This window comes from Corynebacterium gottingense, assembly GCF_003693265.1.
Taxonomy (GTDB): domain Bacteria; phylum Actinomycetota; class Actinomycetes; order Mycobacteriales; family Mycobacteriaceae; genus Corynebacterium; species Corynebacterium gottingense.
In genome coordinates this window covers 1-55,910 of sequence record NZ_RDRE01000012.1, presented here as the reverse complement: position 1 = coordinate 55,910, position 55,910 = coordinate 1, and the positions used below count along the sequence as shown (strand labels likewise).

At 66.5% G+C, this 55,910-nt stretch carries 54 protein-coding genes and 1 tRNA gene (1 of these 55 running past the window's edge); 33 read left to right on the top strand and 22 right to left on the bottom strand.

What is annotated here, in order from left to right; all coding sequences use genetic code 11:
- The 5 genes from EAW56_RS08440 to EAW56_RS08420 form a co-directional block, all read right to left on the bottom strand.
- Positions 1-111 carry the beginning of a Mur ligase family protein gene (locus EAW56_RS08440; protein WP_122086104.1) on the bottom strand. The gene continues 1,167 nt to the left of window position 1, outside the view, so the window shows 111 of its 1,278 coding nt (coding positions 1-111); the start codon lies at positions 109-111; its stop codon lies off the left edge, out of view.
- A 10-nt stretch (positions 112-121) separates the two neighbouring features.
- Positions 122-1,141: a DNA polymerase III subunit epsilon gene (locus EAW56_RS08435; RefSeq protein WP_095554323.1), complete on the bottom strand. Its 1,020-nt coding sequence runs from the start codon at positions 1,139-1,141 to the stop codon at positions 122-124.
- Positions 1,142-1,188: 47 nt separating this feature from the next.
- Positions 1,189-2,529 (bottom strand): NADH-quinone oxidoreductase subunit E, encoded by a 1,341-nt coding sequence (locus EAW56_RS08430; protein WP_095546864.1) that lies wholly within the window; start codon positions 2,527-2,529, stop codon positions 1,189-1,191.
- A gap of 400 nt (positions 2,530-2,929) precedes the next feature.
- Positions 2,930-4,765 (bottom strand): 2-isopropylmalate synthase, encoded by a 1,836-nt coding sequence (leuA, locus tag EAW56_RS08425; RefSeq protein ID WP_122086102.1) that lies wholly within the window; start codon positions 4,763-4,765, stop codon positions 2,930-2,932.
- A 215-nt stretch (positions 4,766-4,980) separates the two neighbouring features.
- The gene (locus EAW56_RS08420; protein ID WP_122086101.1) at positions 4,981-5,832 is read right to left on the bottom strand and encodes a DMT family transporter; all 852 of its coding nucleotides are present in this window, start codon (positions 5,830-5,832) and stop codon (positions 4,981-4,983) included.
- A 121-nt stretch (positions 5,833-5,953) separates the two neighbouring features.
- On the opposite strand from EAW56_RS08420, the gene EAW56_RS08415 reads away from it, so the two are divergent.
- The 3 genes from EAW56_RS08415 to EAW56_RS08405 all read left to right on the top strand — a co-directional run bounded on the left by EAW56_RS08415 (position 5,954) and on the right by EAW56_RS08405 (position 9,085).
- Entirely contained in the window at positions 5,954-7,219 is a 1,266-nt protein-coding gene (locus EAW56_RS08415; protein WP_095275226.1) for an aspartate kinase, read from the top strand.
- Between the two features lie 52 nt (positions 7,220-7,271).
- A complete protein-coding gene (locus EAW56_RS08410; protein WP_122086099.1) occupies positions 7,272-8,303 on the top strand; it encodes an aspartate-semialdehyde dehydrogenase in 1,032 nt (343 codons plus the stop codon).
- Positions 8,304-8,440: 137 nt separating this feature from the next.
- Positions 8,441-9,085, top strand: coding sequence for a hypothetical protein (locus EAW56_RS08405; protein ID WP_133064865.1), 645 nt, complete (start codon positions 8,441-8,443; stop codon positions 9,083-9,085).
- A 7-nt stretch (positions 9,086-9,092) separates the two neighbouring features.
- On the opposite strand, the gene EAW56_RS08400 is transcribed toward EAW56_RS08405, so the two are convergent.
- The 3 genes from EAW56_RS08400 to EAW56_RS08390 all read right to left on the bottom strand — a co-directional run bounded on the left by EAW56_RS08400 (position 9,093) and on the right by EAW56_RS08390 (position 12,720).
- Positions 9,093-10,538, bottom strand: a complete 1,446-nt coding sequence (locus EAW56_RS08400) for a YkvI family membrane protein (protein ID WP_122086098.1) — start codon at positions 10,536-10,538, stop codon at positions 9,093-9,095.
- Positions 10,539-10,654: 116 nt separating this feature from the next.
- Complete coding sequence (locus EAW56_RS08395; protein ID WP_186439402.1) at positions 10,655-12,091, bottom strand: YkvI family membrane protein; 1,437 nt, start codon at positions 12,089-12,091, stop codon at positions 10,655-10,657.
- Between the two features lie 83 nt (positions 12,092-12,174).
- Positions 12,175-12,720 (bottom strand): RNA polymerase sigma factor, encoded by a 546-nt coding sequence (locus tag EAW56_RS08390; RefSeq protein WP_122086096.1) that lies wholly within the window; start codon positions 12,718-12,720, stop codon positions 12,175-12,177.
- Positions 12,721-12,801: 81 nt separating this feature from the next.
- On the opposite strand from EAW56_RS08390, the gene EAW56_RS08385 reads away from it, so the two are divergent.
- The 5 genes from EAW56_RS08385 (at position 12,802) to EAW56_RS08365 (ending at position 18,053) form a co-directional block, all read left to right on the top strand.
- Positions 12,802-14,367 carry a catalase gene (locus EAW56_RS08385; RefSeq protein ID WP_122086095.1) on the top strand — a complete coding sequence of 522 codons (1,566 nt, stop codon included), beginning with the start codon at positions 12,802-12,804 and terminating at the stop codon, positions 14,365-14,367.
- A gap of 143 nt (positions 14,368-14,510) precedes the next feature.
- Complete coding sequence (locus EAW56_RS08380) at positions 14,511-15,452, top strand: ABC transporter ATP-binding protein (protein ID WP_122086093.1); 942 nt, start codon at positions 14,511-14,513, stop codon at positions 15,450-15,452.
- On the top strand, positions 15,449-16,258 hold the full coding sequence (locus EAW56_RS08375; RefSeq protein ID WP_095275219.1) for an ABC transporter permease: 810 nt from the start codon (positions 15,449-15,451) through the stop codon (positions 16,256-16,258). The genes EAW56_RS08380 and EAW56_RS08375 overlap by 4 nt, the downstream gene beginning before the upstream one ends.
- A gap of 26 nt (positions 16,259-16,284) precedes the next feature.
- On the top strand, positions 16,285-17,448 hold the full coding sequence (locus tag EAW56_RS08370) for a sensor histidine kinase (RefSeq protein WP_122086092.1): 1,164 nt from the start codon (positions 16,285-16,287) through the stop codon (positions 17,446-17,448).
- The gene (locus EAW56_RS08365) at positions 17,445-18,053 is read left to right on the top strand and encodes a response regulator transcription factor (protein WP_095554532.1); all 609 of its coding nucleotides are present in this window, start codon (positions 17,445-17,447) and stop codon (positions 18,051-18,053) included. The genes EAW56_RS08370 and EAW56_RS08365 overlap by 4 nt, the downstream gene beginning before the upstream one ends.
- A gap of 3 nt (positions 18,054-18,056) precedes the next feature.
- On the opposite strand, the gene EAW56_RS08360 is transcribed toward EAW56_RS08365, so the two are convergent.
- Genes EAW56_RS08360 through EAW56_RS08335 form a run of 6 tightly spaced genes read right to left on the bottom strand, consistent with a single transcriptional unit; the run spans position 18,057 to position 24,013 of the window.
- A complete protein-coding gene (locus EAW56_RS08360; RefSeq protein WP_095546852.1) occupies positions 18,057-18,395 on the bottom strand; it encodes a Na+/H+ antiporter subunit G in 339 nt (112 codons plus the stop codon).
- On the bottom strand, positions 18,395-18,661 hold the full coding sequence (locus tag EAW56_RS08355) for a cation:proton antiporter (RefSeq protein ID WP_095554533.1): 267 nt from the start codon (positions 18,659-18,661) through the stop codon (positions 18,395-18,397). Before EAW56_RS08355 ends, EAW56_RS08360 begins: the two co-directional genes overlap by 1 nt.
- 3 nt (positions 18,662-18,664) lie before the next feature.
- A complete protein-coding gene (locus EAW56_RS08350) occupies positions 18,665-19,129 on the bottom strand; it encodes a monovalent cation/H+ antiporter subunit E (RefSeq protein WP_122086090.1) in 465 nt (154 codons plus the stop codon).
- Between the two features lies 1 nt (position 19,130).
- The gene (locus tag EAW56_RS08345) at positions 19,131-20,669 is read right to left on the bottom strand and encodes a monovalent cation/H+ antiporter subunit D family protein (RefSeq protein WP_122086089.1); all 1,539 of its coding nucleotides are present in this window, start codon (positions 20,667-20,669) and stop codon (positions 19,131-19,133) included.
- The gene (locus EAW56_RS08340; RefSeq protein ID WP_095275212.1) at positions 20,669-21,097 is read right to left on the bottom strand and encodes a cation:proton antiporter subunit C; all 429 of its coding nucleotides are present in this window, start codon (positions 21,095-21,097) and stop codon (positions 20,669-20,671) included. Before EAW56_RS08340 ends, EAW56_RS08345 begins: the two co-directional genes overlap by 1 nt.
- A gap of 3 nt (positions 21,098-21,100) precedes the next feature.
- Entirely contained in the window at positions 21,101-24,013 is a 2,913-nt protein-coding gene (locus tag EAW56_RS08335; RefSeq protein ID WP_122086087.1) for a DUF4040 family protein, read from the bottom strand.
- 253 nt (positions 24,014-24,266) lie between these two features.
- Here EAW56_RS08335 and EAW56_RS08330 point away from each other — a divergent pair, with 253 nt between their 5' ends.
- A complete protein-coding gene (locus tag EAW56_RS08330) occupies positions 24,267-25,658 on the top strand; it encodes a hypothetical protein (RefSeq protein ID WP_095535925.1) in 1,392 nt (463 codons plus the stop codon).
- Between the two features lie 421 nt (positions 25,659-26,079).
- Here EAW56_RS08330 and EAW56_RS08325 read toward each other — a convergent pair.
- Both EAW56_RS08325 and EAW56_RS08320 read right to left on the bottom strand, forming a co-directional pair.
- A tRNA-Pro gene (locus EAW56_RS08325) sits at positions 26,080-26,153 on the bottom strand.
- A 79-nt stretch (positions 26,154-26,232) separates the two neighbouring features.
- Positions 26,233-27,084 carry a metallophosphoesterase gene (locus EAW56_RS08320; protein ID WP_244213392.1) on the bottom strand — a complete coding sequence of 284 codons (852 nt, stop codon included), beginning with the start codon at positions 27,082-27,084 and terminating at the stop codon, positions 26,233-26,235.
- Between the two features lie 112 nt (positions 27,085-27,196).
- Between EAW56_RS08320 and EAW56_RS08315 the strand changes: the two genes are divergently transcribed.
- Positions 27,197-27,649, top strand: coding sequence for a GatB/YqeY domain-containing protein (locus EAW56_RS08315; protein ID WP_095538153.1), 453 nt, complete (start codon positions 27,197-27,199; stop codon positions 27,647-27,649).
- Between the two features lie 13 nt (positions 27,650-27,662).
- On the opposite strand, the gene EAW56_RS08310 is transcribed toward EAW56_RS08315, so the two are convergent.
- A complete protein-coding gene (locus EAW56_RS08310; protein ID WP_122086086.1) occupies positions 27,663-30,140 on the bottom strand; it encodes a transglycosylase domain-containing protein in 2,478 nt (825 codons plus the stop codon).
- A gap of 363 nt (positions 30,141-30,503) precedes the next feature.
- Between EAW56_RS08310 and EAW56_RS08305 the strand changes: the two genes are divergently transcribed.
- The 10 genes from EAW56_RS08305 to EAW56_RS08260 all read left to right on the top strand — a co-directional run bounded on the left by EAW56_RS08305 (position 30,504) and on the right by EAW56_RS08260 (position 40,445).
- Positions 30,504-30,782, top strand: coding sequence for a WhiB family transcriptional regulator (locus EAW56_RS08305; RefSeq protein ID WP_095275337.1), 279 nt, complete (start codon positions 30,504-30,506; stop codon positions 30,780-30,782).
- 342 nt (positions 30,783-31,124) lie between these two features.
- The gene (gene kdpF / locus EAW56_RS08300) at positions 31,125-31,223 is read left to right on the top strand and encodes a K(+)-transporting ATPase subunit F (protein ID WP_095275207.1); all 99 of its coding nucleotides are present in this window, start codon (positions 31,125-31,127) and stop codon (positions 31,221-31,223) included.
- Positions 31,220-32,935 carry a potassium-transporting ATPase subunit KdpA gene (kdpA, locus tag EAW56_RS08295; RefSeq protein ID WP_122086084.1) on the top strand — a complete coding sequence of 572 codons (1,716 nt, stop codon included), beginning with the start codon at positions 31,220-31,222 and terminating at the stop codon, positions 32,933-32,935. Before kdpF ends, kdpA begins: the two co-directional genes overlap by 4 nt.
- A complete protein-coding gene (kdpB, locus tag EAW56_RS08290; RefSeq protein ID WP_122086082.1) occupies positions 32,932-34,986 on the top strand; it encodes a potassium-transporting ATPase subunit KdpB in 2,055 nt (684 codons plus the stop codon). The genes kdpA and kdpB overlap by 4 nt, the downstream gene beginning before the upstream one ends.
- Positions 34,987-34,999: 13 nt before the next feature.
- The gene (locus tag EAW56_RS08285) at positions 35,000-35,551 is read left to right on the top strand and encodes a potassium-transporting ATPase subunit C (protein ID WP_095535929.1); all 552 of its coding nucleotides are present in this window, start codon (positions 35,000-35,002) and stop codon (positions 35,549-35,551) included.
- A 12-nt stretch (positions 35,552-35,563) separates the two neighbouring features.
- Positions 35,564-38,188, top strand: coding sequence for an ATP-binding protein (locus EAW56_RS08280; protein WP_095535930.1), 2,625 nt, complete (start codon positions 35,564-35,566; stop codon positions 38,186-38,188).
- Positions 38,178-38,897, top strand: coding sequence for a response regulator (locus EAW56_RS08275; protein WP_095535931.1), 720 nt, complete (start codon positions 38,178-38,180; stop codon positions 38,895-38,897). The genes EAW56_RS08280 and EAW56_RS08275 overlap by 11 nt, the downstream gene beginning before the upstream one ends.
- A 42-nt stretch (positions 38,898-38,939) precedes the next feature.
- Positions 38,940-39,095: a Sp36 family protein gene (sp36, locus tag EAW56_RS08270; RefSeq protein WP_095066741.1), complete on the top strand. Its 156-nt coding sequence runs from the start codon at positions 38,940-38,942 to the stop codon at positions 39,093-39,095.
- Between the two features lie 3 nt (positions 39,096-39,098).
- Positions 39,099-39,581 carry a RidA family protein gene (locus EAW56_RS08265; RefSeq protein WP_122086081.1) on the top strand — a complete coding sequence of 161 codons (483 nt, stop codon included), beginning with the start codon at positions 39,099-39,101 and terminating at the stop codon, positions 39,579-39,581.
- Between the two features lie 51 nt (positions 39,582-39,632).
- Positions 39,633-40,445, top strand: a complete 813-nt coding sequence (locus EAW56_RS08260; protein ID WP_095535933.1) for an MBL fold metallo-hydrolase — start codon at positions 39,633-39,635, stop codon at positions 40,443-40,445.
- 67 nt (positions 40,446-40,512) lie between these two features.
- Here the strand turns inward: EAW56_RS08260 and glxR are convergent, their stop codons facing one another.
- Positions 40,513-41,196: a CRP-like cAMP-activated global transcriptional regulator GlxR gene (glxR, locus tag EAW56_RS08255; protein WP_095535934.1), complete on the bottom strand. Its 684-nt coding sequence runs from the start codon at positions 41,194-41,196 to the stop codon at positions 40,513-40,515.
- Between the two features lie 319 nt (positions 41,197-41,515).
- Between glxR and nth the strand changes: the two genes are divergently transcribed.
- Genes nth through EAW56_RS08235 form a run of 4 tightly spaced genes read left to right on the top strand, consistent with a single transcriptional unit; the run spans position 41,516 to position 44,921 of the window.
- On the top strand, positions 41,516-42,349 hold the full coding sequence (nth, locus tag EAW56_RS08250; RefSeq protein WP_122086079.1) for an endonuclease III: 834 nt from the start codon (positions 41,516-41,518) through the stop codon (positions 42,347-42,349).
- Positions 42,346-42,936, top strand: coding sequence for a TlpA family protein disulfide reductase (locus EAW56_RS08245; protein ID WP_122086078.1), 591 nt, complete (start codon positions 42,346-42,348; stop codon positions 42,934-42,936). Before nth ends, EAW56_RS08245 begins: the two co-directional genes overlap by 4 nt.
- On the top strand, positions 42,933-43,673 hold the full coding sequence (locus EAW56_RS08240; protein WP_095535936.1) for an NUDIX hydrolase: 741 nt from the start codon (positions 42,933-42,935) through the stop codon (positions 43,671-43,673). The genes EAW56_RS08245 and EAW56_RS08240 overlap by 4 nt, the downstream gene beginning before the upstream one ends.
- 57 nt (positions 43,674-43,730) lie before the next feature.
- A complete protein-coding gene (locus EAW56_RS08235; protein WP_095535937.1) occupies positions 43,731-44,921 on the top strand; it encodes a MarP family serine protease in 1,191 nt (396 codons plus the stop codon).
- Positions 44,922-44,934: 13 nt separating this feature from the next.
- Here EAW56_RS08235 and EAW56_RS08230 read toward each other — a convergent pair whose 3' ends face one another.
- Together EAW56_RS08230 and EAW56_RS08225 are read right to left on the bottom strand one after the other, a co-directional pair.
- Complete coding sequence (locus tag EAW56_RS08230) at positions 44,935-45,708, bottom strand: alpha/beta fold hydrolase (RefSeq protein WP_095535938.1); 774 nt, start codon at positions 45,706-45,708, stop codon at positions 44,935-44,937.
- A 30-nt stretch (positions 45,709-45,738) separates the two neighbouring features.
- Complete coding sequence (locus tag EAW56_RS08225) at positions 45,739-46,281, bottom strand: phage holin family protein (protein WP_095275193.1); 543 nt, start codon at positions 46,279-46,281, stop codon at positions 45,739-45,741.
- Between the two features lie 251 nt (positions 46,282-46,532).
- On the opposite strand from EAW56_RS08225, the gene EAW56_RS08220 reads away from it, so the two are divergent.
- Complete coding sequence (locus tag EAW56_RS08220) at positions 46,533-47,555, top strand: dienelactone hydrolase family protein (RefSeq protein WP_208636501.1); 1,023 nt, start codon at positions 46,533-46,535, stop codon at positions 47,553-47,555.
- 24 nt (positions 47,556-47,579) lie between these two features.
- Here the strand turns inward: EAW56_RS08220 and EAW56_RS08215 are convergent, their stop codons facing one another.
- The gene (locus EAW56_RS08215; RefSeq protein WP_244213391.1) at positions 47,580-48,386 is read right to left on the bottom strand and encodes an HAD family hydrolase; all 807 of its coding nucleotides are present in this window, start codon (positions 48,384-48,386) and stop codon (positions 47,580-47,582) included.
- A 175-nt stretch (positions 48,387-48,561) separates the two neighbouring features.
- Between EAW56_RS08215 and ssd the strand changes: the two genes are divergently transcribed.
- From ssd to EAW56_RS08180, 7 genes are all read left to right on the top strand, one after another.
- Positions 48,562-49,587 carry a septum site-determining protein Ssd gene (gene ssd, locus EAW56_RS08210; RefSeq protein WP_095275190.1) on the top strand — a complete coding sequence of 342 codons (1,026 nt, stop codon included), beginning with the start codon at positions 48,562-48,564 and terminating at the stop codon, positions 49,585-49,587.
- A complete protein-coding gene (locus EAW56_RS08205; protein ID WP_122086073.1) occupies positions 49,587-50,714 on the top strand; it encodes a TadA family conjugal transfer-associated ATPase in 1,128 nt (375 codons plus the stop codon). The genes ssd and EAW56_RS08205 overlap by 1 nt, the downstream gene beginning before the upstream one ends.
- The gene (locus EAW56_RS08200; RefSeq protein ID WP_122086072.1) at positions 50,711-51,502 is read left to right on the top strand and encodes a type II secretion system F family protein; all 792 of its coding nucleotides are present in this window, start codon (positions 50,711-50,713) and stop codon (positions 51,500-51,502) included. Before EAW56_RS08205 ends, EAW56_RS08200 begins: the two co-directional genes overlap by 4 nt.
- The gene (locus EAW56_RS08195; protein WP_122086070.1) at positions 51,499-52,089 is read left to right on the top strand and encodes a type II secretion system F family protein; all 591 of its coding nucleotides are present in this window, start codon (positions 51,499-51,501) and stop codon (positions 52,087-52,089) included. Before EAW56_RS08200 ends, EAW56_RS08195 begins: the two co-directional genes overlap by 4 nt.
- 83 nt (positions 52,090-52,172) lie before the next feature.
- Positions 52,173-52,379, top strand: a complete 207-nt coding sequence (locus EAW56_RS08190; RefSeq protein WP_122086107.1) for a DUF4244 domain-containing protein — start codon at positions 52,173-52,175, stop codon at positions 52,377-52,379.
- Positions 52,379-52,663, top strand: coding sequence for a hypothetical protein (locus EAW56_RS08185; RefSeq protein ID WP_095275186.1), 285 nt, complete (start codon positions 52,379-52,381; stop codon positions 52,661-52,663). The genes EAW56_RS08190 and EAW56_RS08185 overlap by 1 nt, the downstream gene beginning before the upstream one ends.
- Positions 52,663-53,019 (top strand): Rv3654c family TadE-like protein, encoded by a 357-nt coding sequence (locus tag EAW56_RS08180; protein ID WP_095275185.1) that lies wholly within the window; start codon positions 52,663-52,665, stop codon positions 53,017-53,019. The genes EAW56_RS08185 and EAW56_RS08180 overlap by 1 nt, the downstream gene beginning before the upstream one ends.
- Here EAW56_RS08180 and EAW56_RS08175 read toward each other — a convergent pair.
- Positions 52,967-55,354: a DEAD/DEAH box helicase gene (locus EAW56_RS08175; RefSeq protein ID WP_122086068.1), complete on the bottom strand. Its 2,388-nt coding sequence runs from the start codon at positions 55,352-55,354 to the stop codon at positions 52,967-52,969. The two genes, EAW56_RS08180 and EAW56_RS08175, sit on opposite strands and share 53 nt — an antisense overlap.
- Before the next feature lie 190 nt (positions 55,355-55,544).
- Between EAW56_RS08175 and EAW56_RS08170 the strand changes: the two genes are divergently transcribed.
- Entirely contained in the window at positions 55,545-55,748 is a 204-nt protein-coding gene (locus EAW56_RS08170; protein WP_034996968.1) for a cold-shock protein, read from the top strand.
- The last annotated feature ends 162 nt before the right edge of the window (positions 55,749-55,910 follow it).

The window sequence follows — 55,910 nt, the reverse complement described above, 5'->3', positions numbered from 1 at the left end:
GATCATGCCGCCTGCGCCGCGCCCGGTGGCGCGGGAGGCGGTGGTGGCGAGCTTCGCCGCTGTGAGCGCGGCGTTCGTGCGGATGCGTGCAAGGCGTCCTCTCGGATTCATGCGCTCTACGTTAGTGCACGCGCTCTGCAGAACCCATCTGCTCCACGGCGGTGAGGAACTCCTCCCCGGTCAGCAGCGGGATGTCCTTGCGGTGCCCGTGCATCGCCTTCCCGCGGAGTTCGTCCGGCGACGCGCCCCTCGCCAGGGCGTCCGTGACCACCACGGAGCTCTCGCGGGTGAGCTTTTCGGTGTAGGTCAGGCCGGCGCGGACGGCGGCGTCGATAAGCGTGTCGGGCTCGAGCGCGATGTCGTCGGTGATCACAACCTCCATGCCCTTGCGCAGGCCGGTCTCCCGGGAGTACTTGCCGGGATTATCCGCCGCAGCGCCGGCTTTCTCCGCGTCGACGCGCACGGTGGAGCGCTGCAGGCCGAAGCGGTCCGCGGCGAGCTCGTCCGGCGCGCGGCCCGGCACCTCGCCGTGCTCACGGAGCTGCATGTACATGGCCACCAGCTTGAGGGTCTGCTCGCGCGAGATCTCCGCCTCGGGGCGGGCGGCGCGCTCCGCGTTGGCCACCGGCGACTCGGAGGCCACGCCAATCAGGTCCGCGACGGCCCCGATGCGCAGGTCCGTGGGCACCACGCCTTGCCGACGCGCCGCGGCCAGCAGGTCCACGATCTGGGTGGGGTGCGGGACGTGGCCCACGCGCTGGCGGCGGCGCCCGTTGCGCTTCTTGCGCGAGCGGTTGGCGCGGGCGGCGGCGCTCATGGCGCGGCGCGCCTCGCTGACGATGAAGCCCCAGGTAGTGGGGGTGTCGAAGGTGACGAGCACGCGGTCGTCGAGAAGCTTGTCCAGCGACTTAAGGAAGCGGGTAAAGCGCGGGGCCTGGGCGACCTCGTGGGTGCTCAGGCCGTGGGTGTGGCGGGGGCCCGGGTCGCAACCGGGGTTGATGACGGCGTGGAACTCCTCGCCGACGCGGCCGCCGTCATCAAAGGTCACGGCATCGATGGTGAGGATCCGCCCGGTCGACGGGTGGATGCCCGTCGTCTGCGCGGAGAGCGCAACGTAGGGGTAGGACTCGTTCGATGTCATTGTTCACATAGTAGTCGGGCCGCGGGCGGTGCGGCCCGCGCCCTGGCCTACTGGTCCAGCACTGCCGGATCCTGAGGGTCCTCCACGGAGGCAACGACGGTGTCGTCGTAGCTCGTCGGCGAGATGCGCGCCGCGGCGCTGTTGCCACTGTTCCACTGGGTGCTGATGGCAATGACGCCCGCGATGGTCAGCAGGATCAGCAGCGTGCCCGCGGCGATGCAAGCCGGGTGGAGGCGGCTCGCCGCCGCCGGCTTCTTCTCCGTGTCCTCCGCGACCGCTGCGGCTGGCTGGTCCGGGGTTTGCTCCGCGGCGAGCGCGGCTGCTTCCGCGTCGTCGTCGGCGCGGAAGCGCGGGAAGCGGCGCCGGGGCTGATCGGGTTCCGCGACGCTCTCCTCGGACTCGCCGATGAGCGTGGTGGACGCGGCCACAGCACCCGCAGGTTCCTCAGCGTCGTTGGCGTCCTCAGCGTCTTTGGCCACCGTCGCCGCGGCGACCTCGCGCGACGCCGGGTCCACCTCGGGCTCCGCCGGCGCTGGCTCGTCCAGCAGCGGGGAGGGGGCTAGTGGGGTCGAGTCGCCGGTGAGCTCGCCCGACGCGAGGGAGGGGCGACCGCAGGATGCCTCGTTCGGGGCGCCGACGGTGACGAGCTCCGGAATCCGCTGCGCCTCCGGCAGCGGGAGGAACGGCACCGGCGAAACTTCATTCGGAGTACCGGTCTCGTCCACCCCGCTGAGGTTGACGGTGAGCTCGACGCCGTTGGCGGTGGGCGCATGGTAGCCGCGCACGACCACGATGAGGCCGCGCTGCTCAAGGTTGCGCAGCGTCGGGGTGATCTCGGACGCGGTGCGCGGGTCAAGCGTGCCCACGCCGCCCTTGCCCAGGCAGGCGATGACGTCGCCGGCCTCGTCGAAGCCGAGGCGGACAAGTAAGCTCATCCGGTCATTCATGTCGCGCTCCGCAGCGTCCGGCAGGTAGGACACGACGCGGGGGCCGGTGCCGTCCAGCAGTGCCCAGGGCTCGGTCGGGGGCTCGTTGGCGGGGATGCACAGGCCCGGGCGGGGGAGGCGGAGGGTGAGGTTCACGGTGCCGCCAGCATGCGACTCGGCCCTTGCGGTGACCTCCGGCGTCAGGCCCGCCTCGGCGATGTGGGCGAGCTCCTGGTACTCCAGCGCGTCGTGCTCGGCCATCGCGCCCAGAATTTTGCCGTCAGCGGCGATGTAAAAGCCTGCGTCCTCGCCGCGCTGCAACAGCGTGACCTGGAAGTCGGCGTGCCCGTCGCGAGCATTCGCCAGATAGTTGCGCACAAGCGCCTGATCCACATCGCAGGTAGGAATGCTTCGGACGGCGCCGATCCCGTGGTCAGGAACCACGTAGCTCGGGCTTTGCATGATCCTCCTCCACCTTACTGTTCGGATTGGAAATACGGGCGGGATGTTGTTGTGTCACGTTGCTCTTAGCTGGCAGCCTATCTCAGAGCGCGGTGATGTTCGACGTGCCGGGTGTCTCCCCAGTGCAGAACTTGCGCTGCGCTGCAACTGCCGGTTCTGGATCAAGTATATGTGTCGCCGTAATCGGGACGAAGTGTGCCTGTTGAACAATCGTGTAATTTACGGGGTTTACGTGCAATAACGCGCGTTCTGCTAGAAATCGGCTGAGAGAGCGTCGGGAGGCGAGTGGTCCGACGTGCGTGAACCACTTAAGAGACTCGGGCACATACTCAGGATCCCCGAGCCGCGCCGCCACCCCCGAAGCGGGGCAGCAAAACGTTGGACTCGCGATGGTGATCGGCTACACGCCGCCAGCCTTTCCCGCAGTCAGGCCGCGGTTCACAGCCGAGGTGATCGCCTTGAGCGACGCGCGCGTCGTGGACGCGGCGATGCCAACACCCCAGGCTGTAGCTCCGTCGACGTCGGCGTAAATGTAGCAGACCGCGTCGGCGTCGTCGCCCGCCGTGCGCGAGCGCTGCGAGTAGTCCTGCACCTCAAAGTCGATGCCCAGGGACTCGAGCGCGTTTGCAAATGCGGCGATCGGGCCGTTGCCGGTGCCGCGCAGCTCGTGGCGCTCGCCCTTGTAGTCCACCGTCACCTGGACCGCGGAGTCGTCGTCCTCCGCGACCGCGCCGGTGACCTCGTAGTCCACCAGTTCCAGCGGGGAGTCCAGATCCAGGTAGGCGCCGGCGAAAATGTCCCACATGTTCTTGGAGTTGACCTCGCCGCCCTCGCTGTCGGTGATGTTCTGCACCACCGCGGAGAACTCGGGCTGCATCGCCTTCGGCATGTTGATGCCGTGGTCCGTCTTCATAATGTAGGCCACGCCGCCCTTGCCGGACTGCGAGTTCACGCGGATCACGGCCTCGTAGGTGCGGCCCACGTCCTTCGGGTCGATGGGCAGGTACGGCACCTCCCACACCGTGTCGCGCAGCTCCTCCCAGGTGACATCGTTGGAGGAAGCGTTCGGGTGCACGCGCTGCGCCAGCGCGTCCAGGCCCTTATTAATCGCGTCCTGGTGCGAGCCGGAGAAGGCGGTGAAGACCAGGTCGCCGCCGTACGGGTGGCGCTCCGGGACGCGCAGCTGGTTGCAGTACTCCACGGTCTGGCGGATCTTGTTGATGTCCGAGAAATCGATCTGCGGGTCCACGCCCTGCGTGAGCATGTTCAGGCCCAGGGTGACCAGGTCCACGTTGCCGGTGCGCTCGCCGTTGCCAAACAGGCAGCCCTCGATGCGGTCGGCGCCGGCCAGGTAGCCCAGCTCGGCGGCGGCAACGCCCTCGCCGCGGTCGTTGTGCGGGTGCAGCGACAGGATGATGGACTCACGGTGCGCCAGGTTCCGGTGCATCCACTCGATGGAATCGGCGTATACGTTCGGGCTGATCATCTCCACCGTGGACGGCAGGTTGATGATCATCGGGTCCGCCGGCGTCGGCTCCATGACGTCCACGACCGCGTCGCAGACCTCCTTGGCAAAGTCCAGCTCGGTGCCCGTGTAGGACTCCGGCGAGTACTCCCAGCGCCAGCGCGTATCCGGGTAGTCCTCCGCAATGGACTTGATCAGCTCGGCCGCGTCGGTGGCCAGCTTCTTAATCGCCGGGCGGTCCTTACGGAAGACCACCTCGCGCTGCAGCTTGGAGGTGGAGTTGTAGAAGTGGACGATGACGTTCTTGGCACCCTCGCAGGCCTCGAAAGTGCGGCGGATCAGGTGCTCGCGTGCCTGCACCAGGACCTGGATGGTCACGTCCTCTGGGATCATGTTCTTCTCAATGATCTCGCGCACGAAGTCGAAGTCCGTCTGCGAGGCCGACGGGAAGCCTACCTCGATCTCCTTATAGCCCATCTCCACCAGCAGGTTGAACATGCGGCGCTTGCGCTCGGGGCTCATCGGGTCAATCAGCGCCTGGTTGCCGTCGCGCAGGTCCACGGCGCACCACTGCGGCGCGACCGTGATCTTCTTGTCCGGCCAGGTGCGGTCCGGCAGGGTAATGTCCTCGACTTCTTCGGCGAACGTCAGGTACCGGTCCGCCGGCATATGGGACCCGCGCTGCTTGTTCCACGCCGGCTGGCCCTCGTTCTTGGGGCCATTCGGGGTCTGGATCTCGCGGGGTACGTAAAAGTCGTTGGCGTTGCTCATTGGTCTTCCTTCCACGGGTGGGCGTTTGCACTATTCACGGCCGGCAAACACGAACTCCGCGACGGGGTGCCGGCCGTGTTAGTGAAGGGCCTGATTCCCGCCGCGGCGTAGAAGGAGTAGCTGCCTGTGTGACATGCCAGACATCTTACATAGCCCAGACACTGTGTCACGCGGATCACATATTTATATGCAGGGAGTGCTTATCGACGCCACCGCTACCGAATACTCACGCGCGTCACCATCGCCGCGCTGAACAGCATGCCCGCGATGAGCAGCGCCATCGCTGTCCAGCCGAGGGCCCCGGACAGCGAGAACTTTTCGCCCAAAAGTACAAGTCCCAAGGTCAGGGCCACGAGCGGCTCGACGACCTTCATCGCCGGCAGCGTGGTCGCGAGCTTGCCGGCGCCGAAGGCGAACTGCTGCACGACGGTGCCGATCACGGCGCAGGCGAGCATGGCCCAGAACTGCCAGGAGGCGAGGATGCCCAGGACGCCGCCGTGGACGTAGGCGTCCACGGCCACCTTGGAAAACACGGCCAGGTAGCCGAAGATGGCGCCGCAGAGGATGCCAAAGGCGAGGCTTTGGACGGCCGCGGAGTAGGCGCGGGCGAACGCGAACGTCGAAAAGAGCCCCACGAGCCCGATGCCGACGGCGGTGAGCCACTCCCAGGTGTGCGGCGCGCGCTCGCCGGGCAGCGGGCGGCCGACGACGACCACGACGCCGACGAACACGGTGAGCAGGATGGCCCAGAACGAGGTGGCGGCGGACATGCGGCGGCGCTCGACGCGCGCGGAGAGCAACAGCGTGAGCATGAGGGAGAGTACGAGGACTGGCTGCACGACGAGCAGTGAGCCGAACGCGAGCGCGACCGCTTGGAAGCCGTACGCCGCGAGCGCGAGCGCGAGGGAGAACCACCAGGCGGGGCGCTTGAGGGCGCTGAGCGGGGAGTCATTGACCTCCCCTTGGTCGCGTCCGGCGCGCAAGATTTGGTGGCGCCAGACGGTGCCCACCGCGATCAGGAGCGCGGACGTGAATGCGAAGCCGACCGCAAGATAGTTGTTGTGCACGCAGAATTATATTAGTGCGATACCTCGAATCGTGAGTTTTCGCCCGCTAAGGTTGGGTGACGGGTTTGCAACGTTTGCGCGGCCCCAGAATTGTCACCTGAACGGAAGGCGTACAACACCAATGGCACTGATCGTCCAGAAGTACGGAGGCTCATCCCTCGAAAGCGCGGAGCGGATCCGCGCCGTCGCTGAGCGAATCGTTGCCACGAAGAAGGCCGGGCACGACGTCGTCGTGGTGTGCTCCGCAATGGGCGACACCACCGATGAGCTCCTGGACCTTGCCGCGGAGGTTAACCCGACCCCGCCCGCGCGCGAGATGGACATGCTGCTCACCGCGGGCGAGCGCATCTCCAACTCGCTGGTGGCCATGGCGGTGGCCTCGTTCGGCGTGGACGTGCGCTCCTTCACCGGCTCCCAGGCCGGCGTGATCACCACCGAACGCTACGGTAACGCGCGCATTATAGAGGTCACCCCGGGCCGCGTGCAGGAAGCGGTGGACGAAGGCAAGGTCGCCATCGTCGCTGGCTTCCAGGGCGTGAACCGCGATACGCGCGACATCACCACCCTGGGCCGCGGCGGGTCCGACACCACCGCGGTGGCGCTCGCCGCGGCGATGAACGCGGATGAGTGTGAGATCTACTCGGACGTGGACGGCGTGTACACCGCGGACCCGCGCATTGTCTCGGACGCCCGCAAGCTGGACAAGCTCTGCTTTGAGGAGATGCTTGAGCTGGCCGCGTCCGGGTCGAAGATTTTGGTGCTGCGCAGCGTCGAGTACGCGCGCGCGTTTAACGTGCCCATGCGAGTCCGCTCGTCTTACAGTAACGACACCGGCACTCTCGTCGCCGGAGCATTGGAGGATATTCCCATGGAAGAAGCAGTCCTGTCCGGCGTTGCCACCGATAAGTCGGAGGCAAAGATCACGGTGCTCGGCATCCCGGATACCCCGGGCGAGGCCGCGAAGATCTTCCGCACGCTCGCGGACGCGGAGATCAACATCGACACCGTGCTGCAGAACATCTCCACCCGCGAGGAGAAGAAGACGGACATCACCTTCACCCTCCCGGTGGCGGACCGCCCGCGCGCCATGACCCTGCTGACCAAGCTGCAGCAGGACGAGGGGTGGACCGATGTGACCCACAACGATGAGATTGGCAAGGTCTCCCTTGTCGGCGCGGGCATGAAGTCGCACCCTGGAGTCACCGCTGACTTTGCCGAGGCGCTTCGCGACGCCGGCGTGAACATCGAGATGATCAACACCTCAGAGATCCGCATCACCGCCGTGATCCGCGAGTCCGAGCTAGACAACGCGTGCCGCGCCATCCACGATCGCTTCGACCTCGGCGGCGACGAGCCGGCCGTGGTCTACGCCGGCACCGGCCGCTAAGCTCACGCCACACTGTATATAACCGCAACGCTTTCAAGGAGCTGTTTTCCCCATGACCACCATCGCCGTCGTCGGAGCAACCGGGCAGGTCGGGCGCGTAATGCGCACCATCCTCGCGGAGCGTGATTTCCCGGCAGACACCGTCCGCTTCTTCGCCTCCCCGCGCTCTGCGGGCAAGAAGCTGGACTACTGCGGCACCGAGGTGGTCGTGGAGGACCTGACCCAGGTCACCGAGGACTCCGTCAAGGACATCGACATCGCCTTGTTCTCCGCGGGCGGCTCCACCTCCAAGGAGTGGGCCCCGGTCTTCGCCGCGGCTGGCGTGAAGGTCGTGGACAACTCCTCCGCGTGGCGCAAGGACCCCGAGGTTCCGCTCATCGTCTCCGAGGTCAACCCGGACGACGCGAAGGCCCTGCCCAAGGGCATCATTGCCAACCCCAACTGCACGACCATGGCGATCATGCCGGTGGCGAAGGCGCTGCATGACGCAGCCTCGCTCACCACCATGCGCGTCGCCTCCTACCAGGCCGTTTCCGGTTCTGGCCTAGCGGGTGTGGAGGCCCTGGCGGACCAGGTCGCGGAAATCGGCGACCGCAACACCGAGCTCACCCTGGATGGCTCCGTGCTCGCCCCTGAGGACCTTGGCCCCTACGTCGCCCCGATCGCCTACAACGCGGTCCCGCTGGCGGGCAACCTTGTTGACGACGGCACCGAGGAAACCGACGAGGAGCAGAAGCTGCGCAACGAGTCCCGCAAGATCCTGGGGATCCCCGAGCTCAACGTCGCCGGCACCTGCGTCCGCATCCCGGTCTTCACCGGCCACACAATGGTGGTCCACGCCGAGTTTGCCAAGGCGATCACGCCCGATGAGGCGCGGGCCGTGCTTGCGGACGCGCCGGGCGTCTCCGTTGTGGACGTGCCCACGCCGCTCGCCGCCGCGGGCAAGGACGAGTCCCTGGTTGGGCGCATCCGCCAGGATCAGACAGTTGAGGGCAACCGTGGCCTGATCTTCGTCGTTTCCGGGGATAACCTGCGCAAGGGCGCGGCGCTGAACACGATCCAGATCGCCGAGCTGCTGGTGTAGCAATACGGTCGTCCTGCGATAGGTCACGAGCAGGGCGACAAACGGTTGCAATTCTGTAACGAGAGTTGCCTGTAGCTGAGATTTCGCCAAAAATGGTGGCTATGAGTATTCGACGCCGACGCCACCGTGCCCAATTCGTGGCACACGCAGCAGTCGGCGCTCTGCTCCTGGGGGCTATGGGGGCCGTCACGCCAGCGCCTGGCGCGCTGGCGGCGGAGACGGGCAAGTGGTCGAACACCACGATCAAACCCGGCCAGACGCTGTTCTTGGTAACGGCGAAGGAGAGCGGGGCGTCGCTACGCATGAATTCTGAAGACCCAAGCACGCTGCCCGCGGGCTGGAGCGCCATTTCCCGGCCGAACGGGCTGCGCCTTACCGCGCCGCAGTCCGCCAATGGCAGCGATTACGCCACGGTCCAGGTGACGGAGGGCGGCGCCGTGGTTGATGAGTTCAAGGTGCGCCTGGACACCAGCGGCACCGGCAAGCGCGCCCGAGCCACCGCCACGTCCACGCTGGCGCCCGCGCCGGAGACCAGCGAACGCAAGCAAGAACAGGACGAAAAAGCCCCCGCGACAAGCGCGGGGGAGCGTCCGACCCCGACCCCCGTGGCTGCGCAGCCCGTCGCGGTGGTGGCGACCTCGGAGGCCCCCATGACCTCGGCTGAGCCGACCAGCGAGACGGCGGTACTGCCCGCCGCGCTACCGGGATCCGAGACCGGCGCGGCGTCCGAGGGCTGGTTCGGCGGGATCGTGTCCCGCGTGAACAGCCTCTTCAGCCGCTAGGCGGCCGCTACAGGCGGGTGCTGCCGTTCCCGTTGCCCGTGTCGGCGTCGTCGCCGGACTCGGCCTCCTCGGCCTCCTCCTTGGCAATCATGTCGTCCACGGTGGTGTCGTTCCACGGCTCGTCCGGGTTTTTGGCGTACTCCTCCTTGGACTGCGGCTCCGTGTAGGACACGTAGACCACGTCGCCGTCGGGGTCCTCGGGGTCGTATTCGACCTCGTCGTCGTCGATAAGCTCCTGGCCCACCTCGTCCTCGAGGGCCTCGGTGAACTCCTCCTCCTCGATGACGGATTTGCTGGTCAGGTATTCCAGCTCCTTCTCATCGTTCTTGGTAAAGCGCTCGCGCGGATCCAGCTTGAGGCGGGTCAGCTCGAGGGCGCGACGGCGGCGGTTGCCCTCCTTGCGCAGCTTCTGGGCGCCGCGCAACCATGCCGCAGCGACGACGACGATGAGCAGGATGCCAATGTAGCCCAGGACCGGGTAGACGTACGCAACCAGCGTCTTAAAGCCGACGAAGGAGAGCGCGAAACCGACCAGGCAGGTCACGCTGAAGATGATCGGGTACTTGTCCTCGCGGCCGCGCGAGAGGCGCTTGCCCAGCGCGTAGAACATGCCCATCGCGGTGGCGAAGATCATGCCGAAGACCACAAGCGCCATGATGGTGCCCAGGATCGGGTTGATGTCATTGATCAGGGTCAGCATCGGCATGTCCTCGCCGGAGACCGTGTCAATCTTGACCATCAGCGCGGTGGCCAGCAGCATGAGCATGACCAGGTAGCCCATGCCGCCAATGAAGCCGCCCAGGCCCGCGGCGCGGGTGTCCAGGTAGTTACCGCCGATCACGAGGGCCATCGAGACCACGCACATCACGTTGAGGCCCGTGTAATTCAGCGCCGCCATCCACCAGTTCGGCAGGGTGGTGTTGACCTGCTCTGCGGACATGTTGATGCTGTGCCAGTCAATGTCGGTGGTGATGAGGGTGTACGAGCAGCCGAAGATGACAAAGGCCAGCAGGAACGGGGTGAGCGAGCCGATCGCGGCCGTCACCTTGTCCACGTCGAGCATGCCCACACCCAGTACGAGCGCGAGCATGAGCACCGCGCCGATCCAGACGGGGATGCCAAACTGCTGGTTCAGGTTCGACCCCGCACCGGCGAACATGACGAAGCCGATGGAGAACAGGGTGGTGATGGTAGCGATGTCCAGAATCCAGGACATCACCTTGCTGGAAATATTTCCCAGCACTTCCATGTGCTCGTTGGCCTGGAAGTACGACCCGAGCTGGAGGATGGACACGCCGGCGATGAGCATGAGCAGGGAACCGAGGATGGCGCCGTAAATGCCGTCAGTGCCGAACGCCGAGAAGTACTGCATTGCCTCCTGGCCGGATGCGAAACCCGCGCCAACTACCACGCCGATAAAGGCGAAGGAGATACCTATTGCGTTTTTAAGCATGAAATCTTTCCGTAAGAAATCAGGAATGTTCGGATAAACCTTTGCAATAGTATCGTCATTTGCTCTCAATGGCAGTTAAGCGGGGAGCATGCTTTGCGACGCCACGCTGCCCACAGCTACCGCTCGCTGACGACAGTGCTGCCGCCGTCCTCCCGCTCCGACTCGTCGTCGGCCCACTGAGCCGCGAGGTCTTCCTCGCTCGGGTTGCCCTTCCACGGCTCGTCGGGGTGCTTGGCGTAGTCCTCCTTGGACTGCGGGTCCGTGTAGGTGACGTAGACCACGTCGCCGTCCCGGTCCTCGGGGTCGTATTCGACCTCGTTGTCGTCGATAAGCTCTTTGCCTACCTCCTCCTCGAGGGCGGCCTCGAGCTCCTCGTTGTCCACGATGGAAGCCTGGATGATGTAGTCCAGTTCCTTTTCATCGTTTTTGGTAAAACGCTCGCGGGGGTCGAGCTTCAGGCGCATGAGCTCGCGGGCGCGGCGGCGGCGATTCCCTTCCTTGCGGAGCTTCTGCGAGCTGCGCAGCCACGCGGCGGCGAGGACAGCGACGAGCAGGATGCCCAGGTAGCCCAGGATCGGGTAGACCACGGACACCAGCGTCTTGAAGCCGACGAAGGAGAGCGCAAAGCCGATCAGGCAGGTGGTGATGAAGATGGGGCGGAACCGCTCCTGGCGGCCGCGGGCCAGGCGCTTGCCCAGCGCGAAGAACATGCCGAGTGCGGTGGCGAAGATCATGCCGAAGATGACCAGGGACATGATGAAGCCGAGGACCGGGTGGATGTTGGTGATAAGGGTGAGCATCGGCATGGCATCGCCCGCGATGCTGCCCACTGCGGCGAGCAGACCGCAGGACAGCAGGAGCAGCATGACGAGGTAGCCCATGCCGCCGAGGAAGCCGCCCAGGCCCGCGGCGCGCGTGTCCAGGTAGTTGCCGCCAATAACCAGGGCCATGGAGGCGACGCAGATGGCGTTGAGTCCCGTGTAGTTCAGAGAGGAGATCCACCAGTTGGGCAGTGTGGTGGAAACCTCCTGGGCCTGCACGTTGAGGTTGGACCAGTCGAGGTCGCTGGTGCACAGGGTCCAGATGCAGCCGAAGATGACAAAGAACAGCAGCAGCGGGGTCACGGCGCCGACTGCGGCGGTGACCTTGTCCACATCCATCATGCCGATGACCAGCACGAGCGCGAGCATGAGCGTCGCGCCGATCCACACCGGCCAGCCGAACTGCTGGTTCAGGTTGGCGCCCGCGCCGGCGTACATGACGAAGCCGATGGAGAACAGGGTGGTGATGGTGGCGATGTCCAGGATCCAGGACATGACCTTGCTGGACACGCTGCCCAGTACCTCCATGTGCTCGTTGGCCTGGAAGTACGAGCCAAGCTGGAGGATGGAGACGCCGGCGATGAGCATGAGCGCGGAGCTTAAGGCCGCGCCCCAGATGCCCTGCGTGCCGAACGCGATGAAGTACTGCATTGTCTCTTGCCCGGAGGCAAAACCGGCGCCGACGAGGACGCCAATGAACGCGAAGGCGATGCCAATTGCGTTTTTGAGCATGAGAGGCTCACTACTTTCAAGAATGTTCGTGTGATTTCCGCACACAAGTGTAGCGTGACCTAGCTCACCGTGTGTGACTTCGCTTATTCCGCCTTGGTGTGGTGAATGAGGTCACGCCTCGCGCGCGCGACGCGGGAGCGGATTGTGCCCACGCGCACGCCGGTGATCTCCGCGGCTTCCTCGTAGGTGTAGCCCAGGACTTGGGTCAGCACGAGGGCTTCGCGGCGCTCGGGGCGGAGGCTGTCGAGGAGGAGGCGGGCGTCGATAGCCTCTGACCAGGCGTTCGCATCATCGGGGCTGGCTTCCTGCGCGGCCACTTCGTCGTACTCGGCGGCCGATTTGCGTGGCCGCGCCATGTCGTGGCGCACCGAGTCGACCCACGCCCGACGCGCGAGCGAGAGCAGCCAGGTGCGTGCCGACGAGCGTGCCTTGAACCGAGGGAGTGAGCCGAGGACGCGCAGGTACGTCTCCTGGGCGAGGTCGTCAGCGTGCTCGGCGCCGGCGAGGTGGGCGAGTAGCCGCCACACGTCGTCTTGCGTGGCGGCGATAAATTGAGTCAGCGCGGCCTTGTCACCGCGACCTGCTTTGAGCGCGAGGTCGGTGACGTAGGCGTCGTCAGTGCTGCTCACGAATGCTTAGGCTACCAGCGCGCGCGAAATTCCCTAGGCTTGGCAGGGTACGTGCTAGCGACAGTCAAGGAGGAGCCACCAATGGCTGAGAAGAGCAAGGCAGAAGACATCGTTGCCAAGGGCGAGCGCCCCGCGGGCAACGGCCGCACCACCGAGTTGAGTGGGCAGCCGGTCGCCTCGGAGCACCTGTCGATCGTCCAGGGTCGTCGTGGGGCCAATGTGCTTAACGACGTCCACCTGATTGAGAAGCTGGCCCACTTCAACCGGGAAAACGTGCCGGAGCGCATCCCGCACGCGAAGGGCCACGGCGCCTTCGGTGAGCTGCACATCACCGAGGACGTGTCCAAGTACACCAAGGCCAAGCTGTTCCAGCCCGGCACCGTGACCCCGATGGCGGCGCGCTTTTCCACCGTCGCCGGTGAGGCCGGCTCCCCGGACACCTGGCGCGACGTCCACGGCTTTGCGCTGCGCTTCTACACCGAGGACGGCAACTACGACATCGTGGGCAACAACACTCCGACGTTCTTCATGCGCGATGGGCTGAAGTTCGCCGACTTCATCCACTCTCAGAAGCGTCAGCCCAACTCCGGCCTGCGCGACGACGAGATGCAGTGGGACTTCTGGACCCGCACGCCTGAGTCCGCGCACCAGGTGACCTACCTGCTGGGCGACCGCGGCACCCCGAAGACCTCCCGCCACCAGGACGGCTTCGGCTCCCACACCTTCCAGTGGATCAACGAGGAAGGCACCCCGGTGTGGGTGAAGTACCACTTCAAGACCCGCCAGGGCTGGGAGTGCTTCACCGACGAGGAGGCCACCGAGAAGGCCGGCACCGACCCGGACTTCCAGCGCGAGGACCTCTTCAACGCCATCGCAGACGGTGACTACCCGATCTGGGACGTGAAGGTCCAGATCATGCCGTTCGAGGAGGCAAAGGACTACCGCTTCAACCCGTTCGACCTGACCAAGGTCTGGTCGCAGAAGGACTACCCGCTCATCCCCGTCGGCTACTTCGTGCTTAACCGCAACCCGAAGAACTTCCACGCCCAGATTGAGCAGCTCGCGCTCGACCCGGCCAACCTCGTGCCCGGCGTCGGCCTGTCCCCGGACCGTATGCTGCAGGCCCGCGTGTTCGCATACTCCGACCAGCAGCGCTACCGCATCGGCGCGAACTACAAGGACCTGCCGGTCAACCGCCCGCTCAACGAGGTGAACACCTACTCCGAGCGCGGCAGCATGGCGTACTTCTTTAACGAGGAGAACGAGCCGAACTACGTGCCCAACCGCACCGAGAAGGGCACCGGCTACCTGGACAACAACGAGGATTCCTCCTCCAACTTCACCGACTACGGCCAGGCCGAGAACCTCTACGTCAACCCGGACCCGGAGGGCACCGACCTGGTGCGCGACGCCTACGTGAAGCACGCCGAGGACGACGACTTCGACCAGGCCACGACGCTCTACCGCGACGTCTTCGACGACGCGGCCAAGGAGCGATTCGTGCACAACATCACCAACAAGATGATGGCGATTAAGAACAAGGACGTGGAAGAGCGCGTCTACGCCTACTGGGGCAAGGTTGACGCCGACCTGGAGACCAAGGTCCGCGAGTCCCTCGCCAAGAAGCGCGCTGAGCAGGAGAAGTAGTTCCTCTCTCGCTGCGTAAGCCAGCGTAAGCCACATGCCCGTTTAGTCTGCGGCCGCAGACTAAACGGGCATGACTTTTGTCATGTGCAATCGGTGACAAACGCTTCTACCAGCCGGGATGCATTCTCGGCAGGGTAGAAGTCATGGAAAACGTCATCGAAGTAGATAATTTACAACGCCGGTACGGTGAGTTCACCGCGGTCGACGGCATCAGCCTCCATGTCGCTCGCGGCGAGGTGTACGGCCTGTTGGGCACCAACGGCGCGGGCAAGACGTCCACGCTGGAAATCCTGGAGGGGCTCGCCGCACCGAGCGCGGGCGAGGTGCGCGTCTTGGAGATGGACCCGGTGGCGGATCGGGTACGCCTCCGTCCGCACACGGGCATCATGCTGCAGTCCGGTGGGCTGCCGCGCGCACTTTCCGTGGAGGAAACGTTGACCATGTGGGCGGGCACGTGCACCGCCCCGCTGCCAATCGACGACGTGCTGGCAGACGTTCAGTTGACGCATAAACGTGAGGTGACAGTCGGGGCGCTGTCAGGCGGCGAGCAGCGGCGCCTTGACCTTGCCTGCGCGCTGCTGGGGAATCCGGACGTGGTGTTCTTAGATGAGCCGACGACCGGACTCGACCCTGAGTCCCGCCGCCGCGTGTGGGAGCTGCTGCGCGGACTGAAGGACCGTGGGGTGACGATCGTGTTGACCACGCACTACCTCGAAGAGGCCGAGTTCCTCTGCGACCGCATCGCGATTATGCACGGCGGCCGCATCGAGGTCGAGGGCACGACCACGGAGTTAGCGAGCACGGTGCCCTCCACCATCGAGTTCGTACTGCACAGCACATCAGCCCCTGCGCTGCCAAACCTTCCCGGGGCGCTGGTGCACAGCACCGACATTTCCGAGGGCACGAAAGTATCGGTGCACACCTCCAGGCTGCAGGACGACGCCTCCGCAATCCTGCAGTGGGCGCGCGAGCGGAACCTCGTACTGGCTCAATTTGTAGCGCAGCCCGCGAACTTGGAACGAGTCTTCCACGGCGTCGCAGCAACGCAGCGTACCCACACCACCCGAAAGGACGAAGTAGCATGAGCACGACCACGATGAACCCCACGAACCACGCCGCGCGCAGGCTGCGGGCCCTCGGCCGCGCCGAGTGGCTGCAGTTCACCCGCAACCGGCTGCTTGTCTTCGCCGGCCTCGTTTTCCCACTACTGTTGCCCCTCTTCCTGTGGTTGGTCGGGGACCAGTCGGTGGGGTCGACCGCGGCGGCATCTGAGGTGTTCGTGTTGTTCGCGCTGAGCTTCGGCGTGTTCTATCCCGCGCTATCCATGGCGGTGACCAGGCGCGACGAGGGGGTGCTCAAGCGTCTGCGCACGGGCGAGTCCCGCGACTGGGAGCTTCTGACTGCCATTTGTCTCCCGCTTGCTGCGCTCACCCTCGTGCTGGCGGTCATCGTGGTAGTCGCGTTTTCGAGCATGTCCATGGTGCTGCCGATTGACCCGCCGGTACCCCACGTGTGGCCGAAAAACCCGTTGATCATGGTGATTGCGATGCTGCTCGGCGTTGCGGTCTCCCACGGGTTGGCCATGCTGACCAGTCGTTTTACCCAGAACGCGGAAGGCGCGCAGATCACGTCGATGCCGGTGCTGATGCTCGTGATTTTCTCGCAGACCGGTATACGTGAGTACCTTCCGGAGTCCCTTGCCAACGTCATCAACCGGACACCCTTTGTGCTGGCAAGCGACGTCTTTCGCGATGGTTGGGTCGGCGAAGGCTCGTTCGCTTCGCTGCTGGCAGGCGCGGCAACGCCGATGCTCCTGCTCGCGGTGTGGGCCGCGGTGCTGATCTCGGTGGGGTATCGGCGCATGCGCTGGGAAACGCACCGCGAGGTGTGAGACCACTGCTACGCTCGGAGCACACTATGACGCAAACACCGCCCCGCACCTCGGCGAAGCAACCAGAACCGAAGTACTCGTCGCGGTTCCTCACGCTCAACCGCTGGTCGCTCATCGGGATGCTGTGGCTGTTCGTCGGGACCTTTTCCTCGGTCATTGTGAGGCGCTCGGGGGCAACCCTCGCCGAGACGTTCGTTGGCGTGGGCATTGCGGTGCTGGCGAGTCTTGTCGGGACGGTGGTGCTGGAAACCAGGCCAGAGTTGCGTCTGGAGACGCGCGAGCACAGCAGCGGCTGGCTGCGGTGGGGGATGCTCGCCCACCTTCTTGTCTTGGCGGTGTGCGCGGTGGTGCTCCTCTTCGGCCCGGCGGAGTGGAAGGCGGCCTCAGCGATCGCGGTCGGGGCGGCGTTCTTTAGCATCCAGCTTGCCTTCCTGCCCTTCATGGCCAAGCAGCGGATGTGGACGGCGTTTGCCCTCGCGTGCGCGCTCGCGAGCGTATTCCTGTTCGGCTCGGTGGAGATCGCTGCGATCGTTGTGGTGTACAGCATCGCGTGCGTGGTCACGGTCCCCTTCACCACGTGGTTTTCCCGCGCGATCATTGAAACGGAGCGAGCCCGCCGTCTGGAGTCGCAACTCGCCGCCGCGGAGGAGCGTCTGCGCATGTCGCAGGATCTCCACGACACCATGGGGCAACATCTTGCGGCGCTGACGATCAAGTCGCAGCTTGCGCTCGCGCTCGCCGAGCGCGATGATCCGCGCGTGCCCCAGGAACTGCGTGAGCTGCACCAGCTCACGCAGCGCGCAGCCGCCGATATGCGCAGCGTGGTGAACAACTATCGGACCCCGGACCTCGCCACCGAGCTCGAAAGCGCGAAGCAGGTGCTCGGCGGCGCCGGCGCCGAGGTTTCCATGGCCGGAACCAGCGACGACGTGCGCCCGGACCTGCGGGTGACCGCCGCGTGGTTCGTGCGCGAGACCACGACCAACATCTTGCGCCATTCCCAGGCCACGGCGGTGTCGATTGATCTGCAGCCGGACGCGATCACTTTGGTGAACAACAATCCGCGCCCTGGAGAGGGGAGCGGTACGGGCCTGGAGGGGCTGCGTCGGCGGGCGGCGGCGCATGGGGCGTCGATAAGCGTGGAGCGAACAGCTGAATCCTTCCGCGTGCGACTGGAGGTGGGCGCATGATCAGGGTCGCGCTGATTGATGATGAAACGCTGGTGGCCGATTCCCTCGCCATGCTCATCGGCTTGGAGGAGGACATTGACGTGGTGCACGTCGCCTACTCGGGCGCGGGATTCCTCGAGTGGTGGCGGTCGCTGCCCGCCGCCGCGCGCCCGGATGTAGTGGTCACCGACCTGCAGCTTGGGCAAGGTGGGGCGGATGGCATTGAGGTCGCCTCGCTTATCGACGCCCACGTGGTCGTCGTCACCAGCCACGCGCGGCCAAGCGTTGTCCGGCGGGCCCTCGACTCTCAAGTGCTCGGCATCTTGCCCAAAACGGCCGCGGCCGGCGAGCTCGCTGCGGCGGTCCGTGCGGCGCACGCAGGCAAACGCTACATCGACCCGGAGCTGGCAGCCGCCACGATTGCTGCCGGGGAATCGCCGCTGACTGCGCGGGAGGCCGAGGTGCTCGAACTGGCGGGCCAGGGCGGGTCTATCGAGGCGATCGCCAGCGCAGCGCACCTGGCCACCGGCACCACGCGGAACTACATCTCTTCCGGCATCGCGAAGACCGGCGCGGAAAACCGCTTCGAGGCGTACACCATCGCCCGCGAACGCGGCTGGCTGTAGCGCCTACTGCGGCACGTTGCGCGAGGTCTTGTCCTTCGGGTCCACCACGGTGACGCCGTGGATGGCGCGGCCGATGACGAAGGAGCCGACGGAACCGATGATCCACACGCCGGCGATGGCCAGGATCGCGCGGATGAAGGCGTTGATGCTGAATCCCTCGGCGGACCAGCTCATCAGCAGGTTCGCCACGATCAGCAGCGGGAAGGCGAGGCAGACAAGGGGGCCGAGCAAGTTCGCGCGGGTGAGCGCGTCGGGGGCGCGCAGCTGCAGGGAGGCGGTGGCCACCACGAAGATGGTGGAGATGATGACCAGGACAGCGACGATGATTTCGATGATGCTCATTAGCGGCGTCCTCTCGAGATGATGCGGGCCATGGAAATGGTGGGGATCACGCCGCAGACCAGGGCGGCCAGGACGGCGATCTCGTAGGTGATCATGCTCTGGTTGAACAGGGTCCACACCAGGTAGATGGCGACCATAGCGTAGAACACAAGGTCCGCCAGCACCGAGCGGGAGAGCTCGTCTGTGGTGACGATGATCTTGGCCAGGCCCGCGAGGAGGCTCAGCGCCATGATGACGATGCAGACGGTCATGATGGTCTGGAACATGGGTTAGTCCATCCTTTCTGCGGCGGGCAGGTTCTCTGCGTGCTCGTGGTCCAGGTCGGGCCCCAAGTGCTTGTAGGGCTTCCAGAGGACCTTGGAGGCGTCGAGAGGCGTGTCCTTAAGCGAGGGTTTGAGGTGTTCCTCCATGTCGGCGAGGTCCTCGATGACGCCGAGGGGGTCGTCGCCAAACGCGGCCTGCACGATGAGCAGGTCGCTCCCGCCCTCAGACGCCGCGTGGCGGAACCCCAGCGAGAGCGTGCCCGGGGTGGCGGTGATGGACGTGGAGAACCAGAAGCGCTCCCAGTCGGTGCGCACCCGCATGGGGTAGAAGATCACGCAGGGGTGCAGGCCGGAGTCTGGTTTGAAGGCGGCGACGGTAGCGTCGATGCCCGCGGCGTAGATTTCCTTGATCAGCCAGGCGCCGTATCCGATCGCGTGGCCGACGTGTTTCAGTGCAGATTGCTGTGCCATGTTAGTGCTGGCCTCCCTGCAGCGAGTCGGGGTCGGGGATGCCGATCGGGTCGGTGCCCAGAACGGCGGTGGAGTAGGCGTCGACGTCCAGGAGGTCGTCGACAGCCGAGGTGGTGATGCCCCACAGCTGGCCCGCGCCGATGAACATCACCAGCGAGAGCACGATCAGCGCGAGCGACGGAAGCAGGAACTTCCAGCGCACGTTGAGCGCGTCCGGGTACTGCTGCATCGGGCGGCCCCAGAACACTTCCTTCCACACGCGCATCATGGACAGCAGCGCGCCGAAGGAGGCGATGATGATGGCGGCGATGACCACCCAGGTGCGCCAGTCGTGCGCGCTGGCGGCGGCCATCGTGATGGTCACCTTGCCAAACAGGCCCGAGAACGGCGGGAAGCCGACGATGGAGAAAGCGCCGGCCGCGAAGACGGTCGCGGTGAAGGGGTCGCGCCGGGCCAGGCCGGAGAGCTTGCCGATAGCGCCGGTGCCGTAGGTCTCCTCGATCGCGCCCGAGTTGAGCACGAGCGAGGCGACGGTGATCATGTGGTGCAGCGTGTAGATCAGGCCGGCGGCCAGCGCGTAGCGCGCGTCCGCACCCGCGCTGGTAAACGCCAGCATGATGAGGATGAACGGCATACCGTTGACCATCTGGTAGGCCAGCACGCGGCGGATCGTGTGTTCGCCCAGGCCCGCGAAGCCGCCGATGAGCATGGAGATCACCATGACCACGATGATCAGGGTGTTCCAGCGCGGGTCCATGTCAAAGATGACGACCCAGATGCGGAAGAGCATGTACACGGCCACCTTAGTGTGCAGCCCCGAGAAGAGGCCCATCACCGCAGCGCTTGACGACGGATACGTCCTGGGCAGCCACGTGTGGACCGGGAAGACACCCGCCTTGGCGGCGATGGCGATGACCACCAGGCCCATCGCCACGGTGACCGGGCCGTTGCCGGCCGCGGCGCCGCGTAGGGCGGCGATGTTCACCGCGCCCGCGACGCCGTAGAGGTAGCCAACGCCCATCACGAGCATCGTGGATGCGGCCAGGTTGACCAGCACGAAGGCGCGCGCGGAGAGCAGGCGGCTGCGCGTACCCGTCATGGCGATCAGGCCGTAGGAGGGCAGCAGCATGACCTCGATCATGACGAAGAAGTTGAACAGGTCAGCGGTGAGCAGTGCGCCGGAGACGCCGGTGACCAGCACGAGGGTGAGTGGCGTGTAGAACCGGGCCTGCGTCTCGCCCGCGGCGATGGCGAACCAGTTGGCGGTCAGCGCCACGATCATGGTGGTCACGATCATCACGGCCGAGAACTGGTCGGCGGCGAAGGAGATGCCCACGCCGCCTTGGTAGAGGCCGATGACGTGGGAGATCGTGCCGTGGGAGGCGGTGTAAGTGTAGAGCCACACGCCGAGTCCCAGGTTGATGGCTGGGATGAGGAGCGAGAGGGCGTCGTTAAGCGCCTTGCTCGGGCTCAGCGCGGTGACAGCCGCGACGATGAGGGGCAGGGCGACAAAGACGGGGAGGATCGCGTCGACTGACATCAGTTGTTTGCCTCCAGCTTCTTCGGGTTGAGGCGCGAGTTGCGGCCGGCGGTGGACAGGGCGGACGGGGAGAGCTGGTTCGGGTCGAACTGCTCGCCCTCGCGGGACTTGCCCACCGTCTTGGGCACGTCGAAGGTGTCATCGTTCTTGCCCAGCGACGCGAGCATGAGCATGATCGTCGTGGTGGCCATCGCGATGACGATGGCGGTGAGGACGAACGCCTGCGGCAACGGGTCAGAGAGGTCGTCGAACGCGGTGCGCGACGGGAACGCCTCGCCGCGCCAGGCGCCGACGCCCGTGGCCAGCAGGGTGAGGTTGGAGGCGTGGCCCAGCAGCGACATCCCGAAGACGACGCGGACCATGCCGCGCTGCATCACGAGGTAGACGGCGCCGGCCACGAGGACTGCGACAGAAAGTGCCATGACCATGGTTTATAGCTCCTTTGTCTGCATAGGCTTGGGGTTGTCGGCGGGGTTGAGCGGGGCCGGGTGTGCGTCCACCGCGTCCTCCGGCTCCTCCGGCGCTGGCACGTCCGGGAGCGGGTTTTCTGGCTCGTCTCGCGTGTAGTCCAGGTTGTCGCGCTCGGTGCCCGGGCGGAGGTAGCCGCCCAGCGCGTTGATGGCCTGGGTGACCATGCCGAGCACGGCGAGGTAGATGCCGAAGTCGAAGATCAGCGACGTCGTCATGTGCTCCCCGGCGATCTCGCCGTGGATGGCGTACATGAAGCCGCCCTCGAGGAAGCCGAGGAAGCCGGAGCTGATGGCGATGATGATGCCCCAGCCGGTCAGCGCGATCGGGGTGAACGGCTTGACCACCTCGGTGTCCGCGCCGCGCGACAGGTAGTTCAGGCCGAACGCCGTGGCCAGTACCAGGGCGGCGACGAAGCCGCCGCCGGGCGCGGTGTGGCCGCGGAAGAAGATGAGCACGGACAGGACGACGAGGATCGGCACGACCAGGGCCGCGCCCTTGCGCACGGGCAGCGAGTTGAACTGCGACTGGCCGAACGGGCGCGGGCGGGTGCCCGCCTCGAACATGTGGCGCGGCATGGACTGGGTCACCGCGGCGATCACCACGGCGGCCATGCCCAGCACGGAAAGCTCGCCGAGGGTATCAAAGCCACGGAACTCCACGATGATCACCGCGACGATGTTGTCCGCCCCGGTGGCCTCGCCGCCCTCGGTGAGGTACCAGAGTGCCAGGTCCGAGCGGTCGTGGCGGCCGAGCAGCCCGTAGACGCCGAAGAATGCGACCACGCCGGCGATGACCGCGAAGATGGCGGCGAAGAGCTTGCGCCGGTTGTTGGTCTGCGGGAACATGCGCGGCTGGTAGCGCAGCACCACCATGATGACGATGACGGTGAGCGACTCCACCAGGAACTGGGTGAGCGCCACGTCGGGCGCCCCCAGCATGAGCATCTGCAGCGACATGCCCACGCCCGCAGTGCCCAGCAGGACCGCGGACGCGAGACGGGAGCGGGTGAGTACCATGCCCACCACGGACAGGGCGATGATGGAGAACGGGATGAGGTCCCACCACACGTCGATGCCCTCGGCGCGCGGTGCGAGCGGCATGCCGTCGACGCCGTCGGTGCCCAGGAGCGTGGTCAGCCCCAGCAGGACCACCAGGATGAGGATGGGCAGCAGGTGGCGCGACGGGTTGAAGCCGTTGGCCATCTGCCCCAGGCTCCTGCCCACGGCGCCCAGTCCGGAGACGGTGGCGGCGAGGAGGTCGTTGCCGCTGGTGGGCAGCAGCTGCTTGTTCTCCACCGAGGCGAACATGCTGCGGCGGGCGAACGCGACGAGCGCGATGCCGATGACCAGCACGGCCATGGAGACGATGAACGGTGCGTTCACGCCGTGCCACAGCGCCAGGTGGGAGTGGTACTCGGTGTTGCCCGTGATCGTGTGGACCGCGGCGTTGAGCGGGCCGTCGACCCAACCGAGTAGGAAGGGCACGACGAGCGACATCGCGCCGGGCAGCGCGGCGGGCAGCCAGAGGCTGACGGGCGCTTCGTGGACACCGCTCATGTCCTTCGGGCCGTCGAAAAACGCCCCGAACACGATCTTGGCGGAGTAGATGAAGGTGAGCAGCGCGGCGAAACCGGCGATGAGCAGCAGCGCCATGCCGTACTCGGTGTCCTCGAACGCGGCGAGGATGGACTCCTTGGAGATGAAGCCGAACAGCGGCGGGATCGCGGCCATGGAGGCGGCCGCGCTGACGGTGGAGGCGAAGGTGAACGGCATCTTGTCCCACAGCTTGCCCAGGCGGCGCATGTCGCGCGAGCCCGCCTCGTGGTCCACCACGCCGATGAGCATGAACAGCGAGGACTTAAACAGCGCGTGCGCGAGCGTGTGCGTGAGCGCGGCGGCCAGCGCGATCGGGGTGCCCACGCCGATGGCGGCGACGATCCAGCCCAGGTGGGACACGGTCGAGTAGGCGGTCAGGTGCTTGAGGTCCGTCTTGGTGATGGCAAACAGCGCGCTCATGATCGCGGTGCCCAGGCCCACTACCAGCAGCAGCCAGTTCCACGCGGCGACGTCGGAAAAGATGGTGGAGAAGCGCAGCAGCAGGTAGATGCCGGCCTTCACCACGGCCGCGGCGTGCAGGAACGCGGAGACCGGCGTGGCCGCGGCCATCGCCTCCGGCAGCCAGAAGTGGAAGGGGAACTGCGCGGCCTTGGTAAAGCCGGACACCGCCACCAGGATGGCAACGGTGGTGGTCAGGCCCGGGTTCTCGCGCCACACATCGGACGCGAGCACCTCCGTCAGACGCGTGGTGCCAGTGCTTATCGACGCCACCGCCAACGCCGCCAGCAGCGTCAACCCGCCAAAGAACGTGAGCATCAGCGTGCGGTAGGACCCGGCCTCGCCGCCGGACCCGGAGCGCGCGATGAGCAGGAAGGAGGCGATGGACACCAGCTCCCAGCCGATGAAGAGCACCACCGTGTCATTGGCCAGCACGAGCAGCAGGACCGAAAGCGTAAACGCCGTCATGATGGTGTAGAAGCTCGTGTTGCCGTCCCGCTTTGGCAGGTAGGCGGCCGAGTACACCATCACGACCGTGCCGATGACCAGGGCGAGCAGCGCGAAGAAGATGCTCAACCCGTCGGCGCGCAGCGCAAACGATACGGCGCTGCCTTCCCCGAGGATGTCGCGGGCCCAAGTCACCTCCCACTCAAGGGGCTGCCCGTCGGCGACGCCCGGGAACTCTCGCCCAAGGACGACGGCGGCGGCCGCGAGGATCAGCGCGATCGGGTAACCGGCTTTGCGGTCCATCGCGCGCACGAGAATGGGTGACAGGATCACTGTCGCCGCAACTAATGCGAGCACGACAGGGAGTGTCATGGTGAACCCTCTCCAAAACATAGGTGGCCAATTCGTGTGCGCCTGCCACGGTGAGCCGATCCGGGCAGCGCACACGCGCACAGAGCCACCCAGCCGTGGCGACAACACCTGAAACGGTACCAGGCAGTTTTGATGAATCTGCAACAGCGCTGAATCCCACCTTATTAATGGTGCTGCTGCGCGTGGGCGTCGAAAAGCGCTTTTCGGTGCGCCGAACCCAGTCACGCCAGTAACTCGGGTTACATTGAGTTGCATGAAATGGCGATTCTGTTGTGCCGTCCTTGTCCTCATTGTCGGCGTGTTCCTGCCCCTCAGCCCCGCGAGTACGTGGACCCGCTCCGGCGATGAGGCCACGGGTGCCCCGGCTGTGGCGCCCGGGCAGGACGGGTTGGTGGAGGCTCGCAAGGCGGCCGGCGAGGCCAGCGCGCAGGCCGGCTTCCTTACGCAGGGCACCGGGCAGCTTGTCGACGGAGTGTCCCAACTCGACACCTCCTCGCAGGAATTGATCAACGCGATCGCCGCCGCCCAAACCGGCTCGCAGGAGCTGTCCAACGGCATGGTTCAGCTGCAGGCCGGCACCGGCCAACTGGCGGGCGGCGCCACCCAGGTCGCCGACGCCATCGGGGGAGTGGCCGACCAGGTCGCCGGCTTCGACGCGGTACGCGGACAGGTCGTGGCTACCATCGACCGCACCCTGGAGTCCACCAAGGACGCGAAGGACCCGGACGTGAAGGAGGCACGGACAGCGCTCGAGGGGCTGCGCGGCCAGGCGGAGACCGCCCAGCTGCCGCCCGAGATGCTGGGCCAGCTCGAGGAGTTGCGCAAGGGATCGCGCGACGTGGCCAACCAGCTCTCCGTGCCCGGGTACGCCTACCACGACGGCATCTACTCGGCCACCAACGGAGCCGCCGAGCTTGCCAACGGCCTGACCACGCTCAACGACCAAGCCTCCGGCGCCACCGACGGCGTGACGCAACTGCAGGAGGGCGCGGCCAAGATCGACGACATGGCCAACAAGACCTCTGATCAGATCGCCGCCGTCCGCAAGGCGATGCCGGCTGCGGCTGGTGCTGGCTCTAGTGCTGGTGCTGGTGCCTCCGAGGCTCCGGCGCCGCGGTCCACGCTCGCACCGGTCGCGGCGATGCTGATCGCGGCGCTGGTCATGCTCGGTGGCACCGCCACGGGCGCGGCCGCGCGCTTCGCCCCAGCCCGCCGCTGGTGGATCCTCGGGTTCGGCAGCCTGTTTGTCGCCGCGGCCGGCGGCGCCCTCGTCGCGGTCCTGGGCAGCGGGCTCACCGCCGCGACCGCCGGGCTGCTCGCGCTCGGCCTGGTCGTCGGTGTGGCCGCGAGCGCCGGGCTTACCGACGTGCTGAGCGCTGCCCTCGGTACCCGTGTCGGCCTGCCCATCGCGGGCGTCCTCGCCGTGGCGCAAGTCGGCCTGGTCGGCTGGCTGTGGAGGACCGCATCCACCGCACCGGTTGGCAAGGTCTGGGAGTACGCCGCCGGCGCAACCCCGATGCACTGGACGACGGCGAGCCTGTCTGCCGCCGGCAACGGGGGCTCTACCACTGCGCTCTGGGCCGGCATGTGCGCTGGTCTCGTCCTTGCTGTGGTGTCGTTCGCCGGCGCAAAGGGGCGCGGATAAGCAAAGGTGCATACCGTGTGTTACGCTTTGCTGGCTCATTCCAAGTAATAGGGGCTTGGAAATGAGTGGTCTCCTTTCGCCCCACTGGGGTGAAATGGGTTAGGGATGGGATGGACCCCGCCAGGACGCTTCGCGCGGCCGGCGGGGTCCTCTTTTTGCACGGCGAACGCTGGCGGTGGGGCTTGGCTGGACGGGGCTGTTGCCTGCCGGGGTGCGTGGGGCTTCTGGTGTTATTCGGCTAGATGACGAGGGCAGGGTGACGAGGATGCGAGTAAATGTCTGCGTGTTTGTCATCGTGTTCTCGTCAAACACGCCCCGGCCGAGCCCCAGCGGAGCCCAGGCCGGCCCCAGCCCCACACACCGCAACCCCGCCAACAAGGCAAAGCAAAACCCCGCCCTGCTGGGCGGGGTTTCAGTACCGTCGGGATAACAGGATTTGAACCTGCGACCTCCTCGTCCCGAACGAGGCGCGCTACCAAGCTGCGCCATATCCCGGTTGTAACTGCTCTGCTGAGCGGTACCTGGGATACTTTAGCCCAGCGTCGCCGTTTGGCCAAAACGGCAGGTCAAGTGCCTACTCGGCTCGTTCGGTGATGTGCAGCAGCGCCGCCGACGGCGGGCAGAACAGCCGCACCGGCGCGTACTTGGAGGTGCCGAGCCCGTTGGAGACCTCCATCCACATCTTCCCGTAGCGGTGCAGGCCGGAGGCGCGCTCGCGGTCGATGTCCGCATTCGTGACGATGGCGCGCTCGCCCGGCAAACAGATCTGCCCGCCGTGCGTGTGTCCGGCAAGCGCGAGGTCGTAGCCGTCTGTTTCGAATTGGTCGAGGACGCGTCGATAAGGCGCGTGCAACAGGCCGATCGACAGGTCCGCGTCCGCATTGGGTGCTCCCGCGATCTCCTCGTAACGGTCCAGGTCGTGGTGCGGGTCGTCCACACCGGCGAGCGCGAGTCGGACGTCGCCGACCTTGAACTCGAGGCGGTGGTGGGTGGCGTCGCGCCAGCCGCGCTCGATGAACGCGGCGCGCATCCCCTCCCACGGCAGGTCCACGTACGACGGCTCGCGCTTCTGGTCCAGCAGGTACTTGAACGGGTTGACGGGCTTCGGCGCCCAGTAGTCGTTGGTGCCAAAGACGAACGCACCGGGGCGGTTGAGCAGCGGCCCGAGCGCGTCGAGGACCCACGGCACGCCGCGCAGGTCCGAGAGGTTGTCGCCGGTGTTGATTACCAGGTCGGGCTCGAGCGCGTCGAGGGAGGAGACGAACTCCACTTTGCGCTTCGCCCCCGGGATCATGTGCAGGTCCGCGATGTGAAGGACGTCGAAGGAGTCCTTCCCGCGCAGCGTGCCGGGCGCGAGCAGCGGCAGCTCGTATTCCTTGAGCTGGAAGTTGGAGGTCTGGCTCGCGCCGTACGCCAGCGCGCCCATGCCGACTGCGCCGAGGCCGCCGATGGTCGTTGCGATAGTTTTCAGCTTGCTCACCCGCCCAACCTTAGTGTGCCCCCGCCGTCGTGGGGGTGCGTCGCGTATCGTTTGCCCTATGAGTGCATTGAAAGATCAGATCCGCGCAGACCTCAAGGAAGCCATGAAGGCGAAGGAGAAGGAGCGCACCGGCACGATCCGCATGCTGCTGGCCTCCATCCAGGCCGCGGAGACCGAGGGGTCTAAACACGAGGTCACCGACGAGGACATCCAGAAGATCATTGCCCGCGAGGTGAAGAAGCGCCGCGAGTCGGCGGAGATCTACTCGCAGAACGGCCGCGAGGATCTCGCGGAGTCCGAGCTCGCCGAGGCGGAGATTCTGCAGGGCTACCAGCCGAAGCAGCTGGATGATGCGGAGCTCAAGGAGCTTGTCGACGCCGCCGTGTCCGCCACCGGCGCCACCTCCATGGCCCAGATGGGCCAGGTGATGAAGGAGGCGACCGCCAAGGCCGCTGGCCGCGCCGACGGCAAGCGCATCTCCGAGGCAGTCAAGGCGCGCCTTTCCCAGTAAGCGCTGACCGCGCCTACTGCTGGCCGTTGCCGCCGAGGATGTTGTTGATGTTGTCGGCGGCGTCGCCAAGCTGGCGGCCAATATCATCCAGGTTGACCGGTGCCTCCGGCGCCTGGGGCGCCGCCGGGCCCGACGGTGCGGGGGCGGAGGGGGCGGCCGGCGACGGGTTCGCCGGGGCCGCTGCGTCCGCACCGCCTGCACCTCCGGCGCCTGGGGCGCCGCCGGAGCCGCCCGAGCCATCAGAAGCGTTGATGGTGACCAAGCTGCCGGGGGCAAGGTTCGGATCCGCGGGGACGGCGGAGACGACGCTGTTGAACGGCGCGCCGCCGCCGGCGACCATGTTGACTGTCACCGTGTAGCCCAGGCCCTGGAGCCGGGCGCGCGCGGTGTTCGCGTCCAAGCCGACGACCTCGTCGATCGGCCCGCGCCTCGTGCCCTTGTCAAAGGCGCCGCTGGCGGCCGGGATGCCGGCCGCTGCCGCGCCGGGCACGCCGTAGGCGGTTTGGAACCAGGTGCGGGCGGCCTCGTTGCCGCCGTACAGGTCGCCGTAGGAGCACTGGCGGACTGGGCCGGTGCACAGCGGGGTGGTCTGGGTGCCGTCATTGAAGATGTAGGTCGCCGCCGCCATCCCGCGGGTGAACCCGAGGAACGCGGAGGACTGGTGGGACTCGGTCGTGCCGGTCTTGGCGGCGACCGGGGCGTTCCACCCGGCCGCGGCGGCGGCGTCCTTCGCGGTGCCGTTCACGGCGTCGCCCGACATGCCCTGCGCCAGCGCATTCGCGATGTCGGGTTCGATCGCCTGCTCGCAGGCGGGGCGGTCGATGAAGACCTCCTGGCCGTGCTTGTCGCGCACGGACCTGATCGGGTTTGGCTCGCACCAGCGGCCGTTGGAGGCCAGCGACGCGCCCACGTTGGACAGCTCCAGCGCGTTCACGGCGGTGGGGCCGAGGACGAAGGCGCCCATGTTCTCGTCCTTGGCGGCCTGGGCGACGGAGCGGTCGTCGCCAAACGAGCCCTCGTCCAGGTAGGAGCGGAGCCCCAGGCGCACGGCGATGTCCACGGTGCGCGCCACACCGACCTGCTGCACGAGCTGGATGAAGGTGGTGTTGGGGGACTGCGCGAGGGCGTCGCGAAGCGAAAGGCGCGGCTTGTACGTGCCCGCGTTCTCCACGCAGTACGCGTCGGGCGGGCAGTTGGCGGCGCCGCCCTTGCCCATGCCGTAGACAACGGCGCGGGTGGGCGTCTCCAACATGGTGTCCAGACCGTAGCCCTGCTCCAGCGCGGCAGCGGCGGTGAAGATCTTGAACACGGAGCCGGCGCCGTTGCCCACCAGGGAGGTCGGCTGCGGCATGATGGTCTGGCTCTGCTCCAGGTCCAGGCCGTAGTAGCGCGACGATGCCATGGCCAGGATGTCACGGGAATCCGCGCCCGGCTTGATCACGTTGACCACCTCGGCCACGCCGTTGGTGTACGGGCTGACGTTGTTGCGCGCCGCCTGCACCGTGGACTCCTGCACCTGAGGGTCCAGGGTAGTGGTGATGGTGTAGGAACCGCGCTCAAGCTCCTCCAGGGGCAGGCCCTTGTCGGCGAGGTAGCGCAGCGCGTAGTCACACATGAAGCCGCTGTCGCCCGCGGTGAGGCAGCCCTGGGGGAGGGTGCGCGGCGTATCCACGATGCCCAGCGGCTTGCCCGCCAGCACGTCGGCCTCGTGCTGGTCCAGGAAGCCCTGCGCGGCCATGTTGTTCAGCACCACGTTGCGGCGCTCGGTCGCCCCGTCTGGGTTGGTGTAGGGGTTGAGGTATTCCACGGACTGGAGCAGGCCGATGAGCAGCGCGGCCTGGTCCGGGGTGAGTTCCTTCGCCGAGGTGTCGAAGTAGGTGCGCGCGGCGGCCTCGATGCCAAACGCGTGGTTACCAAAGGAGACGAGGTTGAGGTAGCGCGTGAGGATCTCGTCCTTGCTCAGCGTCTTGTCTAGGTCCGAGGCCATGCGCATCTCGCGCAGTTTGCGGGGGATCGACTGCTCAGTCGCGGCCTGCGCTTCCTCGTCGTCCTTTGCGTCCACGAGCCAGAGGTAGTTCTTCACGTACTGCTGGTTAATCGTGGAGGCGCCCTGCTCCACGCCGCCGGCAAGCACGTTGGTGACCATCGCGCGGGCAAAGCCCTGCATGTCGACGCCCTCGTGCTGGTAGAAGCGGCGATCCTCGGTAGAGACCAGGGCGTCCTTTGCATACTGCGAGATCTTCTCGCTGGGCACCTCGTAGCGGCGCTGGTTGTAGATCCATGCCATGGGTGTGCCGTTGACGTCCGTCACCGTGGTCACGCCGGGCACCTCGCCGCCCGACATGTCGGAGAGGTTTGACTGCATCGTCTCGTCGGTGCGGGCAATAGCCATGCCGCCGATGCCCGCGACGGGGGCCAGGCAGAGCGCGATTGCGACGCCGGCGGCGAGGAGCGCGGCGAGAATTTTTCCTAAGGAACTCAGTGCAGACACGCCTTTACCTTAAATGATCGGCGTGCCGCGGGTGAATACATATCTCCCCCCAAAAATGTGACCCATTCGACAGGGGTGGGGGTATGTGAATACACTTACAGGTGCAAAATGCATACAGCATTCCTGAAGCTTATTTGCCAGGTTGCGGGGCCGCGATTGGGAACCTGCAGCAAGGTAACGGTAGGCCGATGTGGGTGCCGCACAGGCTTGACGTAGTATAAATTGCGTCAAGGTGTGAATTATGCACGAACGCCCTCCCGAAAGGAGCCCGCCATGACCACAACACTCGGACGCAACGAACTGCACGCCGGACTGCGCGCAGCCTCTACCACCGCGCGAAAGTGTGACGCAGACGGCAACCTCATGTTTGATCGCGGGGAATGGGTGACCAGGGCGCATTGCCGCAACGGCGATCCGGACGCGCTCTTCGTTCGCGGCGCTGAACAGCGCAAGGCTGCGGCCATCTGCCGCCGCTGCCCGGTGCAGATGGAATGCTGCGCGGATGCGCTGGACAACAAGGTGGAGTTCGGCGTCTGGGGCGGCCTTACCGAGCGCCAGCGTCGCGCCGTGCTGCGCAAGAACCCCGATGTGACCGACTGGGCCGAGTACCTGTCCTCCGGAAAGGAAATCGAAGGGCTCTAACGCACGTACGTCTTGCGGCCCCGCTCAACTTTCTGAGCGGGGCCGCACTCTTTTCACGGCTTCTCCCGACGGGTGGAAGTGGGCGCGTAAAGAAAACGTAAAAGTTTGGCAGGTGGGGTGTAAATATCGCGCAAAGAACATGCGGAAGCGACGCTGACTAGCCATAACGTGAGTTGTGGCAGGTGCAATCGCACCGGCGCCTGATTCGCAGCACGTATCGGGCAATCGCTTCAACACATGTTCACATGGAGGACTCTTCCTGATGCTGGACCTTTTCGTCATTGTGGTCGTGTTCCTTACGCTCGGCTGCCCCTCCCTGGTTAATGAGATCAGGAGAGGAAAATGATGAGTACCGTAACCGCGACAGTCGGGCTCATCGTTGTCGCACTCCTCGTGGTCTACCTTGTCATTTCGCTCATTGATCCGGAGCGATTCGCATGATGCACGCAATAGCGGCGGTACTGCCGCAATTCCTCGTCCTTATAGCGCTGCTGGTGCTCGCGTACGTTCCCCTGGGCAGTTGGATGGCGCGCAGCTACACATCCGAGCGGGATTGGGCGGTAGAGCGCGGTATTTACGCAATCCTGCGCGTCGACCCCAGCCGGGGGCACAGCAGTAAAAACTATGCGCGTGCACTCCTCGGATTCAGCCTCGCTTCCGTGCTCGCGCTCTACTTAGTCCAGCGGTTGCAAACGGTGCTGCCGAGTTTCGGCAACGCTCGCGACACGGCGGTCGAGCCGTGGATGGCCTTCAACACCGCAGCGTCGTTTGTGTCAAACACGAACTGGCAGTCCTACTCCGGCGAAGACACGCTGACCAACGCAACGCAGATGCTTGGCCTGACGGTACAGAACTTCGCCTCCGCAGCCGTTGGCATGTCTGTGGCTGCCGCGCTCATCCGCGGCATTGGCCACCTCGGGTATAGCCGCGACACGGTGGCTGAGCAGTCCGGCCAGCAGCTGATCGGAAACTTCTGGGTGGATTTAACGCGCAGCCTTGTCCGCATCCTGCTGCCGCTATCACTGGTCATTTCCACTGTGCTCATCCTGGGCGGCACGATGCAAACCTTCGGGTCCAATCTGGTGAGCGCGTCCGGCGTCGATATTTCGCGTGCGCCGGTGGCAAGCCAGGAAGCAATCAAGCTTCTCGGCACTAACGGCGGCGGTATCTTTGGTGCGAACTCTGCGCACCCGTTTGAAAACCCCACGGGCTTTACCAACATGGTGGAGATCTTCGCACTGCTCGTGATCTCCTTCAGCTTCATCCGCGCCTACGGTGTCATGCTCAAATCCCACAAGCACGCCTATACCCTCCTTGGGGTGGCCGGTGGTCTGTGGGCAGTGATGGTCATGCTGGTGGCGTGGGCGCAGCACACCGTGGTGGGAGGTGCCGCCACTGCGGCCGGAAGCAACATGGAGGGCATTGAGCAGCGTCTCGGCATCGATGCGTCCGCGCTCTTTGCGGTCTCGACGACAGGGACGTCCACGGGTGCAGTCGACTCGATGCATGACAGTTACTCGCCGCACGGCGGCGGCCTGCTCATCCTCAACATGCTGTTGGGAGAAATCGCGCCGGGTGGCGTCGGTACCGGTCTATACGGCCTGGTGATTGTCGCTGTGCTCGCAGTGTTCATCGGCGGGCTACTGGTCGGTCGCACTCCAGAGTTCATGGGCAACAAGATTGGCCGCCAGGAGATTTCCGCGGTGAGCTTGTACATCCTGACGATGCCGGTACTGGTGCTGGTCGGCGTCGGTGCGTCGGTTGCGCAGCGTGCGCTGGTTGAAGCGTCCGCGACGAACTTTGGCGCGCCGGGCACGCCTGACAACGCCCACGCGCTCTCTGAAGTGCTGTACGCCTTCACCTCGGCGGCAAACAACAACGGCTCCGCCTTCGCAGGGCTGACGGTGACCGAACCGTGGTGGCAGATCTCGCTTGGCGTGGTCATGCTGCTTGGCCGGTTCTTGCCCATCGTGTTCGCGCTGTCGCTGGCCGGCAGCCTTGCGGGGCAGCGTGCCCAAGCAACCACCGCGGGGAGCTTGCCCACGGCTGGCATCACCTTCGCCTTGCTCACGGTTGGCGTCATCGTGCTGGTCGCAGCGCTGACGTTCTTCCCCGTTCTTACCCTGGGTCCCATTTCGGAGGCACTCTCATGACTACCCAAACTTTGACACCCAAAAAGAAGCAGCGCAACGACAACAGCAGTCTCGTGGGCCCGGCGCTGCAGGCGCTGCCCCGGAAGATGTCGCCGCTGGAGCAGTCCCGGAACCCTGTGATGTTCGTCGTCTGGGTCGGCGCTGCGCTGACCACGATGTGGTCCATCGCTGCGCCGAGTGTCTACGGCTGGGTGATCACGATTTGGCTGTGGTTTACCATCGCGTTCGCGGCGTTTGCGGAAGCCTACGCTGAGGGGCGCGGCAAGGCCCAGGCTGACAGTTTGCGCTCGGTGCGTGACGACGCCACCGCGAACCTCGTGACCGACAACGGCATCGAAGTCGTCCCGGCGTCGGAGCTAACAAGAGGCGCGATTGTCCGGGTTGAAGCGGGGGAGACCATCCCCGGCGACGGTGATGTGATCGAGGGCGCGGCCACTGTCGATGAATCTGCGATCACTGGTGAGTCTGCCCCGGTTGTGCGCGAGGCGGGCGGCGATCGCTGTGCAGTGACGGGCGGCACCGTCGTGTTGTCCGACTCCATCGTTGTCACGATCACCTCCGAGCCCGGCTCGACCTTCGTGGATACCATGATCGCGCTGGTGGAGGGGGCTGAGCGCAGGAAAACACCCAACGAGATCGCGTTGAGCATCCTGTTGTCTACGCTGACGATCCTTTTCCTCATCGCCGTCACCGCCCTTGCCCCAATGGGTGTTTTTACTGGCGCTGAACTGTCCCCACTCTCACTGATCGCGCTGCTGGTGTGCCTGATCCCCACGACGATTGCGGCACTGCTTTCTGCGGTGGGCATCGCAGGGATGAACCGCCTGGTTCGCCACAACGTGCTCGCCACCTCGGGCCGCGCGGTGGAAGCCGCCGGTGACGTGGCGACCCTGCTGCTAGATAAGACGGGCACCATCACCTACGGAAACCGTCAGGCAACGGACCTGATCGTGGCGCAAGGCGTCGATGAACTCGAGGCAGCGAACGTCGCGCGCGTGGCTTCGGTCGCAGATGAAACGCCCGAGGGGCGCTCGATTGTCGCATGGCTGACCGAGCACTACGACCTGCCCTCCGGGGCAGGCGAGGAAGAACGCACCGCCGAGGTCATCCCGTTCAGTGCTTCGACTCGCATGTCCGGCCTGGACCTTGCCGGGCGCAAACTGCGCAAGGGCGCAGGAGACGCGGTGCGCCGCTGGGTCACCGAGGCCGGTGGCCAGTGGCCGCAAGAGATTGAGGCGGCAATCACCCAGATCGCGCAGGAAGGCGGGACCCCGCTGCCTGTTGCCGTGGAAGAGGCGGACGAGACTCGGCGGGTGCTGGCAGTGGTGCGCTTGAGCGACGTCGTGAAGCCGGGCATGGCGGAGCGCTTCGCGGAACTGCGCGCAATGGGCATTAAAACGGTGATGGTCACCGGCGATAACCCGCTCACGGCTGCCGCGATCGCACAAGAGGCCGGCGTGGACGACTACATTGCCGAGGCTACCCCAGAGGATAAACTCGCCCGCATTCGGGAAGAGCAGGCACAAGGGCGCATGGTCGCGATGACCGGCGATGGCACGAACGACGCACCGGCGCTCGCGCAGGCCGATGTCGGCGTGGCGATGAATACTGGCACCTCCGCGGCCAAGGAGGCCGCGAACATGGTCGATCTGGATTCGGACCCGACAAAGCTCATCGACGTCGTGCGTATCGGCAAGCAGCTGCTTATCACCCGCGGCGCGCTGACCACCTTCTCTCTGGCCAACGACCTGGCGAAGTACTTCGCCATTCTGCCTGCGTTGTTCTCCGCGCAGCTGCCGCACCTCGAACAGCTCAACGTGATGCACCTGCATTCACCGCAGTCGGCCATCGTTTCTGCAGTGGTGTTTAACGCGCTGATTATCGTCGCGCTGATCCCGCTCGCCTTGAAGGGTGTGTCGTACACCCCCGCTTCAGCGTCCTCGTTACTTCGCCGCAACCTCGGAATCTGGGGGCTGGGCGGCGTGCTCACACCATTCATCGGGATCTGGCTCATTGACCAGGTCGTCGCACTCCTCCCGGGATTGCAGTAGGAAAGGAATAGTCATGCGTATCTATATGCGTAACCTCATCGCCGGTTTTGTGGCAGTACTGCTGTGTACCTTCGCCCTCGGTTTGGCGTACCCGGCGGCGGTGTGGGGAATTTCCCGCATCAAGGTGGATTCGGCGGAGGGGAGCCTGCTCTACCAGGGTGAATGTCTGGCGGGCTCAGCCAAAATTCAAGATGGCGTGAGCGAAGGCCCGTACTTCTTCCCTCGCGCCGAGGGCATGAGCAACTACGGTGCGAGTAGTGCGGTGCTGCAGGAGGAGATAGGCAAGCGTCGGCAAGCAATTGCTCAGCGGGAAGGGGTCGCGGAGGGCGAGGTACCGAGCGACGCGGTGACCGGCTCTGGTTCCGGCGTCGACCCTGGGATCAGCCCCGCGTACGCCGCACTCCAAGCACCTCGAGTCGCGCGGGAGCAGGGTATGAGTGTCGCGGAGATCGAGGAGCTGATTGCCACCCACACTGACCTCGCTAGCCTGGGGATTCTTGGCCAGGACGCTGTCAATGTGACCACGCTGAACATGGCGTTGCCCACGCCACCGCCCTGCGCATAAGAGAATTGACTTATGTCCACGCACTCCACACCCCAGACTCCTAAGCGGGGTCGGCTCAAAATCTATCTTGGCGCTGCGCCCGGCTCGGGCAAGACCTGCGCAATGCTGAGTGAGGCGCACACACTGCTGCGGGGTGGCACTGATGTAGTCGTCGGCATTGTTGAAGATCACGGCCGTGCCTACACGAAGTCGCTGTGCGAGGGCCTCGAGGTCATTCCGCGGCGGCACGTTGGCGCGATCGCCGCCGGTGAGTTGGATACCGAGGCAGTGCTTAGGAGGCGACCGAGCATCGTGCTTATCGACGAGTTCGCGCACTCCAATCCTCGCGGCGAAACGCACGCGAAGCGCTGGGAGGATGTAGAGGAGATCTTGGATGCGGGAATCGACGTGATTTCCACCTTGAACATCCAGCACGTAGAAAGCCTCAACGACGTCATCACGCAGATCACAGGCATCGCGCCGCAGGAAACGGTGCCCGATGAGGTGGTTCGTGCCGCCGACGAGATCGAGCTGATTGACGTCTCCCCGCAACTGTTGCGCACGCGCTTGAGCGACGGCCAGGTCTACCACGAGGCGCGCATCGCACCGGCGCTAAATAACTACTTTCGCGTCGGTAACCTCACCGCGCTCCGCGAGCTCGCCCTGCTTTGGCTGGCAGATCAGGTCGACGAAGCCCTGGCGGCCTACCGTGCCGAGCAGGAGATCACGGAGACGTGGGAGGCGCGGGAGCGGGTTGTCGTGGCTGTGCAGAATGTTGCGCACGCCGAGCTGCTCATCCGGCGCGGGCGTCGCATTGCCACGAAGTCTTCCGCGGAGCTACACGTGGTGCACGTGGTCTTTGGGGACTCTTTCGCATCCGGTACCTCGTCCGTAGCGGGGTCGGCGCAGCAACTGGCAAAGCTGCAAACGCTGGCCCAGGACGTCGGCGCGCGATTGCACCAGGTCACCGGCGACTCGGTGCCAGAAGCCTTGCTGAATTTTGCACGGAGTGTCAATGCAACGCAGCTGGTGCTGGGGGTCTCCTCCAGGGGACGGTTTGAGCTGCACGGCCCCAGCTCTGTGGTGGATGCGGTGGTGCGCCAGTCCGGCAAGATTGACTGCCACATTGTGAACCTGCCTCCCAAACGAACGCGCAGGGTCACTCAGCTCTTTCGCCCACTGCGCTCGGTTCCGCGCCGCGCGGTGTCGTTGGTGGTGGCGGCTCTTGCCTTCGTCGCGTTGACCGCGCTTCTTGTCGCGGCAGATGGCCAGGCGTTGGGCACCGGCACCTGCGCCGCGTTCTATTTTGCACTCATCCTCCTGGTCAGCCTCGCTGCAGACTTGCTCTCCGCAGTGCTGGTGGCGGTGGCGTCGGGACTGGCGGTGAACTGGTACTTCACCCCTCCCATACATACTTTTGACATTGCTGATCCGGCGAACGCGGTGATCGCCGCTGTCATGGTTGCCACCGCGTTGGCCGTGGGGATCTTGGTTCGGAGGACCAAGGGGGAGCGCCACAATGCGCTCGTAGCTGCCCGCGACGCGGAGCTCCTCACCGTCTTCTCCCGCGCAGTGCTCAACCGCAACGCCGACGTGGCACCAATCGACGCGGTGATGCGGAAAGTCGGCGAAGCGTTTGGATGCCACCGCGCCGAACTTGTTGACGCCTCAGGCGACAGCCTCGCTGTGTGGTACTCCTCGTCTGCGGCACGGGGATCTCAGAGCACTGGCAGCGGGGAGCGAAAACACACTCGTCTCCCTATTCCGCGTTCGGCCCCGGGTAAAAACATCGAGACGGTCGTTTACAGTGAGGACCAGACTGTCGAGCTGGCTCTGGAAGGCCCGGCGTTGTCGGCGCGCGACCGGACCCTAGTCGCAGTCGTCGCTGGGTATCTCGCGGGTGTGGTGCGCGAGGAACAGCTGAGCCAGGAGGCGGCGCGCGTGAACGCGGTGGCGGCGGCAGATGAGCTGCGCCGCGCGCTGTTGTCGAGCGTGAGCCACGATCTACGCACCCCACTGGCTACGGCGAAGCTCGCGGTCTCTTCGCTGCGTAACTCGGAGGTGGAATTCAGCCCGGAGGATAGGGAGGAGCTGTTGGCGGAAACCGCTGCGAGTATTGACCAGCTCACGCTTCTGGTGACGAACCTGTTGGACCACTCGCGTCTGAGTGCCGGTGCGGTGACGGCTCGTCGTGAAGCGGTGGAGCTCTACGAGGTGGCGCACCGCGCGATTGCTTCTTGCGCGTTTGGACATTCGCGCGCGCAGACGCAGCGCTTTGTGCTCGATGAAAGCTTGCGGGGCATGACCTGCTGCGCCGATGCCGCCCTGCTCGAGCGGGTGCTGGCGAACCTGTTCGATAACGCGCTGCGCTACGCGCCAACGGGGGAGATTCTCCTGAGCGCGGCAGTTGTGGACGATCGAGTAGAGCTGACTTTGTCGGACGAGGGGCCGGGGATTCCGCCCGAGAAACAAAAGGACATGTTCGTGGCGTTCCAGCGTCTCGGCGATACCAACAACGACAGTGGCGTAGGTCTTGGTTTGTCAGTAGTTCGCGGGTTTGTCGAGGCAATGCGCGGTACGATCACCGTCGAAGCCACCCCGGGGGCAACGTTTACCCTAAGTTTCCCGCGGCGGGAAGGAGAAAGCGATGACGAATAGGAAAGTGCGTATTGCGATCGTGGACGATGACCCGCGTCTGCTCAACGCGCTGCGGATCAACTTTAAAGCGCGCGGCTACGAGGTCTTTGTCGCGGGCACTGGCGCAAAGGGGCTGCAGGTCGTCTCGCGCAACGAGCCCGACGTGGTCATCTTGGATATGGGCTTGCCCGACATGGACGGCTCCGTGGTGCTGGACGGGATCCGCGGCTGGTCCGCGGTACCCGTGGTGATCCTGACGGCCCGCGCTGATCCCTTCTTAAGCGCCGCGGCGCTGGACCAAGGTGCCGATGATTACGTGACCAAGCCCTTTTCCATGGAAGAGTTGCTTGCCCGTGTCCGCGTCGCGTTGCGGCACGGTGCGCCGCAGCAGTCCCCGGTGCACCAGAACACCGGGGTCATTCGCGCGGGGGATCTGCGCATTGATATTCCGCAGCACAGCGTGACCAAAGCCGGTGAGGTCCTCCACCTGACCCCGACGGAGTGGGGTGTGCTCACCACGCTGCTCCGCGCCCACGGCGGACTCGTGCGCAAGGAGGATTTGCTAGAGGAGATCTGGGGTCCGGGTTTTGAAGGGCAGGGTCACTACCTGCGTGTGTATGCCTCCCAGCTGCGGCGCAAGCTGGAAGATGACCCGACGAACCCGCAGTTTCTCCTCACTGAGCCGGGGCTGGGGTACCGCTTCGTCGTGCCTGAGCCGACACGAGAATAGAAGCCCCGCTGTCGCGTGGCGCGGCACGGTAGGGTGGTCGCCATGAAGAAATGGGAATACGCCACTGTGCCGCTACTTACTCACGCCACGAAGCAGATCCTGGATACCTGGGGCGAGGACGGGTGGGAGCTCGTCTCCGTCACCCCGGGCCCCAACCCGGATAACGTTGTCGCGTACCTCAAGCGAGAGGTGGAGTAGGCCATGGCAGGATCGTGGACCGCAGCACTCGCCGAGCTCGGCATTGAGCTCCCGCAGGTCGCCGCGCCCGTCGCGGCGTACGTCCCCGCGAACCGCGTCGGCGACCAGGTCTGGACGTCGGGGCAGTTGCCGCTTATCGACGGCGCACTGCCGGCCACCGGCAAAGTCGGCTCAGAGGTCAACGCGGAGGATGCCTACACGTACGCCCGCCAGGCCGCGCTGAACGCGCTCGCCGCCGTGGACGCGCTCGTGGGCCTGGACAATGTCACCCGCATCTCCAAGGTCGTCGGCTTCGTCGCCTCGGACCCGTCCTTCACCGGCCAGCCGGCCGTGATCAACGGCGCCTCCGACCTGATGAAGGAGGTCTTCGGCGAGGCCGGTGAGCACGCGCGTTCCGCGGTTGGTGTTGCTGTCCTGCCGCTGGACGCACCCGTCGAAGTCGAGCTCGTGGTTGAGGTTGCGGAGGGTGCGGAGGGGCGTCGATAAGCGCATGCCCCGTGCTGCGCTGATGGTGCAGGACGCGGTAGGGTTGGAGGCATGAAGCACCCCGCTTACAGTCAGTTGCGCCCTGTGACGACCTCCGCCGCTGTCGTATTGGCGCCCAACCCGAGCTACGCGGCGCTGGAAGGCACGAACTCGTGGGTCATCCGCGACCCGGAAGATGAGTACAGCATCGTCGTGGACCCGGGCCCGGCGGATGAAGGCCACCTCAACGTGCTGCAGGCTAAGGCAGACAAGGTCGCCCTCATCCTCATCACCCACCGCCACCACGACCACGCGGATGGTGCAGAGCGGTTCCGCCAGCTCACCGGCGCGCCGATTCGTTCGTTCGACCCGCAGTACTGCCATAACGCGGAAGCGCTGCAGGACGGCGAGATCATTTCCCTCGACGGCGTGACGCCGAAGCTGCAGGTTGCGCACACCCCCGGCCACACCCGGGACTCCGTCTGCTTCTTCGTCTACACCCACGAGGTGGAGGACGATCAGCTGGAGGGCATCATCACCGGCGACACCATTGCGGGGCGCCACACCACCATGATCTCCGAAACCGATGGAGATGTGGGCGAGTACCTGGACAGCCTGGAGATGCTGGAGACTCGCGGCGAAAACATCATGCTGCTGCCGGGTCACGGCCCCGAGGGCGAGGACCTGTCCAAGTACGCGCGCAAGTACATTGACCGCCGCAACCAGCGCCTCGAGCAGATCCAGCAGGCGCTCAAGGAGCACGGCGAGGACGCAGACATCAACACCCTCGTCGACGCGATTTATGACGATGTCGATCCGGTCCTCCGCGGCGCTGCCGAGCAGTCCACCCGCGTGGGTCTGCGCTACCTGCGCAACCAGAAGTAACGCCCCGTACAACAGCGACTGCCCCGGCAAGGTGCCGGGGCAGTGTTCGTATTTGGGTGCTCGCGGGCTAGCGGGCGCGGCGAGCCAGGTGCTCGGTGTCCACGATGAGGACGGACTTGCCCTCCAGCTTGATCCAGCCGCGGTGCATAAACGTAGCGAGCGCCTTATTCACGGTCTCGCGGGAAGCGCCGACCAGCTGGGCGATCTCTTCCTGTGTGAGGTCGTGATTGACACGCAGCGCGCCGCCCTCTTGGGTGCCGAAGCGGTTGGCCAGCTGCAGCAGCGTCTTGGCCACTCGGCCGGGCACATCGGTGAAGATGAGGTCTGCCAGCGACGCGTTGGTGCGGCGCAAGCGGCGGGCCAACACGCGCAGCAGCTGCTGGGAGATTTCCGGGTGGTCCGTGATCCACTGCTTGAGCATCTGCGAGTCCATCGTCGCCGCGGTCACCTCGGTGACGCAGACGGCGGAGGAGGTGCGCGGGCCCGGGTCAAAGATGGACAGCTCGCCGAACATGTCGGACGGACCCATCACGGAGAGCAGGTTCTCGCGTCCGTCGGGGGCGTGGCGAGCCAGCTTTACCTTGCCGTCTACGATGATGTAGAGCCGGTCGCCCGGTTCGCCCTCATCAAAAATGGTGGTACCGCGGGAGAACGTCAGCGTCTCCATCTCTTTGATCAGAGCGGCCACCGCGTCGGCGTCGACGCCCTGGAAAATGCCGGCCTTGGCCAGCGTGTCCTGAATGCCTTCCATTGAACCTCCTCGGAACGGCGGTGACTGTTATCCTCTGCGTGGTTTTGGTCACCTAAGTGTCGCTTTTACGGCGTGGTCACAATGGCAGATGCTACCAGTTCATGTTGTGATGGGTACCATATCCCGGAAAAGTTTCCCTACCGGCAATTTTAGGTTCAGCAAACGTTCAGTTAGTAACAATAGTGCGTGTTAATGGGCCTCAACTGATGCTGCTTCGAGGCGTTCCATGCCCAGGGTGAACAGGCCGAGGAAGAGGGGCAGGATCGCAACTAAAATTACCGTCATAGGGGTCATGGTACGTGTGCGATAGCATTGCAGCATGTCCAACGCCTTGCTTCCCCCTGCGCCGGACGCCGGGAAACCGCCGGCCGGCAAGCTTACGCCGCCGCGGCGCCGCGCACCGGGATCCCACCCGGCGGCGAAGGGGAAGGAGACGGAGCTGGGCCGTACCCGCCGCGCCCGGCGGATCAACCGCACCCTGGCGGCGGCGTTCCCGGACGCCCACGCGGAGCTGGACTTTTCCAACCCGCTCGAGCTGCTCGTTGCCACGGTGCTCTCGGCGCAGACGACCGACGTCCGCGTCAACCAGGTCACCCCGGCCCTGTTTGCCACCTACCGTACGGCGCAGGATTACGCGGCGGCAAACCAGGCGGAGGTAGAGGCGCTGATCCGCCCCACCGGGTTCTACCGCGCCAAGGCCGCCAACCTGATCGGGCTGGGGCAGAAGCTGGTCACGGACTTCGGCGGCGAGGTCCCGGTCGCGCTCGAGGACCTGGTCACGCTCCCTGGAGTGGGACGCAAGACCGCGCACGTGGTGCGGGGCAACGTCTTTGGTAAGCCGGGGCTCACCGTGGATACGCACTTCCAGCGGCTCGTCGCGCGCCTAGCGCTGAGTGCGCAGCGCGACCCGGTGAAGATCGAGCGGGAGATTGCCCAAATCATCCCCGCAAGCGAGTGGACGATGTTCTCGCACCGGCTCATCTTCCACGGCCGGCGCGTCTGCCACGCGAAGAAGCCGGCGTGCGGCGCGTGCCCCATCGCGTTCGATTGCCCCGACTTCGGCGCGGGGCCAACCAGCCCGGAGGAGGCAGCGGCCCTGGTCACCGGGGAAGAGCGCGAGCACATCCTGGGCATGTTGGGTGATGCGCAGTGAGGTCGGGCAAGACCGCGGTCGTGGCCAGCGTGGTGGGCGCGCTGGTGGTCACCTGCTTCGTCGTCGCCGGCGCTGTAGCGCTGCTGCGCGGCGGCGGATCGGGTGATGAGGTGCGTGGGAAGGGGGAGACGGGGGCGTCGATAAGCGAGGAAGCGCCCGTGGCCCAGCGGCCCGACTGCGTGGCCGGTGGGGTCGGTGGCGTGGAGCTGCCGTGCCTGGGCGGCGCCGATGTGCCCGGAGAGCGCGCGGGTGTGACGGTAGTCAACGTGTGGGCCTGGTGGTGCGAGCCGTGCCGCACTGAGCTGCCCGTGTTCGAGCGCTACGCCGCAGACCACCCGGACGTGGAGGTCGTGGGCGTGCACGCGGACCGCCAGGCGGCGGCCGGGGCCGACCTGCTCAACGAGCTCGGCGTGGAGCTGCCCAGCTACCAGGACTCCGCCAACAGTTTCGCGGGACGGCTGGGTCTGCCCGGCGTCGTGCCCATCACGGTGGTGTTCCGCGACGGCAAGCAGGTGGGCACGCTCGCGCAGGCCTTCGAGTCCGAAGAGGCACTGGCCAGCGCCATCGACGGGGTGCTCCGGCGATGAGCGAGCGCAAGAAAGGGCAGCTTCTCGACGTCCCACTGCAGCCCCACAAGGCGCCCCGCTGGCTCGCGCCGCTGATCGACCGGATTCAACGCGGCACCTACCGCGAGGCGGCGCGGCCCCTCCTGCACGGGCGCACCGTGCCGGAGGACGCGGCGGACGAGGCCGCGGTGCTGATCCTGTTTACCGGGAACGCGGCGTCGGCGACCATCCCGGACGACGCGCACGTGCTCATCACCCACCGCACGCCGCGGATGCGGAGCCACTCGGGGCAGATGGCGTTTCCCGGCGGGCATATCGACGCCGGGGACCGCGGGCCCGTCGACGCGGCGCTGCGCGAGGCCTGGGAGGAGACCGGCCTCGAGCGTTCGCGCGTGACGCCGCTGGCCACGCTGCGCACAGTGACCACGGGCGGCAGGGGACTCCGGGTGCGGCCGGTGATTGCGTACGCGGAGCAGCCGGGCGAGACCTACGTGGCCAGCCCGTTTGAAACGGACGACGTCTTCTTCATCGCCGTGCGCGACCTGGTGGACCCCGCGAACCGGCTGCAGGTGGGGCTGGCCAATTTTGCCGGGCCCGCCTTCCGCGCCGGGTGCTACGTTGTGTGGGGCTTTACGGCTATTCTGCTCTCAATACTTTTGGAGCAAGCCGCGTGGGCCCGCGACTGGGACCGCACTTTGCGCGATTTGGACGAGGTGCTCGCCAACTCCGCCAACGGGGAGCCGCGGTACACGCGGTAGCCCCCGCGGACCGGCCCCGATGACGCCCCACAACACGAACCAGGAGACAGCAAAACAGTGACCGGATCAGCCATCGTGGACCTCGTCGCGGCGATTCTGGTGGTGGGCAGCTTCGCGGCGGGGTGGCGACGGGGCGTGCTGGCGTCCGTGTTCATCGCGGTGGGCAGCGTGGCCGGCTTGATTGTGGGGCTGCTCGCTGCCGCGTACACGCTCGACTTCTTCTCCGGCCGCGGGCTGCGCGTCATCATTTTCCTGGCGGTCGTGGTGTTCTTCGTCGGGCTGGGGAACTTGGCTGGCTCCGCGATTGGCGACGCCCTGCGCGGCGCCCAGCGGTGGCGCCCGATGCGCGCGCTGGATTCCGTCGCGGGCGCGTTGCTGCAAGCGCTGGCCATGTCCCTGGCGCTGTGGCTGGTGTCGATCCCGCTGGTCAGCGCGCTTCCGGAGCCGCAGAGCGCCGCGCTGCGGGACTCGCGGGTGCTGCGCGGGATTGACGCCGCAACACCGGACGCATGGGCGCAGCTGCCCGCCAAGGCGGCCGCATTGCTGCACGACACGGGCCTGCCGCCGCTGGTCTCGCCGTTGAGCGCCGATGCGAAGCGTGAGGTGGACGCGCCGGACGAGTCGGTGGTGACCGGTGACCTGGTCGACCGCGTCCGACCGAGCGTCGTCCACGTCGTGGGTGACTCGGAGACCTGCCACCACCGCCTGATGGGCAGCGGCTTCGTCATCGCGGACGGCTACGTGCTGACCAACGCCCACGTGGTGGCGGGCACCCAGCTGGTCAACCTGGACACCGTGCTGGGCGTGAAGCACGCGGACGTCGTGCTCTACGACCCGGAGGTGGACATCGCCGTCCTTCACGCCCCCGAGCTGGGTCTGCCGGAGCTGACGTGGGCGCCGCGCGAGCTAAAGTCCGGCGATGACGCCGTGGTGATGGGCTTCCCCGAATCCGGCCCCTTTGAGGCAGACGCGGTACGCGTGCGGACCCAGTTGGAGCTCAGCGGCCCGGACATTTACGCCACTGGCCGGGTGGAGCGCGGCGCGTACACGATCCGCGGCGACATCCGCCAGGGCAACTCCGGCGGGCCCATGTTCACCCCGGAGGGGCAGGTCGCGGGCATGATTTTCGGCACGGACGTGGACGTCGCGGACACCGGCTACGCCCTGACCGGCACGCAGCTCCGCGAGGTGATCGGCGACGTCGAGCGCCTCACCGACCCGGTGGACACGCAAACCTGCGCGGTCTAAAGCACCAGGAGTGCTATGACGCCAAGTGCTTCTCGACGCCCCGCACAAACGCCCCCGGATCCCCCGCGTAGGGCAGGGCGTGGAGGACGTGGTTGGCGCCGGTAGCTGGCGCGTGCCGCCGCAGGCGGTGCGTGGCGAGGATGTGGGGCAGCGCGTTATCGATGCGCAGCGCCGCAAGCCGGGTCGCGAGCGTTTCCGCTGGGTGATCGGGGTGCTTGGCGGCGCTGTCGGCCGCTGCCCGCGCGAGGGTGGCGTGAAACGCGCTGCGCCACGCGCGGTCCAGCGCGCCGGGCAGGTGTGTGGCGGTGGCGGCCGCGACGGGGGCGGGGAGGCGGCCGAGCCAGGCGGGGAGGTGCGGCTCGTTGGGGAGCGTGAGCACGCTGCGGACGAGCTGAGGCTGGGCCTGCTCGAGGGCGCGGGCGACCACGGCGCCGGTATCGGCGGCGACGAGGGCGGCATTCGCATGTCCCAGGGTGTGGATCACCCCGCCGAGGTCGCCGCGCAGGATGCGCAGCAGGTTGCCGCCTCGGTGGGCGGGCTTGTCAGACATGCCGAAGCCCCGCTGGTCCAGCGCGGCAACGTGGTAGCCGCGGCTGGCCAGCGGGGCGAGGGCGTAGCGGAAGTCGAACCAGCCGCCGTACGCGCCGTGGATGAACAGGACCAGGGGGTCGGCGGGGTCGCCGGCCACGGCGGCGTGCAGGCGCACGCCGCGAGTGTGCAGCATGCGGTGCGCAAACTCCCCCGGCAGGTCAACGACCGAGGGTGGCGTCGGGGTCAGGCGGGGCATGCCCGGAGCGGCCCTGGAGGCGAAAAGCGCCTACTTGGTCACTGCCGTGGAGCCGGTGGTGTGCGCGGCGGAGGAGTACAGGCCGCTGGAATCCTTGGACAGGTTCTGCTGGGCCTGGCCCGGGCGCAGGTGCTTCAGCTCGCCGACGGACTCGATGGTCTTCTCCGGCGCCTTGATCTTCTTCACCTTCTGCAGGCCCATGAAGGCCAGGATGCCAGCGAGGGCGATCATGATGAGGAAGACGATGAGGAAGGCCCAGCCGCGGTGCATCCAGGACGCGAGCATCTCCGCCAGGGCGAAGAAGGCGAAGAAGCTGGAGTACAGTGCGATGACGCCGGCCACGGCGAAGAGGCCGCCGCCCATGGCGCCCTTCTTGACCTCGCCGATGACCTCGGTCTTGGCCAGCTCGATCTCGCCGCGGACCAGGGTGGAAATCTGCTCCGTCGCGTTGGAGACCAGCGTGCCAATGGAATCCTTACCCGGCTGGGTGGTGTCGGCGTCGCGCAGCGGGATGGAGTCCACCTTGGCAGACACTGCCGTGGAACCGCTGGTGTACAGACCGTCTTTGCTCACTGTTTTTCAAACCTTCCTGCGAGTCGCCTACAAGGCGTGTGGCTACTGCTGCTCTCGCGCGTATACGTACACGTGTGATGCATTGTCCTCCACGACTTTAGCTATAGTCCAGCCTTCGTGCCTGTATTGGGGCCGGAAGGTCGACGAAACCGCTGCCGCGCAAGTTAGGATTTAAGCCTAAAACATCCTGTAAATGGTCCAAAATGCGCAGATTCTTTCACGGGTGTGAGCGCTGCGTGGGAAGGAATGTGGTGAAGGCCCTCAAGGTCCTTGGCAAGGCGCTGGTTGCGCTCCTGGTTGTGCTCGTGCTCCTCGCGGCGGTGATTGTTGGGTTGCGCGCTTACAACCGGCACACCTACCCGTTCGCGAGCGGGGGGTCGTCTTCTGTTGCGGGGGAGGGGGATGGTGGGGCGTCGTTAAGCGTTGCCCCGATCCATGGGGACCAGATCGAAGGGTTCCACATCACGCCCGAGGGGAAGACGCACCCGGGCGTGGTGGTTGTGTACGGCGGCTCCGAGGGCGGTGCGGACCGCACTCGTGCCGAGTGGCTCGCGGGCGAGGGCTACGAGGTGCTCAGCATGTACTTCTTCGGGCGGGAGGGGCAGCAGCAGGGGCTCGCGGAGGTGCCGCTGGAGCAGTTTGATGAGGTCAGCACGCTTATCGACGCCACCGTGGACGGCGATGGGCCAGTGACGGTCGTGGGGACGTCGAAGGGCGCGGAGTTTGTGGAGCTGCTGGCGGCAAAGGGCTTCCGGGTGGACAACGTGGTCGCGTTCGTGCCCGCGAGCTATTCCTACCCGGGGCTGGTGTTCCAGCAGGCGGAGGAGTTGCCGTCGTTTACCTACAAGGGTGAGGCGGTGCCGTTCGCGTCGTTCCGCGCGGGGTCCATGGCGGCCGGGGCGAAGCAGATGTGGGACATGGTGACCGGCTACCCGGTGTCGTACCGCGCGACCTACGAGTCGGCGGCGGAAGCGGCACCGGAGGAGGCGCGCATTGACCTCTCGCACTTCGGCGGGAACGTGCTGCTCTTCGCCGGTGAGGACGACCAGATGTGGCAGTCCGCGGACGCGGCGCGCGAGCTCGAGGCGCAGGGTGAGCAGGTGGAGGCTCACGTGTACCCGGACGCCGGGCACGTCTTCTTTGCGCACGCGGAGGAGCTGCCGAACGGCTGGCAGATCATGCTCGGGGGTACCCCGGAGGGCAACCGCGCCGCGTACGAGGACTCGCGGGCCGTGTTGCTGGAGCGCCTCGACCAGTGGCACGGGAGGCAGTAGCTACTCGAGCTCCTCGGGCGGGGGCTAGGCGGAGCGGCCGTCGCGCATGATCGCGCGGGTGACCAGCGTGCCGACGACGGCGAGCGCCGTGATTCCGGCGATGACGCCCGCGCCGATGCCCACCTCGCGCGCGTTGGGCATCTGGATGAGCGGCTCCGGGTTCTTGAAGGTGCGGATCTCCCAACCAGAGGACATGGCGTGTTTGCGCAGGGCGCGGTCCGGGTTGACGGCCACGGGGTTGCCCACGGCCGCGAGCATCGGGATGTCCGTGGCGGAATCGGAGTAGGCGTAGCAGTGCGCGAGTTTGTGGCCGTGCTCGCGGGCGAATGTTTCCACGGCCGCCGCCTTGGCCTCGCCCTTGAGGTACTGGGTGATTGTGCCGGTGAGCTTGCCGTCTTCCACCTCCACCTCGGTGGCCACGACGGTGTCCACGCCGAGCTCGGCGGCGATCGGCTCGACGAGGATGTCCGCGGAGGCGGAGATGATGATGACGTCGTGGCCCGCCGCGCGGTGCTGCTCGATCAGCTCGCGCGCCTCGCGGTAGATCGCAGGCGTGACCACGTTGTGCATCGTTTCGGTGGTGATGCGCCGCACTTCGTCCACATCCCAGCCCTTGACCAGCTGCGCGAGTTGGTCGCGGGAGGCGTCCATCTGCTCGCTGGAGTGGCCGACGAGCATGTAGGAGGCCTTGGACAGGTAGAGGTCGAGCGCCTCTTGGCGGGTGATCAGGCCGTTGTTGAGGAACTCTTTGCCAAAGGCGTAGGCAGACGAGGTCGCGATGATCGTCTTGTCCAGGTCGAAGAATGCCGCCACCGGCGCGCGAGTTGCCATGTGCTTCATTCTAACGAGCTAACCTCAGCGCCCGGCGTGTAAATGCTGAGTCGCGTGTGAGGGATGGGACTGGGTTATCCACAGATTGTTTGTTTTGGATACGATCGCGCCCTGGGTTATCCACAGATGTATCCAACCCCTTGCGCGTTGATATTGCGCCTGTAATGCTTACGGTATGACGCAAGCAAAAGTACCGAATTCTCGCGCCAGCCGCCCCATCATCGTCGCGGTGGACGACCCACTCCTCCACCCGGAGGTCACCCACCTCGCCGCAGCCGCTGGCCACGCCATCGTGGACGTTGCCGACCCCACCGCGCTGCCGCAATACGTGGCGCGTGCGTTCGCAGTGCTTGTCGACGCCACCTGGGCCCCACACCTCCCTCCGCCCCGAGCCGACAACGTGTTCATTGTCAGCGGCAGCCTCGCCGACGCCTCCGCGTCCCCGGACGCCTTCGTCCTGCCGGCGCAGGCCGGCGACCTCCTCGTCGCGCTCGGCCGTTGCGCACAGGCGAGCCAGCACAGCGGCGGCGGGCGCACGGTCGCCGTGCTCGGCGCGGGTGGCGGCGTCGGCGCATCCGTCCTCGCCTGTGCGCTCGCTGAGGTGGACGGGAACGCCACGCTCATCGACGCACACCGGCTCTCCGGCGGACTCGACCTCCTCCTCGGCGTCGAGGAGCGGCCGGGCGCGCGCTGGGGCGAGATCGTGCTGGGCGATGGTGCCGTAGCGCGCACCGACGTGCGCCGCGCCCTGCCCTCCACCGCTTCCGGCACCGCGGTCCTCACGTTTGCGCGCAGCACCGTCGCGGACCCGTTCCGGGTCACCACGGCGGAGCTGGAGAGGCTCTGCCGCGCTGTGGGCGGCGAGGGCCTGACCGTCCTCGACGTTCCCATCGACCTGCTCCCGGCGGCGTGCGACCTGGCCGTCATCGTCGTGACGCCGACGGTGCGCTCCGTCTGCGCGGCGCAGACGATCGCGCTAGAGTGCAACGCCGCCGGCGTGGAGCACGTGCTGGTCCTCCGCGACTCCCCCTGGCAGGGCATCGACGACGACGGCGTTGTCGCAGTGACCCGCTCGCGGATCTGCCACCGCCTGCCCACGCTGCACCGGCTGCCGCGCTCGATCGAGAGCGCTGGGCTCCCGGCGCGCCTGCCCAAGCCCCTGCGCAAGGCGGCCGACGCGGTGCTCGCGGAGGTGGCGTGATGGATGCCAACGACGTACTCGCGCGCGTGCAGCGTCGCCTTGCGGACGAGCCTGCGCCCCCGTCGCCAGCACGGTTGGTGGACATCATCCGCGACGAGGCGGTGGTGATTAGCGACCTCGACGTGCTCGCGCTCATGCGCAAGCTCCGCGACGACACCACCGGCGCCGGCCCGCTCGAACCGCTGCTGGCGGCCGGCGATGTGACGGACATTTGCGTCAACGGCCCGTCCGAGGTCTACATCGACCGCGGCCGCGGCCTCGAGCTGGCGGAGACCACCTTCGACTCGGAGGCGGACGTGCGCGCCCTGGCCACGCGCCTCGCGCTGAGCTGCGGGCGCAGGCTCGACGACGCACAGCCATACTGCGACGGGCACCTCACCCGCGACGACGGCACGCTCTTGCGCTTCCACGCGATCCTCGCCCCAACGGCCCAGGTGGGCACCTGCTTGTCGCTGCGCGTGCTGCGCACCGCCACCGCCTCGCTCGCGGACCTGGTGGCGGGCGGCTCCCTTGATCAGGAGCGCGCCGACCTGCTGCGCGCGCTGGTAGTGCAGCGTAAGGCGATCCTGGTGGTGGGCGGCACCGGCTCCGGCAAAACGACGCTCCTGTCTGCCCTGCTTGCAGAGGCCGCCCCCACCGAGCGCATCATCGCCATCGAGGACACGCTTGAGCTGACCCCGCACCACCCGCACGTGCTTAACCTGACCACGCGTGCCGCCAACGCCGAGGGCGCCGGTGCGATCACCATCGCGGACCTGGTCCGCCAGGCCCTGCGCATGCGGCCGGACCGCATCGTGGTTGGCGAGATCCGCGGTGCCGAGGTCGTCGATCTCCTCGCCGCGCTCAACACGGGCCACGACGGCGGTGCGGGCACCCTCCACGCCAATTCCATCCACGAGGTCCCCGCCCGGCTGGAGGCGCTCGCGGCCCTCGGCGGTCTGGACCGCGCCGGGCTGCACTCACAGCTCGCCGCAGCCGTGGACGCCGTGGTGGTGGTCCGCCGCGGCACCGATGGCACCCGCTACGTGCACCAGATCGGCGTGCTGGAAGGCCAGCCGGTCACCGCACGCGTGGTGTGGGACAGCGAGCGCGGTCCCGCCGCGGGCTACAAGGAGCTGGCATCATGAACCCATTGCTCATCGCCGCCGCGGCCACTGCGCTCACCGCCCCCGCTCCCTCTGCCCGCCTCGGCGCACTCACGCGCAACGTGCAACGCTTCTCGACGCCACGCCTCCACCACACACTCTTCATCGCCGGCATCGTGCTCGCGCTCGGCCTGGTCGCCGCCAAACGGGTCAGCGTGGTCCTCGCGGCAGTCATGGTCGGGGCGACCGTCGTCGACCTCATCGTCCGGCGCCGGGAGCAGCAGCAACGCGCCAAAGGCGCGGCCGTGACCGCCGACTTTCTCGGCCACGTGGTGGCCAACCTGGACGCTGGAGCCCCGCTGCCGCGCGCCTGCGTGACTGCCGCCGAGCGCCTGCCCGACAACGCGCCGGCCCCACTCGCGCGCGACATCCACCGGCTGGCCCACCATATTCGGCTCGGGCACTCCGCAGCGCAGATCGAGGTACCTACGGCGCAGCCGGAGCTGGCACGCATGGTCACGCTGTGGCGGCTTGCAACCGGGCGCGGGATCCCCGTCGCCCAGCTTCTGCGCGCCGCGCGCGACGAGCTCGACCACGCCGAGCAGCACCGAGCCGCGACAACCGCGGCGCTGGCCGGGCCGCGCACCACGGCTATGGTGCTCGCCGCGTTGCCGCTCGCCGGGATGCTCATGGGCGCCGCGATGGGGGCGAACCCCGTCGGGCTGCTGACCTCCGGCGGCATAGGCGGGGTGCTCCTCGTCGTCGGTACCGCCCTGGTGTGCGCGGGCACCGTCGTGTCCCGGGTGATTATAGAAAGGGCGGCGCAATGATCCTGCTTCTCGCATCACTGTTCCTCGCGGCCGCGCTCGCCCTGCCTCGGGTCCAGCCCGCGCAGCGGCTGCGCGTTACTCCCAGCGCGGGTTCGAAGACCCCGCGGGATGGTCCCCGCGGGGAAGCGCCGGGTATCGACGCCCACCGCAGCGCAGCCGACATCACGCTCTTCGCGGCATGCTGCGAGGCCGGACTCCCGCTCGCCGACGCCGCCGCCGCTGTAGCTGAAACTTACGGCGACACCGGCAGAGGCAATGCGCGCGCGAGTCCTTGGCATACCGTCTCTGCGCTGACGGCGCTCGGGGTGAGCCCCGAGCGCGCCTGGTCAGAGCTCCATAGCGTCCCAGGTGGCGCGGAGCTCGCCGGGCTTGTTGCCCTCTCCAACTCCTCGGGGTCCGCCATCGTGGCGGGCTGCGAGCGCATCGTCACCAAGCTTCGTGCTGAAGCTGCCGACGAGGCGAGCGCCAAAGCGGAACGGGCGGGCGTCCTCATCGCGATCCCGCTTACCGCCTGCTTCCTCCCGGCGTTCTTCGTCCTCGGGCTTGCACCGGCGGTGCTCAGCTTGGGGGCGGCGATCTTGCACTAACTGTCCACTCCGAAAATCAACAATCATTCTCAACCAATGAAGGGAACACAATTACTATGAATACGATCAACACTGCTACCGTCATGGGCGTCCAGAAGATACGCGGTTACGCTGGGCAACTCGCTGCAAAGATGCAGGACGACCGGGGGATGTCAACCATCGAATATGCGTTTGGGTCGCTCGCGGCGGCCGCGCTCGCCGGAGTGCTCTACCTCGTGGTAAACGGCGACGGAGTGACCTCTGCAATTGAGGGCGTGATTACCGACGCACTCACGAACACCCCGGGCTAATGACCACGATCGAGACAGCGCTCTCGCTGTCCGCACTCGTCACCGTCGCGGCTGCCATCGTTGCCGGCATCGCCACCATCGCCGCCTACATCACGGCGGTGGATACGGCCGGCGCGGCGGCGCGCGCCCACGCAATCGGGGTGGAGTTCGCCCCGCCGCGCGGCAGCGTCGATGTCGCCGAGTCCGGCGGGGTCGTGACGGTGACTGCGCGGGTCCCGGCGGCGGTGGGGCAGATGCAGGCAACCGCGCTGTTCCCCGTCGAGCACACCGCGGGGGAACGCTGATGGGCTGGCTCCGGAGGCTTCGCAGCGAGGAAGGCTCGGCGACGGTCACCTCGGCGGGCATCATCACCGCGGTGATCGCGCTGGCGCTCGCGGTAGCTGCGGTCGGCGCGCGCGTCGTGGACCACCACCGCGCGCAGGTCGCCGCCGACCTCGCTGCCGTTTCCGGGGCGACGGCGCTCTACACGGGCGCGCCCGCCTGCGAGGCCGCCGAGCGCACCGCGACGCTCAACTCTGCGGCCGCAGAGTTGTGCGAGGTGGACACCGGCGACGTCACCGTCCGTGCCCGGATCGGGCGCGCGGAAGCTACTGCCCGGGCTGGCCCGGCTGAGGAGGAACGTCCCCGGCGGTCATGGTGACCAGCGCGCCCAGCAGCTTCAGCGCAGCGTGCTTGTTCAGCGGCTGGTTCCCGTTGCCGCACTTCGGGGACTGCACGCAGGACGGGCACCCGGACTCGCAGGGGCAGGCGCGCACCGCCTCGAACGTCGCGGTGATCCACTCGTGGAAGCGGGCGAAGCCCTCGTCGGCGAAGCCCGCGCCGCCCGGGTGGCCGTCGTAGACAAACACCGTGGGCAGCATGGTGTCCGGGTGCAGCGCCGTGGACACGCCGCCGATGTCCCACCTGTCGCAGGTGGCCAGCAGCGGCAACAGCCCGATGGCTGCGTGCTCTGCGGCGTGCAGCGCGCCGGGGACGTCGCCCGCCGAGATCCCCAGCTCGTCGAGGACCAACGGGTCGATGGTGTAGGCCACCGCCCGGGTGATCAGCGTCTGCTCGGGGAGGTCGAGCGGGATGTGCTCGGACACGGTGCCGTCGGCAAGCCGCACGACGTAACCGGTGACCCGGTCGGTGACCTCGACGTCGACGTTGGCTACCCACAGGCCCGGGGAGGGGTGGACGCGCGCGGAGGCGTCGCCCAGGATCGCGATGTCCGTGGTGGAACGCGCCTGCGTGGAGTAGTCGGGCGTCTCGGGTGCCACCAGCGCCACGTAGCCGTCAAGGTCCAGCTTCTGGACCACGAAGGACTCGCCCTGGTGCAGGTAGACGGCGCCGTCGTGGACCTGCGTGGCGGCCCGCGCGGCGTCCACGGTGCCCAGTAGCCGGCCGTCCGTCGCGTCCACGATGAGGACCTCCTCCCCGGTGCCGCCGCGCAGGGATACGACGGAGTGTGCGGTCTCCGGGGTGAGCTCACCCTCCAGTTGCGGGGTGGCGAACCAGCCGCGGGGGCGGCGTCGTAAATAGCCCTCCCGCTCGAGCTCCTCGACGACGTCGTGCGCGCCAAACGCGTCCACGTCCGCGTGCGAAAGCGGCCGTTCGACGGCGGCGCAATAGACGTGTCCGCGCAGGATGTACGGGTTCTGCGGGTTGAACACCGAAGACTCCACCGGGCGGCCCAGCAGCGCGTCCGGATGGTGGACCAGGTAGGTGTCCATCGGCTCGTCGCGGGCGACCATGACCACCACGGAAGCCTGGCCGCGGCGGCCGGCGCGCCCCGCCTGCTGGCGGAACGAGGCGACCGTGCCCGGGAAACCGGCCATGACCACCGCGTCGAGGCCCCCGACGTCAATGCCCAGCTCAAGCGCGTTCGTGGTGGCGAGGCCGAGGAGGTCGCCCTCGTCCAGCGCACGCTCCAGCTTGCGACGATCCTCCGCCAGGTAGCCAGCGCGGTAGGACGCCACCCGGCCCGCCATGTCGGCGCGGCCCGCCACGACCAGGTCCTCCTGCGCACGCAGCGCGACCGTCTCCGCAGCGCGGCGCGAGCGCACGAAGGTAAGCGTGCGCGCACCTTCCTGCATCAGCGTCGACATGATGGTCGCTGCTTCGGTGGAGGCGGCGTAGCGCACGGGCGCACCGTTTTCGCCTTCCGCGCCCTCGATGAAGCCGGGCTCCCACAGCGCGATCGTGCGGGACCCGGTCGGCGCGGTGTCCTCGGTGATGGCGGTGACGCTGCGGCCGCAGAGCCGAGACGCCTGCCCTGCCGGGTCCGCGGCGGTTGCGGAGGCGAACACCACGACCGGGTGCGACCCGTACGCGGCGGCGATGCGTAACAAGCGGCGCAGGACGAGGGACACGTTGGCGCCGAAGACGCCGCGGTAGGTGTGGCACTCGTCCACCACCACGAAGCGGAGCTGGCGCAGGAAGCGCGCCCACCGGGGGTGCGCGCCGAGGAGCCCCGCGTGCAGCATGTCGGGGTTGGAGAAGACGAAGCGGGACGCCTCGCGGATTCCGGCACGGGCCTCGGTGGGGGTGTCGCCGTCGTACGGGGCGGGATGGACGCCGGAGAGCTGGGGAATCTGCGACGTCATCCGCAGCGTCGCCTGGAGCTGGTCCGAGCCCAGTGCCTTGGTGGGGGTGAGGTAGAGGGCGCACGCCTTGGGGTCCTCGGCAAGCGCGGTGAGGATGGGCAGCTGGTAACCGAGCGACTTTCCGGAGGAGGTGCCCGTGGCGATGACGGTGTCGTTGCCGTCGCGCACCGACTGCGCGCACTGGGCCTGGTGGGTGTAGGGAGCGGTGACGGAGGCGTCGATAAGCACTTGCTTCAGCTCGGGGAGCACCCACGCTGGCCACGGAGCGAACTGCGCGGGCGAAGCGGGGACGTCCTCCACGTGCGTGATGGTGGAGCTGCCGAAACGGCGGCGCAGGAGCTCGATGAGTTCTGCGCCGAGCGACGGTGGGGGTGCGGGGGTATGAGTCATTCCATATGAAGTATGCCACTCGCTATGCCAAAGTATGCGATTCGTGGCACACTAGAGCACGGTCACAGATTTTGTGTGCGCCCTCCAAAGGTGCTCGCGAGGATCGTTGACGCGGGCGCCAGGAACCCCGAGATGGTCCTGGTGGACGACCAAACATATCTCACTCAAGTTTTACGTGAAAGGTTTCACCATGGCTACCGGAACTGTTAAGTGGTTCAACGCAGAAAAGGGCTTCGGCTTCATCGCACCGGACGACGGCTCCTCCGACGTCTTCGTGCACTACTCCGAGATCCAGGGCTCCGGCTTCCGCACCCTGGAGGAGAACCAGCAGGTCGAGTTCGAGGTGGGCGAGGGCGCCAAGGGCCCGCAGGCCCAGCAGGTGCGCGCGCTGTAAGCCCGCATTCCAAAGAGCCCCCGCTGCCGGTGACCTGAACTGCTCCCCATTAGTTGGACTGAGAAAATCAGTTACCGACTAGTGGGGAGTAGTTTTCATTGAGAGCTCGAAGTTCGCTGAGTGAGCATCAGCGCGAGCAGTTGGTTGCACTATTTGAGCAAG

Coding starts and splice junctions, on each gene's coding strand:
- EAW56_RS08435 (WP_095554323.1), bottom strand. CDS start 1,141: ATGACATCGAACGAGTCCTACCCCTACGTTGCGCTCTCCGCGCAGACG.
- EAW56_RS08430 (WP_095546864.1), bottom strand. CDS start 2,529: ATGCAAAGCCCGAGCTACGTGGTTCCTGACCACGGGATCGGCGCCGTC.
- leuA (WP_122086102.1), bottom strand. CDS start 4,765: ATGAGCAACGCCAACGACTTTTACGTACCCCGCGAGATCCAGACCCCG.
- EAW56_RS08415 (WP_095275226.1), top strand. CDS start 5,954: ATGGCACTGATCGTCCAGAAGTACGGAGGCTCATCCCTCGAAAGCGCG.
- EAW56_RS08410 (WP_122086099.1), top strand. CDS start 7,272: ATGACCACCATCGCCGTCGTCGGAGCAACCGGGCAGGTCGGGCGCGTA.
- EAW56_RS08400 (WP_122086098.1), bottom strand. CDS start 10,538: ATGCTTAAAAACGCAATAGGTATCTCCTTCGCCTTTATCGGCGTGGTA.
- EAW56_RS08395 (WP_186439402.1), bottom strand. CDS start 12,091: ATGCTCAAAAACGCAATTGGCATCGCCTTCGCGTTCATTGGCGTCCTC.
- EAW56_RS08385 (WP_122086095.1), top strand. CDS start 12,802: ATGGCTGAGAAGAGCAAGGCAGAAGACATCGTTGCCAAGGGCGAGCGC.
- EAW56_RS08380 (WP_122086093.1), top strand. CDS start 14,511: ATGGAAAACGTCATCGAAGTAGATAATTTACAACGCCGGTACGGTGAG.
- EAW56_RS08375 (WP_095275219.1), top strand. CDS start 15,449: ATGAGCACGACCACGATGAACCCCACGAACCACGCCGCGCGCAGGCTG.
- EAW56_RS08370 (WP_122086092.1), top strand. CDS start 16,285: ATGACGCAAACACCGCCCCGCACCTCGGCGAAGCAACCAGAACCGAAG.
- EAW56_RS08365 (WP_095554532.1), top strand. CDS start 17,445: ATGATCAGGGTCGCGCTGATTGATGATGAAACGCTGGTGGCCGATTCC.
- EAW56_RS08360 (WP_095546852.1), bottom strand. CDS start 18,395: ATGAGCATCATCGAAATCATCGTCGCTGTCCTGGTCATCATCTCCACC.
- EAW56_RS08355 (WP_095554533.1), bottom strand. CDS start 18,661: ATGTTCCAGACCATCATGACCGTCTGCATCGTCATCATGGCGCTGAGC.
- EAW56_RS08350 (WP_122086090.1), bottom strand. CDS start 19,129: ATGGCACAGCAATCTGCACTGAAACACGTCGGCCACGCGATCGGATAC.
- EAW56_RS08345 (WP_122086089.1), bottom strand. CDS start 20,669: ATGTCAGTCGACGCGATCCTCCCCGTCTTTGTCGCCCTGCCCCTCATC.
- EAW56_RS08340 (WP_095275212.1), bottom strand. CDS start 21,097: ATGGTCATGGCACTTTCTGTCGCAGTCCTCGTGGCCGGCGCCGTCTAC.
- EAW56_RS08335 (WP_122086087.1), bottom strand. CDS start 24,013: ATGACACTCCCTGTCGTGCTCGCATTAGTTGCGGCGACAGTGATCCTG.
- EAW56_RS08330 (WP_095535925.1), top strand. CDS start 24,267: ATGAAATGGCGATTCTGTTGTGCCGTCCTTGTCCTCATTGTCGGCGTG.
- EAW56_RS08320 (WP_244213392.1), bottom strand. CDS start 27,084: ATGGGCGCGCTGGCGTACGGCGCGAGCCAGACCTCCAACTTCCAGCTC.
- EAW56_RS08315 (WP_095538153.1), top strand. CDS start 27,197: ATGAGTGCATTGAAAGATCAGATCCGCGCAGACCTCAAGGAAGCCATG.
- EAW56_RS08305 (WP_095275337.1), top strand. CDS start 30,504: ATGTTTGATCGCGGGGAATGGGTGACCAGGGCGCATTGCCGCAACGGC.
- kdpF (WP_095275207.1), top strand. CDS start 31,125: ATGATGAGTACCGTAACCGCGACAGTCGGGCTCATCGTTGTCGCACTC.
- kdpA (WP_122086084.1), top strand. CDS start 31,220: ATGATGCACGCAATAGCGGCGGTACTGCCGCAATTCCTCGTCCTTATA.
- kdpB (WP_122086082.1), top strand. CDS start 32,932: ATGACTACCCAAACTTTGACACCCAAAAAGAAGCAGCGCAACGACAAC.
- EAW56_RS08285 (WP_095535929.1), top strand. CDS start 35,000: ATGCGTATCTATATGCGTAACCTCATCGCCGGTTTTGTGGCAGTACTG.
- EAW56_RS08280 (WP_095535930.1), top strand. CDS start 35,564: ATGTCCACGCACTCCACACCCCAGACTCCTAAGCGGGGTCGGCTCAAA.
- EAW56_RS08275 (WP_095535931.1), top strand. CDS start 38,178: ATGACGAATAGGAAAGTGCGTATTGCGATCGTGGACGATGACCCGCGT.
- sp36 (WP_095066741.1), top strand. CDS start 38,940: ATGAAGAAATGGGAATACGCCACTGTGCCGCTACTTACTCACGCCACG.
- EAW56_RS08265 (WP_122086081.1), top strand. CDS start 39,099: ATGGCAGGATCGTGGACCGCAGCACTCGCCGAGCTCGGCATTGAGCTC.
- EAW56_RS08260 (WP_095535933.1), top strand. CDS start 39,633: ATGAAGCACCCCGCTTACAGTCAGTTGCGCCCTGTGACGACCTCCGCC.
- glxR (WP_095535934.1), bottom strand. CDS start 41,196: ATGGAAGGCATTCAGGACACGCTGGCCAAGGCCGGCATTTTCCAGGGC.
- nth (WP_122086079.1), top strand. CDS start 41,516: ATGTCCAACGCCTTGCTTCCCCCTGCGCCGGACGCCGGGAAACCGCCG.
- EAW56_RS08240 (WP_095535936.1), top strand. CDS start 42,933: ATGAGCGAGCGCAAGAAAGGGCAGCTTCTCGACGTCCCACTGCAGCCC.
- EAW56_RS08230 (WP_095535938.1), bottom strand. CDS start 45,708: ATGCCCCGCCTGACCCCGACGCCACCCTCGGTCGTTGACCTGCCGGGG.
- EAW56_RS08215 (WP_244213391.1), bottom strand. CDS start 48,386: ATGGCAACTCGCGCGCCGGTGGCGGCATTCTTCGACCTGGACAAGACG.
- ssd (WP_095275190.1), top strand. CDS start 48,562: ATGACGCAAGCAAAAGTACCGAATTCTCGCGCCAGCCGCCCCATCATC.
- EAW56_RS08205 (WP_122086073.1), top strand. CDS start 49,587: ATGGATGCCAACGACGTACTCGCGCGCGTGCAGCGTCGCCTTGCGGAC.
- EAW56_RS08200 (WP_122086072.1), top strand. CDS start 50,711: ATGAACCCATTGCTCATCGCCGCCGCGGCCACTGCGCTCACCGCCCCC.
- EAW56_RS08195 (WP_122086070.1), top strand. CDS start 51,499: ATGATCCTGCTTCTCGCATCACTGTTCCTCGCGGCCGCGCTCGCCCTG.
- EAW56_RS08190 (WP_122086107.1), top strand. CDS start 52,173: ATGGGCGTCCAGAAGATACGCGGTTACGCTGGGCAACTCGCTGCAAAG.
- EAW56_RS08185 (WP_095275186.1), top strand. CDS start 52,379: ATGACCACGATCGAGACAGCGCTCTCGCTGTCCGCACTCGTCACCGTC.
- EAW56_RS08180 (WP_095275185.1), top strand. CDS start 52,663: ATGGGCTGGCTCCGGAGGCTTCGCAGCGAGGAAGGCTCGGCGACGGTC.
- EAW56_RS08175 (WP_122086068.1), bottom strand. CDS start 55,354: ATGACTCATACCCCCGCACCCCCACCGTCGCTCGGCGCAGAACTCATC.
- EAW56_RS08170 (WP_034996968.1), top strand. CDS start 55,545: ATGGCTACCGGAACTGTTAAGTGGTTCAACGCAGAAAAGGGCTTCGGC.